Source organism: Streptomyces indicus (genome assembly GCF_900100315.1).
Classification (GTDB): domain Bacteria; phylum Actinomycetota; class Actinomycetes; order Streptomycetales; family Streptomycetaceae; genus Streptomyces; species Streptomyces indicus.
In genome coordinates, this window is sequence record NZ_FNFF01000020.1 from 12,688 (window position 1) to 68,950 (window position 56,263).

At 72.0% G+C, this 56,263-nt stretch carries 49 protein-coding genes (1 of these 49 cut by a window edge); 23 read left to right on the forward strand and 26 right to left on the reverse strand.

All coding sequences use genetic code 11. From position 1 onward, the window contains the following. Positions 1–152 precede the first annotated feature (152 nt). Both BLT97_RS32420 and BLT97_RS32425 read right to left on the reverse strand, forming a co-directional pair. A complete protein-coding gene (locus tag BLT97_RS32420) occupies positions 153–1,025 on the reverse strand; it encodes an alpha/beta fold hydrolase (RefSeq protein WP_093616730.1) in 873 nt (290 codons plus the stop codon). 690 nt (positions 1,026–1,715) lie between these two features. Beyond that, the gene (locus BLT97_RS32425) at positions 1,716–2,408 is read right to left on the reverse strand and encodes an iron-dependent transcriptional repressor DtxR (RefSeq protein WP_093616732.1); all 693 of its coding nucleotides are present in this window, start codon (positions 2,406–2,408) and stop codon (positions 1,716–1,718) included. Between the two features lie 250 nt (positions 2,409–2,658). Between BLT97_RS32425 and BLT97_RS32430 the strand changes: the two genes are divergently transcribed. Further along, entirely contained in the window at positions 2,659–3,423 is a 765-nt protein-coding gene (locus BLT97_RS32430; RefSeq protein WP_093616734.1) for an SIS domain-containing protein, read from the forward strand. A gap of 158 nt (positions 3,424–3,581) precedes the next feature. On the opposite strand, the gene BLT97_RS32435 is transcribed toward BLT97_RS32430, so the two are convergent. After that, the gene (locus BLT97_RS32435) at positions 3,582–4,994 is read right to left on the reverse strand and encodes a PAS domain-containing protein (RefSeq protein ID WP_425442794.1); all 1,413 of its coding nucleotides are present in this window, start codon (positions 4,992–4,994) and stop codon (positions 3,582–3,584) included. Between the two features lie 226 nt (positions 4,995–5,220). Between BLT97_RS32435 and BLT97_RS32440 the strand changes: the two genes are divergently transcribed. Then, positions 5,221–5,793, forward strand: coding sequence for a GNAT family N-acetyltransferase (locus tag BLT97_RS32440; protein WP_093616738.1), 573 nt, complete (start codon positions 5,221–5,223; stop codon positions 5,791–5,793). A gap of 366 nt (positions 5,794–6,159) precedes the next feature. Here BLT97_RS32440 and BLT97_RS32445 read toward each other — a convergent pair whose 3' ends face one another. The 3 genes from BLT97_RS32445 to BLT97_RS32455 all read right to left on the reverse strand — a co-directional run bounded on the left by BLT97_RS32445 (position 6,160) and on the right by BLT97_RS32455 (position 9,902). After that, the gene (locus BLT97_RS32445) at positions 6,160–7,785 is read right to left on the reverse strand and encodes a transporter (protein ID WP_093616740.1); all 1,626 of its coding nucleotides are present in this window, start codon (positions 7,783–7,785) and stop codon (positions 6,160–6,162) included. Then, positions 7,782–8,567, reverse strand: coding sequence for an ABC transporter ATP-binding protein (locus BLT97_RS32450; protein WP_093616742.1), 786 nt, complete (start codon positions 8,565–8,567; stop codon positions 7,782–7,784). Before BLT97_RS32450 ends, BLT97_RS32445 begins: the two co-directional genes overlap by 4 nt. Positions 8,568–8,807: 240 nt before the next feature. Then, on the reverse strand, positions 8,808–9,902 hold the full coding sequence (locus tag BLT97_RS32455) for a citrate synthase 2 (RefSeq protein WP_093616744.1): 1,095 nt from the start codon (positions 9,900–9,902) through the stop codon (positions 8,808–8,810). 306 nt (positions 9,903–10,208) lie between these two features. Between BLT97_RS32455 and pdxH the strand changes: the two genes are divergently transcribed. Beyond that, entirely contained in the window at positions 10,209–10,835 is a 627-nt protein-coding gene (gene pdxH / locus BLT97_RS32460) for a pyridoxamine 5'-phosphate oxidase (protein ID WP_093616891.1), read from the forward strand. A 25-nt stretch (positions 10,836–10,860) separates the two neighbouring features. Here the strand turns inward: pdxH and BLT97_RS32465 are convergent, their stop codons facing one another. From BLT97_RS32465 to BLT97_RS32500, 8 genes are read right to left on the reverse strand one after another with little or no spacing between them, the layout of a single operon-like run. Beyond that, entirely contained in the window at positions 10,861–11,496 is a 636-nt protein-coding gene (locus tag BLT97_RS32465; RefSeq protein ID WP_093616746.1) for a TetR/AcrR family transcriptional regulator, read from the reverse strand. Next, positions 11,484–12,218, reverse strand: a complete 735-nt coding sequence (locus tag BLT97_RS32470) for an enoyl-CoA hydratase family protein (RefSeq protein ID WP_093616748.1) — start codon at positions 12,216–12,218, stop codon at positions 11,484–11,486. Before BLT97_RS32470 ends, BLT97_RS32465 begins: the two co-directional genes overlap by 13 nt. 43 nt (positions 12,219–12,261) lie before the next feature. After that, entirely contained in the window at positions 12,262–13,833 is a 1,572-nt protein-coding gene (locus tag BLT97_RS32475) for a 4-coumarate--CoA ligase family protein (protein ID WP_093616893.1), read from the reverse strand. Positions 13,834–13,876: 43 nt separating this feature from the next. After that, the gene (locus BLT97_RS32480; protein WP_093616750.1) at positions 13,877–15,034 is read right to left on the reverse strand and encodes an acyl-CoA dehydrogenase family protein; all 1,158 of its coding nucleotides are present in this window, start codon (positions 15,032–15,034) and stop codon (positions 13,877–13,879) included. After that, a complete protein-coding gene (locus BLT97_RS32485) occupies positions 15,031–17,034 on the reverse strand; it encodes an acetyl/propionyl/methylcrotonyl-CoA carboxylase subunit alpha (RefSeq protein ID WP_093616752.1) in 2,004 nt (667 codons plus the stop codon). The genes BLT97_RS32480 and BLT97_RS32485 overlap by 4 nt, the downstream gene beginning before the upstream one ends. Positions 17,035–17,042: 8 nt before the next feature. Continuing rightward, entirely contained in the window at positions 17,043–18,641 is a 1,599-nt protein-coding gene (locus BLT97_RS32490; RefSeq protein WP_093616754.1) for an acyl-CoA carboxylase subunit beta, read from the reverse strand. Continuing rightward, on the reverse strand, positions 18,638–20,329 hold the full coding sequence (locus BLT97_RS32495; RefSeq protein ID WP_093616756.1) for an acyclic terpene utilization AtuA family protein: 1,692 nt from the start codon (positions 20,327–20,329) through the stop codon (positions 18,638–18,640). Before BLT97_RS32495 ends, BLT97_RS32490 begins: the two co-directional genes overlap by 4 nt. Before the next feature lie 35 nt (positions 20,330–20,364). Then, positions 20,365–21,183 carry a TIGR03084 family metal-binding protein gene (locus BLT97_RS32500; protein WP_093616758.1) on the reverse strand — a complete coding sequence of 273 codons (819 nt, stop codon included), beginning with the start codon at positions 21,181–21,183 and terminating at the stop codon, positions 20,365–20,367. A 165-nt stretch (positions 21,184–21,348) separates the two neighbouring features. Between BLT97_RS32500 and BLT97_RS32505 the strand changes: the two genes are divergently transcribed. From BLT97_RS32505 to BLT97_RS32530, 6 genes are all read left to right on the forward strand, one after another. Beyond that, entirely contained in the window at positions 21,349–21,921 is a 573-nt protein-coding gene (locus BLT97_RS32505; RefSeq protein WP_093616760.1) for a dihydrofolate reductase family protein, read from the forward strand. Positions 21,922–21,949: 28 nt separating this feature from the next. Next, entirely contained in the window at positions 21,950–24,829 is a 2,880-nt protein-coding gene (locus BLT97_RS32510) for an FAD-binding and (Fe-S)-binding domain-containing protein (protein WP_093616762.1), read from the forward strand. A 118-nt stretch (positions 24,830–24,947) separates the two neighbouring features. Further along, positions 24,948–25,940, forward strand: a complete 993-nt coding sequence (locus tag BLT97_RS32515; protein ID WP_093616764.1) for an EamA family transporter — start codon at positions 24,948–24,950, stop codon at positions 25,938–25,940. A 388-nt stretch (positions 25,941–26,328) separates the two neighbouring features. Then, positions 26,329–27,447 carry a phosphoserine transaminase gene (serC, locus tag BLT97_RS32520; RefSeq protein WP_093616766.1) on the forward strand — a complete coding sequence of 373 codons (1,119 nt, stop codon included), beginning with the start codon at positions 26,329–26,331 and terminating at the stop codon, positions 27,445–27,447. Positions 27,448–27,811: 364 nt separating this feature from the next. Beyond that, complete coding sequence (locus tag BLT97_RS32525) at positions 27,812–28,948, forward strand: hypothetical protein (protein WP_093616768.1); 1,137 nt, start codon at positions 27,812–27,814, stop codon at positions 28,946–28,948. Then, positions 28,941–29,573, forward strand: coding sequence for a class F sortase (locus tag BLT97_RS32530; RefSeq protein WP_093616770.1), 633 nt, complete (start codon positions 28,941–28,943; stop codon positions 29,571–29,573). The genes BLT97_RS32525 and BLT97_RS32530 overlap by 8 nt, the downstream gene beginning before the upstream one ends. Before the next feature lie 84 nt (positions 29,574–29,657). Here BLT97_RS32530 and BLT97_RS32535 read toward each other — a convergent pair whose 3' ends face one another. Both BLT97_RS32535 and BLT97_RS32540 read right to left on the reverse strand, forming a co-directional pair. Beyond that, on the reverse strand, positions 29,658–30,536 hold the full coding sequence (locus BLT97_RS32535) for an ABC transporter permease (protein ID WP_093616772.1): 879 nt from the start codon (positions 30,534–30,536) through the stop codon (positions 29,658–29,660). Beyond that, positions 30,533–31,516, reverse strand: a complete 984-nt coding sequence (locus BLT97_RS32540; protein ID WP_093616774.1) for an ATP-binding cassette domain-containing protein — start codon at positions 31,514–31,516, stop codon at positions 30,533–30,535. Before BLT97_RS32540 ends, BLT97_RS32535 begins: the two co-directional genes overlap by 4 nt. 277 nt (positions 31,517–31,793) lie before the next feature. On the opposite strand from BLT97_RS32540, the gene BLT97_RS32545 reads away from it, so the two are divergent. Then, entirely contained in the window at positions 31,794–32,573 is a 780-nt protein-coding gene (locus BLT97_RS32545; protein WP_093616776.1) for a TetR/AcrR family transcriptional regulator, read from the forward strand. On the opposite strand, the gene BLT97_RS32550 is transcribed toward BLT97_RS32545, so the two are convergent. Beyond that, complete coding sequence (locus BLT97_RS32550) at positions 32,570–33,583, reverse strand: WD40 repeat domain-containing protein (protein WP_093616778.1); 1,014 nt, start codon at positions 33,581–33,583, stop codon at positions 32,570–32,572. The genes BLT97_RS32545 and BLT97_RS32550 overlap by 4 nt on opposite strands. Positions 33,584–33,668: 85 nt before the next feature. Between BLT97_RS32550 and BLT97_RS32555 the strand changes: the two genes are divergently transcribed. Then, complete coding sequence (locus BLT97_RS32555) at positions 33,669–34,349, forward strand: GDSL-type esterase/lipase family protein (RefSeq protein WP_093616780.1); 681 nt, start codon at positions 33,669–33,671, stop codon at positions 34,347–34,349. A 45-nt stretch (positions 34,350–34,394) separates the two neighbouring features. Here BLT97_RS32555 and BLT97_RS32560 read toward each other — a convergent pair whose 3' ends face one another. Then, positions 34,395–35,078, reverse strand: coding sequence for an ABC transporter ATP-binding protein (locus tag BLT97_RS32560; protein ID WP_093616782.1), 684 nt, complete (start codon positions 35,076–35,078; stop codon positions 34,395–34,397). A 1-nt stretch (position 35,079) separates the two neighbouring features. Beyond that, entirely contained in the window at positions 35,080–36,516 is a 1,437-nt protein-coding gene (locus BLT97_RS32565) for an ABC transporter permease (RefSeq protein ID WP_093616784.1), read from the reverse strand. Positions 36,517–36,654: 138 nt separating this feature from the next. Here BLT97_RS32565 and BLT97_RS32570 point away from each other — a divergent pair, with 138 nt between their 5' ends. The 3 genes from BLT97_RS32570 (at position 36,655) to BLT97_RS32580 (ending at position 39,527) form a co-directional block, all read left to right on the forward strand. Then, the gene (locus tag BLT97_RS32570) at positions 36,655–37,317 is read left to right on the forward strand and encodes a response regulator transcription factor (protein ID WP_093616786.1); all 663 of its coding nucleotides are present in this window, start codon (positions 36,655–36,657) and stop codon (positions 37,315–37,317) included. Beyond that, complete coding sequence (locus tag BLT97_RS32575) at positions 37,314–38,453, forward strand: sensor histidine kinase (RefSeq protein ID WP_245769671.1); 1,140 nt, start codon at positions 37,314–37,316, stop codon at positions 38,451–38,453. Before BLT97_RS32570 ends, BLT97_RS32575 begins: the two co-directional genes overlap by 4 nt. 84 nt (positions 38,454–38,537) lie before the next feature. After that, positions 38,538–39,527 (forward strand): aldo/keto reductase, encoded by a 990-nt coding sequence (locus BLT97_RS32580; protein WP_093616788.1) that lies wholly within the window; start codon positions 38,538–38,540, stop codon positions 39,525–39,527. A gap of 127 nt (positions 39,528–39,654) precedes the next feature. On the opposite strand, the gene thpR is transcribed toward BLT97_RS32580, so the two are convergent. From thpR to BLT97_RS32595, 3 genes are all read right to left on the reverse strand, one after another. Further along, positions 39,655–40,248, reverse strand: coding sequence for an RNA 2',3'-cyclic phosphodiesterase (gene thpR / locus BLT97_RS32585; RefSeq protein WP_093616790.1), 594 nt, complete (start codon positions 40,246–40,248; stop codon positions 39,655–39,657). A 129-nt stretch (positions 40,249–40,377) separates the two neighbouring features. Continuing rightward, positions 40,378–41,718 carry an MFS transporter gene (locus BLT97_RS32590; protein ID WP_093616792.1) on the reverse strand — a complete coding sequence of 447 codons (1,341 nt, stop codon included), beginning with the start codon at positions 41,716–41,718 and terminating at the stop codon, positions 40,378–40,380. Between the two features lie 89 nt (positions 41,719–41,807). Further along, the gene (locus BLT97_RS32595) at positions 41,808–42,245 is read right to left on the reverse strand and encodes a MarR family winged helix-turn-helix transcriptional regulator (RefSeq protein ID WP_093616794.1); all 438 of its coding nucleotides are present in this window, start codon (positions 42,243–42,245) and stop codon (positions 41,808–41,810) included. 202 nt (positions 42,246–42,447) lie between these two features. Here BLT97_RS32595 and BLT97_RS38765 point away from each other — a divergent pair, with 202 nt between their 5' ends. Beyond that, entirely contained in the window at positions 42,448–42,756 is a 309-nt protein-coding gene (locus BLT97_RS38765; protein ID WP_245769672.1) for a type II toxin-antitoxin system TacA family antitoxin, read from the forward strand. On the opposite strand, the gene BLT97_RS32605 is transcribed toward BLT97_RS38765, so the two are convergent. Further along, positions 42,726–44,171, reverse strand: a complete 1,446-nt coding sequence (locus BLT97_RS32605) for an NCS2 family permease (RefSeq protein ID WP_093616796.1) — start codon at positions 44,169–44,171, stop codon at positions 42,726–42,728. The two genes, BLT97_RS38765 and BLT97_RS32605, sit on opposite strands and share 31 nt — an antisense overlap. A 248-nt stretch (positions 44,172–44,419) precedes the next feature. Here BLT97_RS32605 and BLT97_RS32610 point away from each other — a divergent pair, with 248 nt between their 5' ends. The 4 genes from BLT97_RS32610 (at position 44,420) to BLT97_RS32625 (ending at position 47,913) form a co-directional block, all read left to right on the forward strand. Beyond that, the gene (locus BLT97_RS32610; RefSeq protein WP_093616798.1) at positions 44,420–44,713 is read left to right on the forward strand and encodes a DUF2530 domain-containing protein; all 294 of its coding nucleotides are present in this window, start codon (positions 44,420–44,422) and stop codon (positions 44,711–44,713) included. A gap of 87 nt (positions 44,714–44,800) precedes the next feature. Next, complete coding sequence (locus tag BLT97_RS32615; RefSeq protein ID WP_093616800.1) at positions 44,801–47,266, forward strand: cation-translocating P-type ATPase; 2,466 nt, start codon at positions 44,801–44,803, stop codon at positions 47,264–47,266. Between the two features lie 117 nt (positions 47,267–47,383). Beyond that, positions 47,384–47,659, forward strand: coding sequence for a type II toxin-antitoxin system Phd/YefM family antitoxin (locus BLT97_RS32620; protein WP_093616802.1), 276 nt, complete (start codon positions 47,384–47,386; stop codon positions 47,657–47,659). Continuing rightward, positions 47,656–47,913: a Txe/YoeB family addiction module toxin gene (locus BLT97_RS32625; protein WP_093616804.1), complete on the forward strand. Its 258-nt coding sequence runs from the start codon at positions 47,656–47,658 to the stop codon at positions 47,911–47,913. Before BLT97_RS32620 ends, BLT97_RS32625 begins: the two co-directional genes overlap by 4 nt. A gap of 33 nt (positions 47,914–47,946) precedes the next feature. Here BLT97_RS32625 and BLT97_RS32630 read toward each other — a convergent pair whose 3' ends face one another. Together BLT97_RS32630 and BLT97_RS32635 are read right to left on the reverse strand one after the other, a co-directional pair. Continuing rightward, positions 47,947–51,093: a sacsin N-terminal ATP-binding-like domain-containing protein gene (locus tag BLT97_RS32630; protein ID WP_093616806.1), complete on the reverse strand. Its 3,147-nt coding sequence runs from the start codon at positions 51,091–51,093 to the stop codon at positions 47,947–47,949. A 134-nt stretch (positions 51,094–51,227) separates the two neighbouring features. After that, positions 51,228–52,151, reverse strand: coding sequence for a DUF3027 domain-containing protein (locus tag BLT97_RS32635; protein WP_093616808.1), 924 nt, complete (start codon positions 52,149–52,151; stop codon positions 51,228–51,230). Between the two features lie 344 nt (positions 52,152–52,495). Between BLT97_RS32635 and BLT97_RS32640 the strand changes: the two genes are divergently transcribed. Genes BLT97_RS32640 through BLT97_RS32655 form a run of 4 tightly spaced genes read left to right on the forward strand, consistent with a single transcriptional unit; the run spans position 52,496 to position 55,931 of the window. Further along, positions 52,496–53,869, forward strand: a complete 1,374-nt coding sequence (locus BLT97_RS32640; RefSeq protein WP_176953975.1) for an MFS transporter — start codon at positions 52,496–52,498, stop codon at positions 53,867–53,869. Positions 53,870–53,928: 59 nt separating this feature from the next. Beyond that, complete coding sequence (locus BLT97_RS32645; RefSeq protein ID WP_093616812.1) at positions 53,929–54,417, forward strand: hypothetical protein; 489 nt, start codon at positions 53,929–53,931, stop codon at positions 54,415–54,417. A 10-nt stretch (positions 54,418–54,427) separates the two neighbouring features. Beyond that, the gene (locus tag BLT97_RS32650) at positions 54,428–55,078 is read left to right on the forward strand and encodes a futalosine hydrolase (protein ID WP_093616814.1); all 651 of its coding nucleotides are present in this window, start codon (positions 54,428–54,430) and stop codon (positions 55,076–55,078) included. Next, a complete protein-coding gene (locus BLT97_RS32655; RefSeq protein WP_176953969.1) occupies positions 55,071–55,931 on the forward strand; it encodes a 1,4-dihydroxy-6-naphtoate synthase in 861 nt (286 codons plus the stop codon). Before BLT97_RS32650 ends, BLT97_RS32655 begins: the two co-directional genes overlap by 8 nt. Here the strand turns inward: BLT97_RS32655 and BLT97_RS38945 are convergent, their stop codons facing one another. Further along, on the reverse strand, positions 55,932–56,263 hold the 3' portion of the coding sequence (locus BLT97_RS38945) for a cold-shock protein (RefSeq protein WP_093616816.1). 52 nt of this gene lie beyond the right edge of the window; the window shows 332 of its 384 coding nt (coding positions 53–384); its start codon lies beyond the right edge, outside the window; it ends in the stop codon at positions 55,932–55,934.

Genomic DNA, 56,263 nt, shown 5'->3' on the forward strand with positions numbered 1-56,263 from the left:
GGGGCGCGGCGGCAGGGACCGCCGGTCGCGGGGCGCGGCGGCAGGGACTGCTGGTGGCCGGGGCGCGGCGGTTGCGGCCGTCGGCCCTTGGGCTCGCGGCCGGGACCCCCGGCTCGGGTCCGGGTCCGGATCCGAGCCGGGCGCCTCTCACCTCACCCGGTCAGCACCCCGTCAAGGAACGGCTCCACCACGGCCCGCCAGCCCTCCGGCTGGTCGTAGTGCACCAGGTGGCCCGCGTCCGGGACCTCCGCGTACTCGCCGCGCGGCAGGACGCGCACCATCTCCTGGGCCTCGGCCCGGCCCAGCTCGCCGTCCAGGCCGCGCACCACCAGCGTCGGGCAGCGCACCTGGGCGAGCTCTTCCCAGTGGGCGTCATAGACCCAGGTCTCCCGGGTGCGGAGCATCTGCTCGCGGTCGAAGACGGGACGCCAGCCGTCCTCGGACTCGGTCATGACCTCGGCGTAGAAGGTGCCGCGCGCGGGGTTGGGGCGCTCGACCCAGGGGTCGTCCTCACCGAACCACTTGCGGACGTCGGCGAGGGTGGCGAAGGGGACGGGCCAGGCCTCGAACCAGTCGGACCACTCGCGCTGCGAGGCGGCGCCGAGCGCGGAGGCTCTCATGTCGCAGATGACGAGGCCGCTCACGAGGTCGGGGCGGCGGGCGGCGAGCTGCCAGGCGGTCAGGGCGCCCATGGAGTGGCCGATGAGCACGGCCGGTGCGAGGTCGAGCTGGACGAGGGCGGCCTCGGCGTCCTCGACGTAGGCCTCGCGGGTGAAGGGGCCGCCGTCGGGCTTCTCGCTCTGGCCGTGGCCCCGCTGATCGAGAGCTACCGCGCGGTGCCGCTCGGCGAGCCAGCGCGCGGTGCCGGCCCATTGCGAGGCGCGGCCCATTAAGCCGTGGAGTAACAGCACGCCGGGCTGCCGCCCGAGCTCAGCGCGCTTCTGATCGTCCTTCGGAGGGTCGGCGAACTCCCAGGCGGCAAGGCGCACTCCGCCTGCTCCGGTCACGTCGATGCGCCGCACCATACGCTTCCGCACCCCCCTCGCTCGGGCCTGCTGCCGTGCTGCTCCCCGTTGCGTGCCGCGGGTCCTGCCGTACGTCCCGGCGACGCACCGTCACGCTATCGAACTTCCATTCGAAGAGGCCGTCTCGCCGGGCAACACCCCTCGTTCGAGTGACCGCGCTCAAGGATTGACCGGCGCGGCCGAGGGGAGATCTTCTGCGGGAGGCGGACCGCTCGGGGAAACCGGTCCGACGGGGTTGACCTTGAGAGCTCGGGGCTCCAGGTCAGCGCAGGGGAGGACAGGCCCCGGCACCGCGAGGTGCCGGGGCCCTCTGCTGCGACGGGTCCGCGCGCGGCACCTGCGCCTGCCGCGCCGTGCCCGCTCGCCGCGCCGGTCGCGTCAGCCGCGCCGCGCGTGCGCCGGACTGCGGCGGGGCAGGCGTGCGCCGTCTCCGTACGGCGGGTTGTACGGCACATCCTCCCGCCCCTCCCTCACCGGTGCCCACGCGGTCAAGAGCCCTCAGGTCATATGCCCACCCGTCGCCCGACCGCCACCCCTCATCGAGGCGCTTCGCGCCGCACGTTCTTTTGGGACAGCCTCGCACTTAAATCGCCCGGGCGGGGCGGTTCCGGCCCTGAAACTTGGAAAGGGCCGGTTCAACTCCCGTGCCGCATGGGGCAGTTGAGGCCGTACGGGGTCGGTGCGACGGGGTCAGCGCTTCGCGACGAAGACGTGCGAGGCGACCTCGGCGTCCAGCTCCGCGGCCTCGCCGCTGCTGCCCACGAGTACTCCGCCGGCGGCCTGCGTCACGCTGACCACCGCGCCGGGCTGCACGCCCGCGCGCCGCAGCGTGTACATCAGCTGCGCGTCGGTCTGGATGGGCTCGCCGATCCGGCGCACGATGACCGTCTTGCCCTCGGTGCCCGGATCCAGGTCGGCCAGCGAGACCATGCCCTCGTCCAGGAAGGGGTCGGCCTCGGCCTTCTCGCCCAGCTCCTCCAGACCCGGGATCGGGTTCCCGTACGGGGACTCCGTGGGGTGGCGCAGGAGCTCCAGGACGCGGCGCTCCACGGCCTCGCTCATCACGTGCTCCCAGCGGCAGGCCTCCGCGTGCACCTGCTCCCACTCCAGGCCGATCACATCGACGAGCAGGCACTCCGCCAGGCGGTGCTTGCGCATCACGCGCGTGGCCAGCCTGCGGCCCTCGTCGGTCAGCTCCAGGTGCCGGTCCGCGGCGACGGAGACCAGGCCGTCGCGCTCCATGCGCGCGACCGTCTGGCTGACCGTCGGTCCGCTCTGGTCGAGCCGCTCGGCGATCCGGGCGCGCATGGGGACCACACCTTCCTCCTCGAGCTCGAGGATGGTGCGGAGATACATCTCCGTAGTGTCGATCAGTCCGGACATCCGTGCCCCTCGATGAAGTTTCGTCGCGTCGCGCTGGCCCTGACGTCAATTGTTACGCATTGCACTGACAACCGTGCCGCGCGGGAGATTCCCGGTCCGGCAAGACGCTCCCGTCGGTGCTGCCGGGGCGCTTTTCGCGGCCTTACGCTGCCTCCGTCCCGTATTGACTGCCGATTGACACGGGCCTGGTCCAGACCGCAACGTGATCCGCGGCACGTTGGCACCCACCCCCGGAAAGGGGCACCAGGCGATGAGCCCTACGCGCGAGAACAAGCTCGCCGACCAGTACTTCGACGCGGCCATCGGGCTGCTCGAGCGGGTGCGCGACGAGGAGGCCGACGCCATCGCCGCGGCCGGCGGCCTGATCGCCGACACCGTCGAGGCGGGCGGCCGGCTCTTCGCCTTCGGCGCGGGCCACTCCTCGCTGGCGGCCCAGGACCTGGTGTACCGGGCGGGCGGACTCGCCCTGATGAACCTGCTCGCCGTGCCCGGCGTGGTCGGCGTGGACGTGATGCCGGCGACGCTCGGCTCGGCCCTGGAGCGGGTGGACGGCCTCGCGGGCGCGGTCCTCGACTCCTCGCCCGCGCAACCCGGCGACGTCCTGGTGATCATCTCCCTGTCGGGCCGCAACGCCCTGCCGGTCGAGATGGCCATGAACGCCCAGGCGCTGGGGCTGCGCGTGATCGGCGTGACCTCGGTGGCGTACGCCTCGGAGACCCGCTCGCGCCACATCTCCGGTACGTACCTCAAGGACCACTGCGACGTCGTGCTCGACAGCAAGATCGCGGTCGGGGACGCGGAGCTGACGACGGAGGGCATCGAGGCCCCCTTCGCCCCGGCCTCGACCGTGGTCACCAGCGCACTCCTCCAGGCCACCCTGGCATCCGCCGCCGGCGAACTGGTCGCCCGCGGCATCGAGCCGCCGCTGCTGCGCTCGGGCAACGTGGACGGCGGCCACGAGTGGAACGGCCGCATCCTGACCGAGTACGGGGACCGGATCTTCTACCGGCACTGAGGCGGGGGCGTACGCGCATCCCGGGCCCGCCTCCGTGCCGGGCACGGGGCCGTCACTCGGATGTCAAGCCGCACGTACCGGGGCGCGGGGCGGGCCGCACTTGACCCCGCCCAACCCGTACCGCCTCACCCGCCCGACGCGCCGCCCGCGCTACCGCCTCACCCGCCCGCCGAACCGAGCCCCGCCAGATCCACCGCCGCCGCCACCCGCACCGCCACGCTCTCCGCGTACGCCGCGTCCGAGCGCTCGAACGCCGGCCGGCTGCCGCTGCGCAGGAAGCTCACCACGCCGAGCGTGCGGCCGCGGCTGCGCAGCACCGCGCACAGCGCGTGCACCGTCGTGTCCGGCCACTGGCGCGCCGTGGCCCAGCCCTTCGCGGCCTCCGCCGAAGCCGCCCCCGCCGAGGCCCGCACCGAACCGGTGCGCTGGACGCACTGCAACGCAGGGTGCCCCTCCGGGTAGCGCACGGGCAGACCGGCGGCCGCCACCGGCAGCACCGGACCCGGCGACCCGACCGGACTGGCCGCCGCCCGCACCAGGCGCGGCGGTTCGAGCGAGGAGGCCAGATCGATCAGCGCGTGGTCGGCGAAGCCCGCGAGCGCGAAGTCCAGATGGACCGTCGCCGCCTCCATCGGGTCCTCGCACTCCCCCGCCGCGCGCCCGGCACGGTGCAACTGATTGCTGCGGAAGCGCAGTTGGGCCGCCTCCTGCTCGATGACCTTCGCCTCGGTCACGTCCTGGAACAGCCAGCCCACCCCCAGCGGCACCGGCTCCTCGGCCAACGGCGAACCGAGCCGCAGGAAACCGCTGCGCCAGCACCGCCGCTCCCCCGCACCGGAGGACCCGCTGCCGCGCACCGACACCCACAGCTCCGCGGGAGCCGGGGGCGCCCCTTCGGCCAGCACATGCGTGAGCGCGCTCTCCAACTCCTCGACGCCCTGCGACAGAAGCTCACCGAGCGGCCGCCCGAGCACCGCCGTACGCCCCACGCCGAGCGCCCGCGCCGCATGCGCGTTCACCACGGCGGGCCGCAGGTCCGCGTCCACGAGCACGACACCCCACGACGCGTCGTCGAACAGCGCCTCGCTCAAAGCGATGGACCGCTCCAGATCGATCTGCGCGTGCACCTCGCTGAACGCGCAGTACAGACCGGCGGGCTTGCCGTCCGGACCGGGCACGGCCGCCGACTGCGTCCGCACGAGCACCCGCCCGCCGTCCTTCGTGACCAGCGCGAACTCGTGCACCTGCCGGCCCGGCGCGTGCATCGCCGCGAGCAGCCGGCCCTCGATCTCGTCCGCGTCCGCCGTCCGCACCGCCCAGCCCGCGAACCCGCGCCGCCCCACGGCGTCCTCGGCACTCCAGCCGAGAATGCGGGCCGCCTCACGGTTCCAGTGCGTGACCACACCGTCCGCATCGAAGGCGCACAGCGCCGCGTCCATCCCGTCGAGCAACGCCGCAAGCAGCTCCGCCGATCCGGGCCCGCTGCCGCCGGGCCCCTGGGAACCGCCCGAACCACCACCTGGCGTCCCGGAGTTGCCGCCCGAGCCCTCGTCCGGGTTCTCGGGGTCCATGGGCTGCGCAGTTCCGCTGCGCCGGGAAGCACTCACCTGACTACCCCCTGCAGGTCGAGTCCATCGGTCGGCTTGCACCGCACACAGATCATTCAACTCGAACGTGACGCAGCCCACACCAGGTTCGCCGAAATCGTTGCGCCCCGGAAACGTCCCGGCCACAACGCACGGAAGCGCACGGCCCGTTCACGAGCACACCCCACCCCTCCCGTGCCAGTCTGCCGCCATGACCATCGTCGTCCGCCCGGCCTCCGTCTTCGAGGACGTGGCCGCCGTCATCGGCCCCAAGTCGCCCACCGCGAACGTGTGCTTCTGCCTGAGCTACCGCATCCCCTCCAAGCTCAACAACGAGCTGCGCGGCCCGGCCCGCGCGGACTACGTCGCGGACCTGTGCCGCGAAGATCCACCCCCGGGTGTCCTCGCGTACGAGGACGAAACACCGGTCGGCTGGGCCGCCGTGGCCCCCCGCACGGCCACGACCTTCGCCCGCAACCGCAAGATCCCGCACGTGGACGACCTCCCGGTCTGGTCCCTGTGGTGCATCCGCGTCCGCCCCGGCCACCGCAAGCAGGGCATCTCCCACGCCCTGATCGAGGGAGCGGTGCACTTCGCCCGCACCCGGGGCGCCCCGGCGATCGAGGCGTACCCGCTGGACAACGGTGACGCCCGGGTCGATCTGACGATGGCGTACGCAGGCATCCGCAAGAACTTCGAGCGCGCCGGCTTCACATGGGCGGCGGACACGACGTCGGTGCTGGCGGGGCACCCGAGGATTCTGATGCGGCTTGACCTGCGGTGATGCCGCTTTTCCTGGCCCGTGGGCAAACTTGCGGAAAAACCGGTTGAAGCCGCACCGGAGCCTTCCTAGTGTGTGGGGCACACGAGAAGGGAGGTGGTTCGGCAGATGACAAAGAACCGGACGCGTGAGGTGACTGCGGGCTAGCGGCCCGCCGCCACACACAAGTGCGGTGCCGGACCAGCGCGGGAGCGATCCGCGCAGCCGGCCCAATCCCAGCAGTCACCCGACCCGCGGTCTCGCCGGTACGTCCGGCCGGCTCCCCCAGGGGATCCCGAGACCGCGGGTCGTCTGCGTATGCGCCAAGCACACCGTGTACGCCGTCCCGTACGCGTCCACGCATCCCTGCTCGTCCGCGTACGGAAACCCTCAGCCCTTGCTGACCGCCACCAGAATCTCCGGCAGCCGCGCCGCCGCGACCGGTGCCGAGAAGTGCAGGCCCAGGCGGGCGACTGCCCAGCCGTAGACCGTGCCAATCGGGAGCAGGAGCCAGGCGAGGGGGGCGTGGCCTGCGGCGTGGAGCCAGATCGTGAAGGCCAGGATCGGGGCGCACAGCAGGGTTGCGGCGAGCATGCCGCCGAAGATGGAGATCCAGGCGAGGCCGGCCTGGCCCGGGGCGACGTTCTTGTAGCCCTCCTGCGGGATCGAGTAGGGGAAGCGGGCCGAGCACCAGAAGCCGGTCGCGAGCATCGCGCCGAGCAGGGCGAAGGAGAGGCCGAGTGCCTCGGGCAGGGTGCGCCAGTCGCCGATGACCGCGGTGGTCAGGGTGGTGACGAGGACCGAGTACGGGATGGTGATCACGGCCAGGGCGAGGCCGCGGGCGCGGAGTTCGGTGTACGCGTCGCGCGGGGTGCTGATCGTCTGGGCGACCATCCAGAAGGCCGAGCTGTCCTGGCCGAACTGGTTGTACATGAGGATGCCGAGCATCCCGGCGGCGAAGCAGGCGAAGTAGACGGAGCCGGTGCCCTGGAGTGCGTTGAAGAGCGGGACGATCAGGCCGATGGCGAGTGAGGTGACCCAGGCGGCCTTGGTCTTGGGCTCGCGCCAGACGTAGCGCAGGGTGCGTTCCATGACGGTGCCGGTGCGGTCGGCGGGCAGGAAGCGGCTGAGGCCGTGGGCGCGGGCGCGGGCGCGGGTGGGTTCGGCGGCCTGGAGGGTGGAGCCGTCGGGCGTGGTCATGAGGCGGGTGAGGCTGCGCTGCCAGTACGCGATGAGGGCGGCCAGGAGTGCGGCGCACAGGGCGAGTTGGAGGAGGCCCGTGCCGTACGAGCCTTGCGAGACGGAGTCGACCGCGGCGAGGGCGGAGGCGGGTGGGATCCAGCGGACCACGGCCGCGACCGGGTCGAGGGCGTCGAGGCCGCCGGCGCGGCCGAGGCTCTGGGCGCCGAAGTTGACGACCTGGATGCCGACGGCGATCACGAGTCCGCTGAGCACGGCGAGGTCGCGGCCCTTGCGGCTGGAGAGCAGCCGCAGGTTGGCGGAGGCGACGGTACGGGCGAGGGCCACGCAGGTCAGGAGGGTGAGGGCGAGCGCGGCGAGGCCGGTGAGGACGGCGGCCGTGCCGTGTGCGAGGGCCACGACGGAGCCGGCGGCGAGGCAGAGCGTGAAGAGCGGTCCGATGCCGACGAGGGAGCTGACGAGCAGTGCGCGGACCAGGGGGCGCGGGCGCAGCGGGAGCATCACCAGGCGGGTGGCGTCGAGGGTTTCGTCGCCGCTGGGGAAGAACAGCGGCATGAAGGTCCAGCCGAGCGCGAGGACGGCGGCGAGCAGCACGACGAGGGTGGCGGCGTGTTCGTTGCCGCGCAGCACGATCAGGCCGAGCAGTTGGAGGGCGGCGAAGAGCAGGGTGAGGACGACGGAGGCGAGGTAGGCGGCGCGGCGTCCGGCGGACTGGCGCAGGCCGTTGCGCAGGAGGGAGAGCTTCAGGCGGACGAAGGTGGCGGTCAGGTGGGAGGGGCGTGCCGTTTGCCGCTCGTCCGCGGTCGGGGCCGTCATGTGGTGCCGCCGCCGCCCGAGCCGAGCCAGTCCAGGGTGTCGCCGCTCGCGCGGTCGCCCGCGCCGACGAGTTCGAGGAAGGCGCTCTGGAGGCTGGGGGCGTCGCCGCGTACGTCGGCGAGGGGGCCCTGGGCGCGGATGCGGCCCGCGGCCATCACCGCCACCCAGTCGCACAGGGACTCGACCAGCTCCATGACGTGGCTGGAGAAGACGACGGTGGCGCCGGAGGCGGTGTAGCGCTCCAGGACGCCGCGGATGGTCTGCGCGGAGACCGGGTCGACGCCCTCGAACGGCTCGTCCAGGAAGAGGACTTCGGGGTTGTGGAGCAGGGCGGCCGCGAGTCCGATCTTCTTGCGCATGCCGGTCGAGTAGTCGACGACGAGTTTGTGCTGGGCGGTGGTGAGGTCGAGGACGTCGAGGAGTTGGGCGGTGCGGGTCTCGACGTCCTCGGCGGGCAGGCCCCGCAGGCGTCCGGTGTACGTGAGGAGTTCGCGTCCGCTGAGCCGCTCGAAGAGCCTGAGTCCCTCGGGGAGTACGCCGATCCGTGCCTTGACCTCGGCGGGGTCGGCCCAGACGTCGTGGCCGGCGACGTGCACGGTGCCGAGGTCGGGGCGGAGCAGACCGGTGATCATGGAGAGGGTGGTGGTCTTGCCGGCGCCGTTGGGGCCCACGAGCCCGATGAACTTCCCTGCGGGGAGGGTGAGATCGATGCCGGCTACGGCGATCTGCTCGCCGAAGCGTTTCCAGAGGTTCTGTACGTGGACGGCTGCCGTGTCGGGCACGTGGGGCCTTTCGGGCTGGACGGGTGGGAGGGGGTGCGGGTGTGGGGTGGCTGGGGCGCCATTTTTCCCCTACCCGCCCCTTCCCGAAACTGGGGCTCCGCCCCAGACCCCGAATCCGAGCTCCGCTCGGATGTCCTCAATCGCCGGACGGGCTGAATCTTCAGCCCGTCCGGCGATTGAGGACGAGCGCGTTCAGCGCGAAAGGGGGTCCGGGGGACGGAACCCAAGCCCCCCGCCCCCTCACTCCGAAGCGAACCCCCGTACATCCTCCGGGCGGCGCGACGGCGGGCCCACGTAGCGGGCCGAGGGGCGGACCAGGCGGCCCGTGCGCTTCTGTTCCAGGATGTGGGCCGACCAGCCCGCCGTACGGGCGCAGGTGAACATCGACGTGAACATGTTCGCCGGGACCTCGGCGAAGTCGAGGACGATCGCCGCCCAGAACTCGACGTTCGTCGCGAGGACGCGGTCGGGGCGGCGGGCGTGCAGTTCGGCGAGGGCGGCCTTCTCCAGGGCCTCGGCGACCTCGAAGCGCGGGGCGCCCAGTTCGCGGGCGGTGCGGCGCAGCACTCGCGCGCGCGGGTCCTCGGCGCGGTAGACGCGGTGGCCGAAGCCCATGAGACGCTCGCCGCGGTCGAGCGCCTTGCGGACGTACGCCTCCGCGTCGCCCGTGCGCTCGATCTCCTCGATCATGCCGAGGACGCGGGAGGGGGCGCCGCCGTGCAGCGGTCCGGACATCGCGCCGACCGCGCCCGAGAGGGCGGCTGCCACGTCCGCGCCCGTCGAGGCGATGACGCGGGCCGTGAACGTGGAGGCGTTCATGCCGTGTTCGGCCGCCGAGGTCCAGTACGCGTCCACGGCCGCGACGTGCTTCGGGTCCGGCTCGCCGCGCCAGCGGATCATGAACCGCTCGACCACCGAGGACGCCTTGTCGATCTCGCGCTGCGGGACCATGGGCTGCCCCTGCCCGCGCGCCGACTGGGCCACGTACGACAGGGCCATGACGGCCGCGCGCGCGAGGTCGTCGCGGGCCTGGGAGGCGTCGATGTCGAGCAGCGGTTTGAGGCCCCAGACCGGTGCGAGCATCGCGAGCGCGGACTGCACGTCGACCCGGACGTCCCCGGAGTGGACGGGGATCGGAAACGGTTCTGCGGGCGGCAGGCCCGGGTTGAACGCCCCGTCGACGAGCAGACCCCACACGTTGCCGAACGACACCTTGCCGGCCAGGTCTTCGATGTCGACTCCGCGGTAGCGGAGCGCGCCCCCTTCCTTGTCCGGTTCGGCGATCTCCGTTTCGAACGCGATGATCCCTTCGAGCCCAGGGACGAAGTCGGACATCAGGCGGCTCCTCATGACGGCTGCGACGGTCGGTCGAGTGGTGGTGCGGGCTGGCGGTGACCAGGCTGACGGAAGGTCAGATGCGGGCTGCCCCGAGCCGGTTACGCGGTCTCTCGCGACTCGCGGTCCGTTCGTGGCCACCCCGGTGATGCCCCGTGGGGCAGGACGATATCCCTCGGTGCCACCGATGGGGAGGGTTCACGGCACTGAGTGCCGCGAACCACACTCGTGCGGGACGCCCGGGTGCGACAGGATGACGCCGTGAACGAGCACACCCACAGCGGCCGGGAGCTGGACCCCGCCGTGATGCGCGAGCAGTACCGCACGGCCGGACTCGACGGTTCCGGTCTCGAGGACGACCCCATGGACCAGTTCCACCGGTGGTTCGCCGACGCCGTCGCCGCGCAGCTGTACGAGCCCAACGCCATGGTCGTCTCGACCGCGGACGCGCAGGGCCGGCCGAGCTCACGGACCGTGCTGCTCAAGGGGTACGACGCGCGCGGGTTCGTCTTCTACACGAACTACACGTCCAGGAAGGCCCGCGAGATCGACGTCAACCCCCAGGTCTCGCTGCTCTTCCCCTGGCATCCGATGGCCCGCCAGGTGATCGTCACGGGCCGTGCCGAGCGGGTGTCGGCCGAGGAGACGGCGGAGTACTTCCGCTCGCGCCCGCACGGCTCGCGGCTCGGCGCCTGGGCCAGCGCGCAGTCCTCGGTGATCGGGACGCGCGAGGAACTGGAGCGTGCCTACGCGGAGTTGGCGGCACGCTACCCGGAGGGTGCGGAGGTGCCGGTGCCGCCGCACTGGGGCGGTTTCCTCGTGGTGCCGGAGGCGGTGGAGTTCTGGCAGGGGCGTCCCAACCGGCTGCACGACCGGCTGCGGTATGTCGGCGAGGACGGCGGCAAGTGGCGTGTGGAGCGGCTCGCTCCGTGAGCCCCCGCAGCCAAGGGCTGTCTTCCTAGCCCAGCGCTTCGTCGAGCAGCTCGCCCCACTGCCGTACGACCCGTTCGCGGCGGGCCGTGTCGTCGGTGAGGACGTTGGCGAGGCCCAGGCCGCGGGCCATGTCGAGGAGGCCCTGGACGGTTTCGCGGACGCCGGGGCGCGACTCGTCCGCGTCGAGGAGGCGGACGGCGATGCGGTGGGTCTCGCGGCCCACCCGCGCTTCGAGTTCGGCGACGCGGGCGTGCAGCTGCTCCTCGTGCGAGGCGGCCACCCACAGGTGGAGCGCGGCGCGGAACAGGGGCCCGGTGTAGAGGTCGACGAGGGCCGCGACCACCTCGGCCCGCGTCTTCGCCGACACCTCGCGCAGGGCGTGCGAGCGCTGTTCGGCCACGTACTCGACGGCGGCCGTGAACAGGTCCTCGCGGGTGGGGAAGTGGTGCTGTGCGGCGCCGCGCGAGACCCCGGCGCGCTCGGCGACGACGGAGACGGTGGAGCGCGCCCAGCCGAGCTCGGCGAGGCAGGCGACGGCGGCTTCGAGCAGCCGCTGCCGCGTGGCCCGGCTGCGGTCCTGCTTGGGTTCGCGGTCCTGCTTGGATTCGCGGTCCCCAGGCGTCGCGCGCTCCAGCCGCTCGGCCGGCGTCACAGCACCCATGAAGCATCCCGTCGCTCGAAGAAGGCGGTCATGCCTTCGCGTGCGGCGGCGGAGGCGAAGAGGGAGGCCGACCGCTGCACAAGGTCCTCCGCATCGCGCTCGAAGGCTTCCAGGACTCTAGCCGTGACCAGCCGTTTCGCCTCGGCCAGCCCCTGGGGCGCGGCCTTGCGGAAGGCCTCGGAGACTTCCCGTACCGCCGTGTCCAGGTCCTCGGCGGCCTCGGTGACCAGGCCGATACGGGCCGCCTCGGCCGCGTCGAAGCGTTCGCCGGTGAGGTAGTAGCGGGCTGCGGCCCTCGCGTCCATACGGGGCAGCAGGGTCAGCGAGATGATCGCGGGCGCCACTCCGATCCGTACCTCCGTGAACGCGAAGGTGGACGAGGCGGAGGCGAGCACCAGGTCGCAGGCGCCGAGCAACCCGAGCCCGCCGGCCCGCGCGGAACCGTCCACGCGGGCGACGACGGGCTTGGGCAGTTCGACGATGGCGCGCAGGAGGTCGACGAACGCATACGGATTGGCAGGCGACTTGAGATCGGCGCCCGCGCTGAACGTGGGCCCGCTGTGGTCGAGCACCACGGCCCGCACGTCCTGGTCCACGGAGCTGCGGCGCAGGGCGTTCGCGAGCTCCGCGACGAGATCCGCGGACAGGGCGTTGCGGTTGTCCGGGGAGTCCAGCGTGAGGGTGGTGATGCCGCGCTCGTGCGTCTGCCTGACGTGTTTCATGCATCCGTCCTTACGTACTTCGCTCATCGGTCCCTGTCGTGCTTCACGCGTCCGTCGCCCGGTTCAGGTCGCGCAGCTGCCTGCGCAGGATCTTCCCCGTGGCCGCCCGCGGCACCGTCTCCAGGAACTCCACGGCCCGCACCTTCTTGTGCGGGGCCACGTGCGCGGCGACGTGTTCCCGTACGTCCTCCTCCGTGAGGCCGGGGTCGGCGCGGACCACGTACGCCTTCGGGTACTCGTTCCCGTCCGCGTCATACACGCCGATCACCGCCGCGTCAGCGATGCGCGGGTCGGCGATGAGGACGGCTTCGAGTTCGGCGGGAGCGACCTGGAAGCCCTTGTACTTGATGAGTTCCTTGACGCGGTCGACGATGTACAGCCAGCCGTCCTCGTCGACGCGCCCCACGTCTCCGGTGTGCAGCCAGCCGTCCTCGTCGATCATCGCGGTGGTGGCCTCGGGGCGGCCGAGGTAGCCCTTCATCACCTGCGGGCCGCGGAAGACCACTTCGCCCTCCTCGCCCGGCCCGAGGTCCTTGCCCGGGTCGTCGAGCGAGACGATCCGCATCTCGGTGCCGGCGAGCAGCTTGCCGACGCTGCCGTGCGGGATGGGCCGGTCGATGGGGGTGACGTGGGTGGCCGGGGAGAGTTCGGTCATGCCGTAGCCCTGGCCGACGGGGACGCCGCCGAGCCGTGCGGAGCAGGCGGCGGCGAGTTCGCCGTCCAGGGGTGCGGCCGCGCTGATCACGTAGCGGACCGAGGAGAGGTCGAAGCGCTCCACGACGGGGTGCTTGGCGAGGGCGAGGGCGATCGGCGGGACCACGTACAGGCCCGTGATGCGGTGTTTCTCGACGGCGGTGAGGAAGTTCTCCAGGTCGAACTTGGGCAGCACGACCACGCTCGCGCCGTGCCCGAGCGGCGCGTTGAGCAGGGCGGTGAGTCCGTACGCGTGGAAGAAGGGCAGCACGGCGAGGATGCGGTCGCCGGGGCCCATGGGCATGGTCGGGTGCAGTTGCGCGAGGTTGGTGGCCACCGAGCGGTGGGTGAGCATGACGCCCTTGGGGACGCCGGTGGTGCCGGAGGAGTACGGGAGCACCGCGAGGTCCTCGGCCGGGTCGATGGTGATCTCCGGCTCGGGGAGGTCGGCGCCGACCATGGAGAGCAGCGAGCGGTGCCCCTCAGCCTCGTCACAGAGGATGATCTCCCGTATGCCGCCCGCGAGTTCGGCGGCGGCCTGCGCGACGGGGAGCAGCAGCGAGACCGTGACGATCCAGCTCGCCCCCGCGTCGCGCAGTTGCTGCGCGAACTCCTCGGGTGTGTACAGCGGGTGCACCGTGGTGACGGTGGCGCCGGCCCGGGTGGCCCCGTAGAAGGCGACCGGCCACAGGATGGTGTTGGGGCTGTGCAGGGCGACCACGTCGCCCTTGCGCACCCCGGCGTCCGCGAGCCCGGCGGCCACCTTGCGGTGGAAGGCGTCGAGCTGTGCGTACGTGAGCGTCCTGCCCTCCACGCCGTCGATCAGGGCGGGTGTCTCGCCGTAGTCGGCGGCGTGCCCCAACACGGCTTCGTGGATGGGCAGTTCTACGGGCGGCACTGCTGCGTACTCGCTCTGGAACACCATGGCGGGCCCTCCGAAGGGTGAAGTGGAGCCTGGGTGGTGCCTAGTACGACTTGGGCAGACCGAGGGTCTGGTGGGACACGTAGTTGAGGATCATCTCCCGGCTGACGGGAGCGATGCGGGCGACGCGGGACGCGGTGATGAGTGAGGCAAGACCGTACTCCCGTGTGAGGCCGTTGCCGCCCAGGGTGTGCACGGACTGGTCCACGGCCTGCACGCACGCCTCGGCGGCGGTGTACTTGGCCATGTTGGCCGCCTCACCGGCACCGACGTCGTCACCCCGGTCGTACAGATGGGCGGCCTTCTGCATCATCAACCGGGCCGATTCCAGGGCGATGTGCGCCTGCGCGAGGGGGTGCGCGATGGCCTGGTGCGCGCCGATCGGCTCCTTCCACACGCTGCGCTCCTTGGCGTACGCGACGGCCCGCGCGAGCGCGAAGCGGCCCATGCCGATCGCGAAGGCGGCGGTCATGATGCGCTCGGGGTTGAGCCCGGCGAAGAGCTGGAGCAGGCCCGCGTCCTCGTCGCCGACGAGCGCGTCGGCGGGCAGCCGCACGTCATCGAGGACGAGCTCGAACTGCTTCTCCGCCGCCTGGAGTTCCATGTCGACAGGGTTGCGCTGAAAGCCGGCGGCGTCACGCGGAACGATGAAGAGGCAGGGCTTGAGTTTGCCGGTGCGGGCGTCTTCGGTGCGGCCGACGATGAGGGTGGCGTCGGCGATGTCCACGCCGGAGACGAAGATCTTGCGGCCGGTGAGCACCCAGTCCTCGCCGTCGCGGCGGGCGGTGGTGGTGATGCGGTGGGAGTTGGAGCCCGCGTCGGGTTCGGTGATGCCGAAGGCCATGGTGCGGGTGCCGTCGGCGAGCCCGGGCAGCCAGGCACGCTTCTGCTCCTCGGTGCCGAAGCGGGAGATCACGGTGCCGCAGATGGCCGGGCTGACGACGAGCATGAGGAGCGGTGAGCCGACGGCCCCCAACTCCTCCAGGACTATGGAGAGTTCGGTGATGCCGCCTCCCCCGCCTCCGTACTCCTCGGGCAGGTTGACGCCGAGGTAGCCGAGCTTGCCGGCCTCCGCCCACAGCTCCTCGGGGTGGCCGCCTTCGCGCACGACGCGGGTCAGGTAGTCGCGGCCGTAACGGGAGCCGAGCGCGGCGACGGCGGCGCGCAGGTCCTTGTGCTCCTGGGTCTCGAGAACGGTCATGACGGTGGTTCCTCCTCGGGCACGGGCTGGACGACGGCGAGCAGGGCGCCGACCTCGACCTGGCGGCCGGGGGCGGCGTGCAGAGCGGTGAGCGTGCCGGAGACCGGGGCGGTGACCCGGTGCTCCATCTTCATGGCCTCCAGCCACAACAGGGGCTGTCCAGACTCGACTTGAGCACCCTCGGCCAGCCCTTCGGCGAGGCGCACGACGGTGCCGGGCATGGGGGCGAGCAGGCTGCCGGGGGCGGTGGCGGTCTCCGGTTCGGGGAACCTGGGGTGTTCGGTGAGGGACCAGGTGTGGGTGGGGGTGTCGATGTGGAGGGTGCCGTCTCCGTAGGTGGAGATGGTGAACTCCCGGCGGATGCCGCCGATTTCGAGCGCCACGCAGCCCGGTGCCGCCTCGATGACGCGGACGGCGGGCAGGTCGACGAGCTCGATCCCGGTGCGGGTCCGCAGGTAGCGGATGCGGTGGATGTCGCGTCCCTCGAACGTCCTGGATTGGGGTTGGGAGGGGAGGTTGCGCCAGGCTCCGGTGCGGCCCCAAAGGCTGCTTTCTCCCCGCCCCGCCCCTTCCCGGCCGTATCGACTTGCGGCTCCGCCGCGGGGGGGCTCCGCCCCAGACCCCGAATCCGGCCTCCGGTCGGATGGCCTCAAACGCCGGCCGGGCTGAAATGCCGCCGCCACCGCTGCGTACACCTCCCCCACCGGATCGTCCGCCACCACCAGCTCCTCCAGGTGGCGGTCGAAGAAGCCGGTGTCCACCGCGCCCGCCGTGAACTGCGGGTGGCGCAGGGTGCGTACGAGCAGGTCGCGGTTGGTGACCGGGCCGTGCAGGCGGGTCCGGGCGAGGGCGCCGGCGAGCTTGCGCAGGGCGGCGGCGCGGGTCGGGGCGTACGCGACCACCTTGGCGAGCATCGGGTCGTAGTGCACGCCGATCGTGTCGCCGCCGGTGAAGCCCGTGTCGACGCGGACGCCCGCCGGCACGTCGAAGCGGTGCAGCACCCCCGTCTGCGGAGCCCACGAGGCCGCCGGGTCCTCCGCGTACAGGCGGGCCTCGACGGCGTGCCCGGTGGGCTCGGGCGGGTTGCCGGAGAGCGCCTCGCCCTCGGCGATCCGGAGTTGCAGCTCCACGAGATCGACCCCGAACACGGCCTCCGTGACGGGGTGTTCGACCTGGAGGCGGGTGTTCATCTCCAGGAAGTGGGCCGTGTCGCCCGCGACCAGGAACTCCACGGTGCCGGCGCCGACGTACGACACGGCGCGCGCGGCCCGTTCCGCGAGCGCGTGCAGGCGGGCCCGCAGCGGTGCGGTGAGGCCGGGCGCGGGCGCCTCCTCGATGACCTTCTGGTGGCGGCGCTGGAGGGAGCAGTCGCGGGTGCCGAGAGCCCACACGGTGCCGTGGGTGTCGGCGAGGATCTGCACCTCGACGTGGCGGCCGCCTTCCACGTACGGCTCGACGAACACCTCGCCGTCACCGAACGCGCTCAGCGCCTCGGCCCGCGCGGCCGCCAACTCCGTGTCCAGAGCGCTGAGTTCGCGTATGACCCGCATGCCGCGCCCGCCGCCGCCCGCCGCGGCCTTCACGAGCACGGGCAGGTCGGCCTCGGTGACCTTCTCCAGGGGCGCGAGGCCCATGAGTTCCTTGGCGCGGGTCTTGGAGGCCATCGCCTCGATGGCCTCGGGCGGCGGCCCGATCCAGGTGAGGCCCGCGTCGGTGACGGCCCGCGCGAACTCGGCGTTCTCGGACAGGAACCCGTAGCCGGGGTGCACGGCGTCCGCGCCGGCCGCGAGCGCGGCCTTCACGATCAGGTCGCCGCGCAGGTAGGTGTCGGCGGGCGCGGCGCCCGGCAGGCGTACGGCCGCGTCCGCCTTGCGGACGTGCAGGGCGGAGGCGTCCGCGTCGGAGTACACGGCGACCGTCGCGATGCCGAGGTCGCGGCAGGTGCGGAAGATGCGGCAGGCGATCTCGCCGCGGTTGGCCACAAGGACGGAAGAAATCATCTGGAGCCTCACATCCGGAAGACGCCGAAGCCACCGCGCGCACCCTCGTAGGGCGCGTTGTGGATCACCGACAGGCACAGGCCGAGGACCGTCCGCGTATCGCGCGGGTCGATCACCCCGTCGTCGTAGAGCCGCCCGGACAGGAACATCGGCAGCGACTCGGACTCGATCTGCTGCTCGACCATGGCGCGCAGCGCGGCGTCGCCCTCGTCGTCGTACGGCTGCCCCTTCGCGGCGGCGGAGGCGCGGGCCACGATCGACAGGACGCCCGCGAGCTGCTGGGGGCCCATGACGGCGGACTTGGCGCTGGGCCAGGCGAAGAGGAAGCGCGGGTCGTACGCGCGGCCGCACATGCCGTAGTGCCCGGCCCCGTACGAGGCACCCATCAGGACCGACAGGTGCGGGACCTTCGAGTTCGAGACGGCGTTGATCATCTGGGCGCCGTGCTTGATGATGCCGCCCTGCTCATACTCCTTGCCGACCATGTAGCCGGTGGTGTTGTGCAGGAAGAGCAGCGGGATGTCGCGCTGGTTGGCGAGCTGGATGAACTGGGCGGCCTTCTGCGACTCCGCGCTGAACAGGACGCCCTGCGCGTTGGCGAGGATGCCCACCGGGTAGCCGTGCAGGCGTGCCCAGCCCGTGGCGAGCGAACTCCCGTACAGGGGCTTGAACTCGTCGAAGTCCGAGCCGTCGACGATCCGGGCGATGACCTCGCGCGGGTCGAAGGGGATCTTCAGGTCGCCGGGGACGATGCCGAGCAGCTCCTCCTCGTCGTACTTGGGCGGCTCGGCGGGGCCCGGGTCCTCGTACGCCTTGCGCCAGTTGAGCCGGGCGACGACTCGGCGCGCCTGCCGGAGCGCGTCCTGCTCGTCGGCCGCGAGGTAGTCGGCGAGTCCGGAGGTACGGGCGTGCATCTCGGCGCCGCCGAGTTCCTCGTCGCCCGATTCCTCCCCGGTGGCCATCTTGACCAGGGGCGGACCGCCGAGGAAGACCTTCGCGCGCTCCTTGACCATGATCACGTGGTCGCACATCCCGGGCACGTACGCGCCGCCCGCCGTGGAGTTGCCGAAGACGACGGCGACGGTCGGGATCCCGGCGGCGGAGGACTGGGTGAGGTGTTTGAAGAGGGCCCCGCCCGGGATGAAGATCTCCTTCTGGGACGGGAGGTCCGCGCCGCCCGACTCCACCAGGTGGATGGAGGGGAGGCGGTTGGCGTAGCCGATCTCGTGCGAGCGGAACGCCTTCTTCAGGGTCCAGGGGTTGGAGGCGCCGCCGCGTACGGTCGGGTCGTTGGCCGTGATCAGGCACTCCACGCCCTCGACCACGCCGATGCCGGTGACCATGGACGCGCCGACCGGGTAGTCGCTGCCCCAGGCCGCGAGCGGGGACAGTTCCAGGAACGGGGTGTCGGGGTCGAGCAGCAGCTCGATCCGCTCGCGGGCGAGCAGCTTGCCGCGCTTGCGGTGCCGTTCGGTGTACTTCTCGCCGCCGCCGGCGAGCGCTTTGGCGTGCTCGGCGGCGAGCTCGTCGAGCTTGGCGAGCATGGCCTCGCGGTGGGCAAGGTAGTCGGGGCTCGCGGGATCGAGCGCGGACGGCAGCACCGTCACAGCAGTACCTCCGGTATCTCCAGGTGGCGGGAGCGCAGCCACTCCCCCAGCCCTTTGGCCTGCGGATCGAAGCGGTGCCGGGACGTGACTCCCTCGCCGAGCAGCCCCTCGACCACGAAGTTCAGGGCGCGCAGCTCGGGCAGAAGGTGGCGCGTGAGGGGCAAGTCCTCCGTCTCCGGGAGCAGTTGGCGGAAGCGGTCCACCGTCAGCTCGTGCACCAGCCACCGCCAGGCCGCGTCCGTGCGCACCCACACCCCGACGTTGGCGTCCCCGCCCTTGTCCCCGCTGCGGGCGCCGGCGACGGTTCCGAGCGGCACCCTGCGCACGGCTCCGGACCCGCGGGGCAGCGGCGGAGGCAGGGACGGCGGCGGTACGGGTTCCAGTGCGCGCGTGACGGAGGGGGCGGGGATCTCCCGCCGCGTCCCGTCCGGCAGCACGGCGACGTGCGGGACCTCGTCCTGCGGTACGTACGCGGCCTCGAACACCCCGTACGGCGCCCCGCGTCCGGGCGGTTCGGTGAGCGTGAAGCCCGGGTAGCCGGACAGCCCCAGCTCCACGGCCGCCCCGCTCAGCCGCCGCCCCACGAGCTCGGGGTCGGCGTCCCGCACGACCAGCCGGAGCAGCGCGCTCGCCGTCTCCTGGGTCGCGGCGTCGGGGCGGTCGGTGCGCACCAGCTCCCAGCGCACTTCACGGGGGCGCTGCTTGCCCCGGGAGAGGGCGTCCTCCAACTGAGCCTGTACGTAAGCCGCTTTGGCCTCGATGTCGAGGCCGGTCAGGATGAACTCGACCTGGTTGCGGTGCCCGCCGATCCGGTTGAGCCCCACCTTGAGCGTGGGCGGCGGAGCCTCGCCCCGTACGCCCTCGATCCGCACCCGGTCGGGCCCGTCCTCGGTCAGCCGTACGGAGTCGAGCCGGGCGGTGACGTCGGGCCCGGCGTACCGCACCGGCCCTGTCTCGTACAGGAGTTGGGCCGTGACGGTCCCGAGGTCGACCACCCCGCCCGTGCCCGGATGCTTGGTGATGACGCTGCTGCCGTCCGCGTGGAGTTCGGCGAGCGGGAAGCCCGGGTGCAGCATCCGCCGCAGGTCGTGCTCGCCGAAGAAGGCGTAGTTGCCGCCGGTGGCCTGCGCGCCGCACTCCAGGACGTGCCCGGCGACGACGGCACCCGCCAGCTGATCGTAGGCGTCGGCGTCCCAGCCGAACCACCAATCCGCGGCCCCCGTGACCAGCGCCGCGTCCGTCACGCGCCCGGTGACGACCACGTCCGCGCCGGCCTCCAGGCAGGCGGTGATCCCGCGGCCGCCGAGGTAGGCGTTGGCGGTGAGGACACCTTCGCCCCAGCCTCCCCGCGCCCGCAGGTCGTCGCCCTCGACGTGGGCGACGCGTGTCTCCACGCCCAGCCGCGAGGCCAACTCCCGCACTTTCGCGGCCAGTCCGGCCGGATTCAGCCCGCCCGCGTTGACCACGATCCGCGTGCCCTGGTCCCGTGCGGTCCCGAGGCACTCCTCCAGCTGCCGCAGGAAGGACTTCGCGTACCCGGCCGCGGGGTCCTTCATCAGGTCCCGGCCGAGGATCAGCATGGTCAGCTCGGCGAGGTAGTCCCCGGTGACCACGTCCACCGGGCCGCCGGTGAGCATCTCGCGCAGGGCGTCGTGCCGGTCGCCGTAGAAGCCGGAGGCGTTGGCCATACGGAGGGGGCGGCCCGGCTCCGGTGCGGTGGGCGTCACGGCGCGCCACCGCCGTCCGGCGCCCCGCCGCCCGCCGGCGCCCGCCCCTTCCCCGGCGGCCCCGCGAAGGCCTGCGCGAGGTCCAGCCAGCGGTCCGCGTCCGGGCCCTCGGCCCGCACGTCGAGGTCCGCGCGGTGGGCGCGCTGGGTGACCAGGAGGCAGAAGGCGTACGCGTCCCCGGTGACCCGCTGCTCGGCGCCCTCGGGCCCGTACACCCACAACTCGCCGCCCGGCGAACGCAGTTCGATGCGGAAGGGGTCGGCCGGCGGGTCGATCCCGCGGACGAGGAACGAGAAGTCCCGCGCCCGCACACCGATCCGCACCACATGCCGCAGCCGCTCCGTGGGAGCCCGCGGCGCGCCCAGCGCGTCCGCCACGTCCTGGCCGTGCGCCCAGGTCTCCATCAGGCGGCCCGTCGCCATGGAGGCCACGCTCATCGGCGGCCCGAACCACGGGAACTTCACGCCCTCGGGAGCCGCCCGCAGCGCCTCCTGGAGGCGGTCGCGCCCCGCGCGCCACCCCGCGAGCAGCTCGGCGGGACCGAGCTGAGCGCCTTCGTCGGCGGCCTCGTCGACGAAGGAGTCCGGCGCAGCGAGCGCCTTCTCGACCTCGGTACCGAAGGCGTCGGGGTCGGTCACGGCGAGCAGCGCGGCGCGGTCCGTCCAGGCGAGGTGGGCGATCTGGTGGGCCACGGTCCAGCCTTCGGCGGGCGTGGCCCGCACCCAGTCCGCAGCCTCCAACTCACCGACCAGTACGTCGAGTTCACGGGATTCCTCGGCCAGATCGTCGAGCACCGCCCGTACGACTTCGGACACGGCACGCACTCCCCTCGTGAGCTGTGTGCGGTGAGCATGGCAGCGGACCGGAGGCAAAACAAGCACACGTGCTTGAAAATCTCGGCGCCCGTGACCGATGACTTTCGCGGGGGCCTCCGGTCAGAGAGGGTGTAACCAACGCAGCCGATCTTTGGAGAACCCGAGATGCGCACCCTGATCAGCACCGCTTTCGTTTCCCTCGACGGCGTCATGGAGGCCCCCGGCGGCGAGCCCGGCCACCGCAGCTCCGGCTGGACCTTCAAGGACCTGGAGTTCCTGCCCGAGGCGTACGAGATCAAGGGCCGCGAGCAGGAGGAGGCCGGCGCGATGCTCTTCGGCCGGGCCAGCTACCAGGCCTTCAGCCCGGTGTGGCCGGGGATGGAGGAGTTCGCCACGTACAAGCCGATGCCGAAGTACATCGTCTCCACCACCCTCAAGCAGGACGACCTGGTCGACGGCTGGGGCGAGCAGACCATCCTGCGCTCCCTGGACGAGGTGGCCGCCCTGAAGGAGACCGAGGGCGGGCCGATCATCATGCACGGCAGCACCGAGCTGGGCCGCAACCTCTCGGACGCCGGCCTGATCGACCGCTACCACCTGATGGTGTTCCCGCTGCTGCTCGGCGCCGGCAAGCGCCTGTTCAGCGACACGGACAAGGACAAGCAGATGCTGAAGCTGGTGGAGCAGGAGGCCTACGCCAACGGCATCCAGAAGATGGTCTTCGACGTCGTGCGCTGACCCTCCGCCGTGGGTCACCCTGGATGGCATGGACATCCAGGGCCGGGACAGCGGGGACAGCGCGAGGACGGACACCACGGGCTCCACGGACACCGAGGAGCTGCGGCAGGCGCTCGAACGGGCCGTCCGCGGGGAGGTCGCGTTCGGCGCCGGGCAGCGGGCGCTGTTCACCATGGACGCGTCCAACTACCGGCGGGTGCCGCTCGGTGCGGTGGCGCCGCGGGACGCGGAGGACGTGGCGGCGGTGCTCGCCGTGTGCCGCGAGCGGCGGGTGCCCGTGGTGGCGCGCGGCGCCGGCACCTCGATCGCCGGACAGGCCACGGGAGTCGGGGTGGTCCTCGACTTCACGCGGCACATGGACTCGATCATCGGGATCGATCCCGAGGCCCGTGAGGCCGTGGTCCAGCCGGGGGTGATCCTCGACCGGCTGCGCGCCGAGGCGGGCAGGCACGGCCTGACCTTCGGGCCCGATCCGTCCACGCACAGCCGCTGCACGCTCGGCGGGATGATCGGCAACAACTCCTGCGGCTCGCACTCCGTGGCCTGGGGCACGACCGCCGACAACACCCGCCGCCTGGAGGTCCTCTCGTACGGCGGCGAGGCCTTCTCGCTCGGACAGGGCTGGCAGGGCGCGCCCGCGGGGCTACGCCCCCTCGTCGACGCGCGGCTCGCCTTGCTGCGCACGGGTTTTCCCGAACTGCCCCGCCGTATCTCCGGTTACGCGCTCGACGCTCTGCTTCCGGAGCACGGCGTCGACCACGCCCGCGCCTTCTGCGGCAGCGAGGGCACCCTGGGGGTCCTCACCGAGGCCACCGTCAAGCTCGTCGAGGCGCCGGCCGCCCGCGCGCTGGTGATCCTCGGATACGCGGACGAGAGCGCCGCCGCCGAGGCCGCGCCCGGACTGCTGCCGCACGGCCCGCTCACCGTGGAGGGCATGGCCACCGATCTGGTGCCGGCGCGCCGTGCGCAGCAACTTCCAAAGGGCGGGGCCTGGTTGTTCGTCGAGACGGGCGGTGCGGACGCGGCCGAGGCGCGGGCGCACGGCGAGCGGATCGCGCGCGTGGCCGACGCACTGGACGCCACAGTCGTCACCGATCCGGCCGCCCAGCGGGCCCTGTGGCGGATCCGCGAGGACGCCTCCGGAACGGCCACCCGCATGCCGGACGGTTCGGAGGCCTGGCCCGGCTGGGAGGACTGCGCGGTCCCGCCGGCCCGACTCGGCGCGTATCTGCGGGAGTTCCGCGCCCTGCTCACCGAACACGGGCTGCGCGGTACGCCGTACGGGCACTTCGGCGACGGCTGCATCCACGTCCGCATCGACTTCGACCTGCTCACCACGGAGGGCATCGCGGGCTTCCGCCGCTTCTCCGAGGACCTCGCGCAACTCGTCGTCGCGCACGGCGGGTCGCTGTCCGGGGAGCACGGGGACGGGCAGGCGCGGGCCGAGCTGCTGCCGCAGATGTACGGGGAGGATCTTGTACGGCTCTTCGAGCAGGTCAAGGGCGTCTGGGACCCGACGGACGGGCTCAACCCCGGCATGCTGGTCCGCCCGCACCCCCTCGACAGCAACCTGCGCTTCGCCCCGCTGCCGCGCGAACCCGTCCCCGTCGCGTTCGGCTATCCGCACGACGGAGGTGACTTCTCCGCGGCCGTGCGCCGGTGCGTCGGCGTGGCCAAGTGCCGTAATACGACGGCCGGTTCGGGGACGGTCATGTGCCCGTCGTTCCGCGCCACCGGCGCCGAGGAGCACTCCACGCGCGGACGGGCCCGGCTGCTCCACGAGATGCTCGCCGGCGAGGTGATCACCGACGGGTGGCGCTCGGAGGAGGTACGGGACGCCCTCGACCTGTGCCTGTCCTGCAAGGGGTGCCGGTCCGACTGCCCGGTGGGCGTGGACATGGCCACGTACAAGAGCGAGTTCCTGCACCAGCACTACGCGGGCCGCCGGCGCCCCCGCGCCCACTACACGCTCGGCCGCCTCCCGCGCTGGCTGCGCCTGGCCGCGCCCTTCGCACGGCTCGTGAACGCGGCCGTGTCCGTACGGCCGCTCGCCGCCCTCGCGGGACGGATCGCCGGGATCGCCCCCGAGCGGGAGATCCCGCGCCTGGCGCCGCGCACCTTCCGCAGCCTTTTCCGCGGATACGAGCCCCCCGCGCCCCCCTCCGCCACGCTCGTCACCCTCTGGCCCGACACCTTCACCAACCACCTCTCCCCCTCCGTCGGCGAGGCGGCCGTGCGGGTGCTGGGCGATGCGGGCATCGGGGTCGCGCTGCCGCCCAAGGGGGTGTGCTGCGGGCTCACGTACATCTCCACCGGCCAGCTCGACCAGGCGCGCAAGGTGCTGCGCCGCACGCTCGACCGGGTGCCGCTCGACCGGCCCCTGGTCGTCCTGGAGCCGAGCTGCGCCGCCGCCCTCCGGTCCGACCTGCCGGAGCTGCTCGGCGACGATCCGCGGGCCCACCGCCTCGCCGCCTCGGTCCGCACCTTCGCCCAGGCCCTCACCGAACTCGCCCCCGACTGGACCCCGCCCCGCCTGGACCGCCCGGCCGTCGGCCAGATCCACTGCCACCAGCACGCGGTGCTCGGCGAGGAGGCCGAACGGGCGGTGCGCGAGCGGGCAGGGCTGAGCGGCGAGCTGAGCGGGGGCTGCTGCGGGCTCGCGGGCAACTTCGGCTTCGAGCCCGGCCACCACGAGGTGTCCGTGGCGTGCGCGGAGGACCAGCTGCTGCCTTCCGTACGCCAGGCCGCACCCGACGCGGTGCTGCTTGCCGACGGCTACTCGTGCCGGACCCAGCTGGAACAGCTGGCGGGGCGGCGGGGTTCGCATCTGGCGGAGGTGCTTGCGCAGGCGCTGGACGCGCGCCGCGCAGGGGAACAGGCGGCGGGCACCCCGCCCGCCACGAGCTGAGCACGCCACGAGGCGAGAACTCCACGAGGTGAGACCCCGGACCGGAGTCGTCCGCGTCACGTGCAAAATGGGGTTACAAGCCTGACTTGGTCCAGTACCTTGGACGCAGTAGTCCAGGATGTTGAACTGTCGCAGGGGAGCCACCGTGAACGCACAGCCCGGGACCGACCGCAGCACCGTGGTCGCCGCGGGGTCTGCCGTCACCGAACCCGAGGCGGTCGGCGCACTCGGCCGCCTCAAGCGCCGCGGCACCCAGGGCAATGTGGGCGCGATCGGACTCGTCCTCGCGGCCGGGCTCTCCGTGCAGTTCGGCGCCGGGCTCGCGGTCAGCCTGATGCCGCGCGCGGGCGCCGTGGGCGTGGTGACGCTGCGGCTCGTGGCCGCCGCGCTCGTCCTCCTCGTGATCTGCCGGCCCAAGCTGCGCGGGCACTCGCGCCGCGACTGGGGCACGGTGCTCGCGTTCGGCCTCTCGCTCGCCGCGATGAACGGGCTGTTCTACCAGGCCGTCGACCGCATCCCGCTCGGTCCGGCCGTCACGCTCGAAGTCCTCGGCCCGCTCGCCCTGTCCGTGTTCGCCACCCGGCGCCTGGTCAACCTGCTGTGGGCGGCGCTCGCCCTGCTCGGCGTGTTCCTGCTCGGCGGCGCGGGCGGGTTCGGGTCGCTCGACCTGGTGGGTGCGGCGTTCGCCCTCGGGGCGGGCGCGATGTGGGCGGCGTACATCGTCTTCAGCGCGAAGACCGGTCAGCGCTTCCCGTCGGCGGACGGCCTTGCGCTCGCGATGGCGGTCGCGGCAGTGGTGATGCTGCCGCTCGGGATCGCGGAGGCGGGCTCGAAGCTGCTCGTCCCGACGACGCTGCTGCTCGGCATCGGTGTTGCGGTCCTGTCCTCGGTCCTGCCGTACACCCTCGAACTCCTCGCCCTGCGCCGCCTCCCCGCCTCCACCTTCGCGATCATGATGAGCCTGGAGCCGGCGATGGCTGCGGCGGCGGGCTTCCTGCTGCTCGACCAGGGGCTGGCCGTGGCGCAGGTGATCGCGATCGGGCTGGTGATCGTGGCGAGCATGGGGGCGGTGCGGACGCAGGTGGGTCGGAATCGGGTGGGGGTGGGGTAAGGGCGGTCGGGTGCGGGTGCGCTTCGGCTGAGGCGGAGCGCGTTTTCCCCTACCCGCCCCTTCCCGAAACCGGGGCTGCGCCCCGGACCCCCTTATCGCGCTGAACGCGCTCGTCCTCAAACGCCGGACGAGCTGAGAGTCACCCACTTCCTGAGAGTGCCCCGCCCCGCGGGGGTGCAGGGGGCGGAGCCCCCGCCAAGGGGGCCGCGGGGCGTCAGCCCCGCTCTCCCCTCCCCCGCCGCGGAGCGGCGGAGCAACGTGGGGTGTGGGGCGTCAGCCCCACACCCAGAACCCGCCGCGGAGCGGCGGAGCAGCGCGCCCCGGGAGGGGGCATCTCGCGGGGTGGACCGACAGACACCGCACTCCGGCGAGCCGCTAGGCTCGCCCCGTGGCTGAGATCCAGATTCCCGCTGACATCAAGCCCGCCGACGGCCGATTCGGCGCGGGCCCCTCCAAGGTGCGTACGGAAGCGCTCGACGCTCTGGCCGCCACCGGCACCTCCCTGCTCGGCACCTCCCACCGCCAGGCCCCGGTCAAGAACCTGGTCGGGCGCGTACGCGAGGGCGTGAGCAGCCTTTTCCAGCTGCCCGAGGGCTACGAGGTGATCCTCGGCAACGGCGGCTCCACCGCGTTCTGGGACGTGGCGACCCACGGCCTGATCGAGAACAAGTCGCAGCACCTGAACTTCGGCGAGTTCTCCTCCAAGTTCGCCAAGGCCGCCAAGCTCGCGCCCTGGCTGGCCGAGCCCACCGTCATCGCGAGCGACCCGGGCACGCACCCGGACCCGCAGGCCGAGGCGGGCGTGGACGTGTACGCGTACACGCACAACGAGACCTCGACCGGTGTCGCCGCCCCCATCAAGCGCGTGCAGGGTGCCGACGAGGGTTCGCTCGTCCTCGTGGACGCCACGAGCGGCGCCGGCGGTCTGCCGGTCGACATCACCGAGACCGACGTCTACTACTTCGCCCCGCAGAAGTCCTTCGCCTCCGACGGCGGCCTGTGGATCGGCGTCTTCTCGCCCGCCGCGATCGAGCGCGCCGAGCGCATCCACGCGAGCGGCCGGCACGTCCCGGAGTTCTTCAGCCTGCCGACGGCGATCGACAACTCCCGCAAGAACCAGACGTACAACACCCCCGCCCTCGCCACGCTCTTCCTGCTCGCCGAGCAGCTGGACTGGATCAACGGGCAGGGCGGGCTCGCCTGGTCCACGGCGCGTACGAAGGACAGCTCGGACCGGCTGTACACCTGGGCCGAGGAGTCCAAGTTCGCCACGCCGTTCGTGACCGACGCCGCCAAGCGCTCGCAGGTCATCGGCACGATCGACTTCAACGACGACGTGGACGCGGCCGCGGTCGCCAAGGTGCTGCGCGCCAACGGCATCGTCGACACCGAGCCGTACCGCAAGCTCGGCCGCAACCAGCTGCGCATCGCGATGTTCCCGGCGATCGACCCGGCGGACGTCCAGGCCCTGACGGCCTGCATCGACTACGTGATCGAGAAGCTGTAGATCGAGAAGCGGTAGAGCGAGGAGCGGTAGAGCGAGAAGCTGCAGTCCGCACCACAGCGCATTTCCAAAAGGGCCGGCACGTCAAGTGCCGGCCCTTTTGTTGCGGTCGTGTTGCATTCATCAAGGAATCCCGACTGCGCTTATCCGCGACATATGAAAACGCCGGGACCTTGGTCCCTAATACCCGGGCAAAGCCCGGCCCAAGAGTTCGGGAAAGCCCGCAGTTGAGCGGGCGGACGGGCCGCGGGACCTTCGGCGAAGGGCCCTGGTCACGGGCGTGCGGAGCCGAAACCAGCGGCCCAGGATGAACCTCATGAACAGTGCACCGGGGAACAAATCCCCGGTCCTGCAAGGAGGTTCACTCATGCGCAAGGCACTCACCGTCTCGGCGATCACGCTGGCCGCTTCGATGGCGATCGCCGCCCCGGCGACTGCTTTCGCCGCGGACGCGTCCCCGTCGCCCTCCACCTCGGCGACCTCCGCGGCATCGGATGACGGCACGGCGAAGAAGTCGGACGACGGCGCCAAGCAGGACGCGTCCGACAAGGCCCAGGCCAAGGTCGCGATCACCTCGACGCCGAAGGACAAGACGGGTTACAAGGCGGGCGAGCTGGTCACCTTCACGGTCACCACGTCCGGCAAGGCCAAGGTCTCCGCGTCCTCCGACGCGCTCACCGGCGTCTCCGTCACGGCGCAGGGCGACACGTCGTACACCGGCACGGGCACCGTCAAGGAGGGCTACGGCATCGGCACCGGCAAGCTCACCGTCACGGTGAACTACCCGGACACCGGCGCCCAGTCCACCGCCACCTTCCCGGTCAACACCGGCACCGCCCCCAAGCCCGACCCGGCCAAGGCCTCGATGTCCCTGTCCACCGACGGCGGCAAGGTGGGCGACAAGGTCGGCATCACCATCAAGTCCGGTGACCTCAAGGGCGACGCGTACGTGCAGTCCGATGTCTTCGGCGGCAAGGTGAAGCTGGCCCGGGACAAGTCCGCCGAGGGCACCTGGCACGGCACCGCCACCGTCTCGCAGGACGCGAAGACCGGCTACTACGGCGTCAAGGGCTACGTCGGCTCCACCCTGGTCGACACCGCGAAGTTCGGTGTCCAGGGCAGCGACAAGCCCACCCCGCAGCCCACCCCGGGCAAGTCCACGCTCGCCGTGACCCCGGGCTCCGGCAAGGCCGGCGACAAGATCGCCCTCACCGTCGACGCCCCGTCGATCAACCCCAAGAGCAACGTCTCCGTCGACTCCTCCGCCTTCGGCGGCAAGGTCTCGCTGACCCTGGGCAAGGACGGCAAGTGGCACGGCTCGGCGACCGTCGCCCAGGTGAAGCCCGGCCGCTACGACGTGAACTCCAGCACCGGCGCCAAGACCGGCTTCACCGTGACGAAGAGCGGTGCCGTCAAGCCGCTCAAGCCCTCGGAGCACAAGACCCCGCACGGCTCCGTGAACACCGGCATGGCTCCGGCCTGGGTCGACGTCCGCCATGGCTGAGACACGTACCCGCCGCGCCACGGCGGCCGTGCTCGCGGTGACGGCGGCGCTGACCGTCGCCGTCACCGCGGGCTGCTCCTCCTCGAAGCCGGACGACTCGGCGGCGTCCGCGCGGCAGCAGGCCGCGCACGTCACGCCGGTCTCCGTCCTGGAGCCCTCGGTTCCCGACCACCTCACGATCCCCTCGATCAAGGTGGACGCGGACCTCGACACCGTCGGCCTGGACAGCAGCGGCGCGATGCAGACGCCGCCGTTCGACAAGCCGATGGAGGCCAGCTGGTACAAGGACGGTCCGACCCCGGGTGAGAAGGGTGCGGCGGCGATCGCCGGCCACATGGACACCCCGCAGGTCGAGAAGGCGGTGTTCTACAACCTCAAGGACCTGAAGAAGGACCAGGAGATCGACATCCGCCGCGAGGACGGCACGACCGCCGTCTTCAAGGTGGACGACGTGGAGACGTACAAGAAGGCCGACTTCCCGACCGACAAGGTCTACGGGAAGACGGACCGGGCGGAGCTCCGGCTGATCACCTGCGGCGGCGACCTCACGAAGGACCGCCACTGGGACTCGAACGTCGTGGTGTTCGCGCACCTCACGGGCGAAACCGGCTCCTCCGGAGCTTGAGGAGATCGGACGAAGTCCGGATGCGGTCGCGATGGGGGCTCCCTTCGAAGGAAGGGAGCCCCCATCCGCGTACGCGAAGAGAACTCAGCGGCTCAGCTTCTGGAAGCGGCGTACCGCGAGCGGCAGGAAGACGGCCGTGAGCACCACCGGCCAGACCACCGCCATCAGGACGGCGTTCTCCTGGATCCAGCTGCCGTCGCCCGCCACCGGGTACCCGAACAGTTCGCGCGCCGCGGCACCCGTGGAGGAGATCGGGTTCCAGGCCGCGGCCGTGCCGAGCCAGCCCGGCATGGACGAGGGCGCCACGAAGATGCTGGAGATCATCGTGACCGGGAAGATGAGGGCGTAGAGCCCGCCGGCCGCCTCGGGGTTGGGCACCAGGAGGCCCAGCCACACGCCCGCCCAGATCAGGCAGAACCGCAGCAGCAGGATCAGCCCGAAGGCGCCGGCCATCGCGAGCGGCTCGCCGTCCGGGCGCCAGCCGAGCGCGAGGGCGGTGAGCGCCAGGATGGTCAACTCGGCGCAGGCCACCAGGAGATCGGTCACCGCACGACCGCCGACCACCGCGGACGGGGCCATCGGCATGGAGCGGAAGCGGTCGATGACGCCCTTGGTCGCGTCGTGCACCACGCTGGTCGCCGTGTTCATCAGGCCGAAGGCCATCGTCATCACGAACATGCCGGGCATCAGGAAGTCCCGGTAGGTGGCGCCGTCCTCGGAGCCCGGCACCTCCATCGCGCCGCCGAACACATAGGCGTAGAGCAGCACCGAGATGATCGGGAAGCCCAACTGCCAGAGAATCATGACGGGTTGGCGCTGGTAGTGGGTGAGGGTGCGGCGCACCACGTTCCAGGAGTCGGCGACCGCCCAGTACAGGCGCCGCTGCTCCCCGCTCTCGACGTGCAGGTCGACCTGCGTCCCGCCCTGTGTTCCGCCCTGCGCTTCGACCGTTCCGGCGCTCATGCCGCCACCATCGCTTCCCCGGACACCGGCTCGGCCGCGTCCGTACGGTGTCCCGTCAGGCGCAGGAACACGTCGTCGAGGCTCGGCCTGCGCAGTCCGATGTCCTCCACCCGGATCCCCTCGTCCTGGAGCGTGCGGGCCACGTCGGTGAGCGCGGCCACGCGCTCGCGCACGGGGGCGTGCACCCGCAGTCCGGTCCGGTCGACGGCGGGTTCGCCCAGGCTGACGCGGGCCACCACCTCGGCGATCCGGGGCAGGTCGGCCGCCTCGGCGGCCACGACCTCGACGCGGTCGCCGCCGACGCAGTCCTTGAGGCCGTCGGGGGTGTCGTCGGCGATGGCACGGCCCTGGTCGATGACCGTGATCCGCGAGGCCAGCTTGTCGGCCTCCTCCAGGTACTGGGTGGTGAGCAGCACCGTGGTGCCGTCCGCCACCAACTCCCGTACCGCCTCCCAGACTTCACCGCGCCCGCGCGGGTCGAGCCCGGTGGTGGGCTCGTCGAGGAAGAGCACCTCGGGCGCGAGGATCATCGACGCGGCGAGGTCGAGGCGGCGGCGCATGCCCCCGCTGTAGTCCCCGGCGTTCTTGCCCGCCGCCTCCACCAGGTCGAAGCGCTCGAGGAGTTCGGCCGCCCGCAGCCGGGCCCGGCGCCCGCCCAGGTGGAAGAGCCGGCCGAACATCTCCAGGTTCTGCCGGCCGCTGAGCATCTCGTCCACGGCCGCGTACTGCCCGGCGAGTCCGATGCGGCGGCGCACCCCGCGCGGGTCCTTCGCCACGTCGGTGCCGGCGACCAGGGCGCGCCCGCCGTCGAACTTCAGGAGTGTGGCGAGGGCGCGCACCGCGGTGGTCTTGCCCGCGCCGTTCGGCCCGAGCAGGCCGTGCACGGTGCCCTTGCGGACGGTGAGGTCGAAGCCGTCCAGTGCGTGCTTCTCGCCGTACCTCTTCTGCAGGGCCTCTGCCTGCACGGCATACGTGTCCACGGGGTCCTCCCGGTACCTCGCCCATCAACTGGGTACAGCGTACCCTATTGCGCGTACACTGTACCCAGTTAAGTCGGGGCGCCTCGTCCCGCCCGGCCTTCGGGCCTGCGGCCCCCGTAGCTCCGCCGCTCCGCGGCGGGGATGTGTGGGGGGGCTGACGCCCCCCCACACCCCCCGGACCGGGCCGGGGGGCGGGCCCCGAGCGCCGGAGGCCGGCCCCGCCCCCCGGTGCGCAGCCCGGCCAACCCGACGTGACAGCCCGATTAAGGTGATCCGTATGAGCGGCAAGGACAGCCCCGTCACCAGCGGCAGCGGAGACATCCAGCGCACCCTCGATCTGCTCTGGGGCACCGGGGAGCGGGCCACGCGCGGGCCGAAGCCGGCGCTCACGCTCGACCGGATCGTGGCGGCCGCCGTCGAGCTCGCCGACCGCGAGGGGATCGCCGCCGTCTCGATGCGCCGGCTGTCCACGGAGCTCGGCACCGGCACGATGTCGCTCTACCGGTACGTGCCGGGCAAGGCCGAGCTGCTCGACCTGATGCTGGACCGGGTGCAGGGCGAGGCCGTGCCCGAGGGCGCCGCGATCCCGAAGGACTGGCGCGCGTGCGTCGAGGGCATGGCCCGCGGCCAACTCGCCCTGTTCCGCAGCCATCCGTGGCTGCTCAAGGTCAACCAGGCGCGCACCGTGCTCGGCCCCAGCGCGATCCGCAGCATGGAGGTGGTGGTCGCCCCGCTGCGCACGATGGGCCTGACCGACCCCGAGCTGCTCTCGGTGATCATCGCCGTGACGAACTGGGTGACGGGCCACGCGCGGACCGAGGCGGACACCGTCGAGGCGGTCAAAGAGACCGGTCTGAGCGACGAGGAGTTCTGGGGCAGCCAGCAGCCGTATCTCGAACGGGCCATGCTCAGCGGGGAGTTCCCGCAGATGGCCTCACTGTCCGAGGACACCTTCAGCTACGAGTTCGACCACTTCGAGTTCGGGCTTCGGCGGCTGATCGACGGCTTCGCGGTGCTCGTCGAGGAGCGGGCCGCGGAGCGCGAAGAGGGCCGCTAGCGCTCCTCGCGCTTGAACAGCCCCTTCAGACCGAGCGCCGCGAGCACGGCCGCACCCAGCGCGAGCGCGCCGGTCGGCAGCCCGCCGTCATCACCGTCCCCGCCGCCGGAGTTGCCGCCCGAACCCCCGCTCCCGCCGCCCGGACCGCCCTTGCCGGGCGACTCGGGCGCACCCGGCGCCGCTTCCGGTACGACGTCGCTGCCCTGCCCCTCGGAGCCGAACATCAGCGTCGTGCCGTCCGGCGAGTACGCCACCGACTCGCCCTGCCGCTGGATCGGCACGTCCACGCGCTCCCCGTCCTGCGGCCGGCCGTCCTTCCAGGTGTACGACCGGGCGCCGAAGTAGCTGCGCAGCACGAGGACTTGGCCGTCCGGCGAGAACGCGCCGTCGGTGGCCCACAGGTCGATGTCCGCGATCCGCTTGAAGACGTTGTTCCGGCCCGGCTTCAGCTCGGCCGGTGCCTCGTAGAGGCCGCCCGTGCCGTCGTCCTTCTTGTCGGCGATGTAGACCTTCCCGGTCTTCGGGTGCACCATCAGCGCCTCGGCGTCGCGTGCGCCGTCCGCGTACGTGACGTCGTACTGCGTGGCCTTGACCGTACGGTCGGTGAGCTTGTCCGGCTCGGGCAGCCGGTAGATCCACACGTGGTCCCACGTGCCGCCGAGGTTGTCGCCGATGTCGCCCACGTACAGATCGCCGTCCGGGCCGATCGAGACCGCCTCGACGTCGCGCGCCTGCCCGACGCCTGCCAGAGTGAGGCGCGCGAGGGTCTTCCCTGACCTGCCGTCCACGGCGTAGAGATACGAGCCGTCGTCGCTGTCGTTGTGCGTCCAGTACACGCCGGGGTGCTTCTTGCTGGCCACGAGCCCGCTCGACTCGGTGATCCGCGGATCCTCGATGGTGAACCCGTCGGCCGTGCCGTCCGCGAGGGCGGCGGGCGCGAGGGCGAGCAGCAGGGCGGCGGCCCCGGCGGGGGCCAGGAGCCCGGCGGTGGCGAGGAGCGAGCGGCGCATACGGCAAGGCTGCCACCTTCCCGGCGCGTTCGGGCGTGTGCGGTGTCACATCGCCAGGCCACGGCCGGTCCGCGATGATGAGCGGATGCTCAGGCTCCTTTTCGTCGGTGACTCCATGACCATCGGCAGCGCCGGCGAACACACCTGGCGCTACCGCATGTGGCAGCACCTGCGGACCGCGTACGACGGTCCGTTCCAGATCGTCGGGCCGCGCACCGCGCTGCACGACAAGGCGCTGGACGCCCCGGTGTCGTACGAGTACGCGGACCCCGCCTTCCCGCAGCAGCACCTCGCGGGCTGGGGCGAGGGCTGGCTGCACATGGCGCCGGTCATCGAGGAGACGGTGCGCGAGAGCCGGGCCGGCCTGCTCCTGATCTCGCTCGGCCTGATCGACCTCGGCTTCTACACCGACGCCGAACAGACCGCGCGGAACATGCGCACGTTCATCGGGAACGCCCGCGCCGCCAACCCCCGTGTCGCCGCCGCGATCCTGCCCGTGATCCCCAACGTGCGGGCGCGGCACGACCCCGACTTCGCCGCCGAGGTCGCCCGCTTCAACGAGCTGCTCGCCAAGGCCGTGGCCGACCTCGACTCGGACCGCTCCCCGCTGCTGCTCGTCTCGCCGCCGCCCTCGTACGACCTCGACCTGGACACGTACGACGGCACGCATCCGAACGCGAGCGGCGAGCACCGCCTGGCCGCGACCTTCGCGGACGCGCTGCACCAGGCGTGGGACCTGGGCGGGCCGTACGAGGCCGCGTACTGAGCGGACGTACGAGGCCGCGGAGGGTGTGAAGCCCCGTACCGCGTCCTAGGTGACCGTCAGCTTGCCGCGCTTGAGCTGGAGCACCTGGTCCGAGGCCTCCGCGACCTCCCGCGAGTGGGTCACGACGATCACGCACTTGCCCTCGTCGTGCGCGAGCTTGCGGAACACCTCGATGATCCCGGCCGCCGTCTCGTGGTCGAGCGCGCCGGTGGGCTCGTCGGCGAAGAGGATGTCCACCTCGCAGGCGAGCGCGCGGGCGATGGCCACGCGCTGCTGCTGGCCGCCGGAGAGCTGAAGGGTGCGCCGGTTCTGGTCCTCGCGCTCGACCCCGAGCAGGTCGAGCAGCTCGACGGCGCGCTGTTTCCTGCGGGAGCCGCGCATGCCCCGTACGCCCGTGATCTCCATCGCGGAGGTGATGTTCTGGACCGCCGTCATGTACGTGAGGAGGTTCAGGGACTGGAACACGGTGGCCGCGTGCCGGTTGCGGTAGCGGCCGAGGCCCAGCTCGGCGATGTCCCGGCCGCGGAAGCGGACCGTGCCGGTGGTGGGCGAGTCCAGGCCGCTCGCCAGGGACAGGAGCGTGGACTTGCCGCTGCCGGAGGGGCCGACCACCGCGTACATGCGGCCGGACTCGAAGGCGAAGTCGGCGTTCTTCAGGACGGTGCGGCGGCGGTTGCCTGACTCGTACGCCCTGGAGACGCCGGTCAGTTGAAGGATCGGAGCGGTCACGTCAGTCGCCCTTCGTGAGGATGTCGCGCGGGTTCAGGCGCAGCACCCGTGCGCCGGGGACGAGGGTGGCGAGGGCCGCGATGCCGAGGCCGGTGGCGCCGACTTTGGCGAGGTCGGCGGGGCCGATCCGCACGTCGAGGGAGTCGACGGGGTCGGCCTCGGGGGTGTCGTCGGCGGCGGCGCCGCCGCCGGCCGTGTTGCTGAGGCCGGGGCCCTGGTCACGGGAGTCCGCCTCGGCCGCCGCAGCCGACACGTTGCCCGCGAGGAGCCGGTCGCCGACCGCCTGCGACAGGAACTGGCTGCCCGCCGCCGCGCAGCCGATCGCGAGCAGCGCGCAGGCCGCGACCTCCACCAACTGCTGCCCGAGCAGCCGGGGTTTGCGCTCGCCGAGCGAGAGCAGGATGCCGAGCTCCTTGCGGCGCTCGCGCAGCGAGGAGGCGACGATCAGGGCGAGGATGACGGTGCCGGCCAGCGCGACCAGCCACACGGTGACGGTGGCGAAGTCGGCGGTCTTGGTGATGGGGCCGACGAGCTGCTTGAACTGCTTGTCGTTGACGGACATCGGGAACACCTTCAGGTCCGCGCCGGCCGCCTCGGCGTCCTTCTTCAGGCGGTCGAGGTCGGAGGGGTCGCGCAGGGTGAAGGTGGCCTGCGCGAGATCTCCGCCGTCCTTGCCGACCTCCTTGCCGTCGAGGCGGGTCGCGCCGTCGGGAGTGACGTAGATCTGGTTCGAGGGCGCCATCATCGACGGCACGTACGTGCGCGGGTCGGGCGTGCCGGAGCGGTAGACGCCGACGACGGTGAACTCGGTCTCCTTGGTGGTCAGGCGCCCGTCCGGGTGCTGCACGTTGGCGTTCAGGGTGACCCGGTCGCCGACCTTCAGCTTGTTGTCCTTCGCCACCCGCTCCTCGACGACGAGTGCGTCGTCCTTGCTGTCCGGGGTGATCCCGCGCCCGGCGACGATCTTCGCGTCACCGCTGCGGAAGTCCTTCACCTCGTCCAGGTCGAGGATGCCGTCGGCCTTGAAGAAGTCCGTGCCCCCGGTGTCCTGGCCGGCCGGCGCGGGGACGGGCACGTGCAGCCGGAACTCCTCGGAGGGGGCGGCCACGCCGTCCTTGCTGTAGTTGCACGAGGCCACGACGGAGGACGCGCAGATCCGGTCGACGAGGCCGCGCTTGAGGCGGCCCTCCTCGCCGATCGTGCGGGGCCGGCCGTCGCCGGACCCGCCGCCCGAGTCGATCAGCGCGTTGACGTCGAGCTGCATGGTGACCACCGCGCCGACGCTCCGCTTGGCGGACTCGGCGGCGCGCGCGGCGGCCGACCGGATCAGGAATCCCGACAGGACCAGGGTGCAGATGACGAAGAAGAGCCCCGTCATCAAGGCCGTCTTGCCCGGATGCGCGGTCAGCCGCCACCAGGCCCGCTTGAACGAATTCATGCGCTTCACGCTAGGAGCCGGCCGTTTTGAACCGCGTTTGTGAATACGGCCTCCTACGCGCGGCTCAAACACGGTTCAAATACCGGGTCTGATAGGTCTGGGACGACTTGTCAGACGTATCCGGGAAAAGGTGCGGGCGTGCGCGTGCTGGTGGTGGAGGACGAGCGGTACATGGCGCGCGTCCTGGAAATCGGGCTGCGCCGCGAGGCCATCGCCGTGGACGTGGTGCACGACGGGGCGCGCGCCCTGGAGCAGCTGACGGTGTACGACTACGACGCCGTGGTGCTCGACCGCGACCTGCCCGGGGTGCACGGGGACGAGGTGTGCCGCCGGATCGTGGAGCTCGACCTGGGCTGCCGGATCCTGATGCTGACGGCGGCGGGCCGGCTCGGCGACAAGGTGGAAGGGCTCGGACTCGGGGCGGACGACTATCTCGCGAAGCCCTTCGACTTTCCCGAACTGGTCGCCCGGCTTCGGGCGTTGTACCGCCGCAGCCCGATGACCCACTCCCCCGTCCTGACGTTCGCGGACCTGGAATTCGACACGCACCGCCGACGGGTCACGCGCGGCGGCGGGGAAGTGAAGCTGACGCCGAAGGAACTCGCGGTCCTGGAACTCCTGATGCGCGCGGAAGGCGGCGTACTGAGCGCCGAATACCTCCTCGACAAAGCGTGGGACGCGCAGACGGATCCCTTCACGAACGCGGTCCGGCTGGTTGTCCACACCCTGAGGAAAAAACTGGGGGAACCGCAGCTCGTGCACACCGCGATCAGCGCGGGCTATTACCTGGGGACATCGTGAAGCGCTCCCTGAGCATCCATGCGCGGCTGTTCCTCGGCTTCGCCTCGGCCCTCGCCGTCTGCGCCGCGCTGATGGTCGCGATCATCTACGGGGGGATGCGCTTCCTGCCCAGCTACGGCTTCTCGGACACCGTGATCGTCGACCCCTCCGACGTCACCGACGTCCTGCCGGGCAAGCGCCTGCCGGCGAGCGGCGGGCACGCCGACATCTCCAGCAAGGAGGACGTCTGGAACACGGTCCTGCTGATCTCCGTCGGCGGTGTCCTCGTCGTCGGCGCCCTCGGCCTGACCGCCGGCTGGTTCCTCTCCAAGCGCCTGCTCGCACCGCTGCACACCATCAACGAGGCGGCCCGCAAGGCCGCGGCCGGCAACCTCAGCGACCGTATCGGCGCCACCGGACCGCCCGACGAGCTGCATCAACTCGCCGACACCTTCGACGAGATGCTGGCCCGCCTGGAGGAGTCCTTCGCCGCCCACCAGCGCTTCGCGGCCAACGCCTCGCACGAGCTGCTCACGCCGCTGGCCACCACGCGCGCCGCCCTCCAGGTCGCCGGCGACTCACCCGCACCCGAGGAACTCGCCGAGCTCCTGCCCATGCTCCGCGAGACCAACGACCGCAACATCGCGGTCGTCCGCGCCCTGCTCGACCTCGCGAGCGCCGACCAGGCGCTCTTCGACACCGGCCCGGTGGACGTCTCGGCCCTGGCCCGCGGCGTCGCCGAGGAGTGCGGCCCGCGGGCGGCGGCCGCCGGACTCACCCTCGACAGCGACATCGAGCCCTCCTGCGCGAGCCCCGGAAACACCACGCTGCTGCGGCAGTTGCTGCTCAACCTCCTCGACAACGCGCTCACCCACAACGTGCCCGGCGGCTCGGCGCACCTGTCCGTCTCCGGCACCGAGCGCGTCACGGTCGAGGTCACCAATACGGGCCCGCACCTCGAACAGGCCCAGGTGGACCGCCTGTTCGAGCCGTTCTACCGGGCGGCGCCCCGTATCACCAGCGACCGCAGCGGCCACGGGCTCGGCCTCGCGCTGGTCCGCTCGATCACGCTGGCCCATCACGGCACCCTCACCGCCACCGCCCTGCCCACGGGCGGCCTGACCCTGCGCGTCGAACTCCCGCGCACCGCCCGGTGATCCGCCCGGCGATCCGCCCGCGCACCCTGCCGTGATTCATACGCCCTTGCCTTGAGCGCACTCCAAGGCGTTGGCTGAATCCCCATGAAGTACACACAGCTGGGACGCACAGGACTCAAGGTCAGCCGGCTCGTCCTCGGCACGATGAACTTCGGGCCGCACACGGACGAGAAGGACAGCCACGCAATCATGGATGCCGCGCTCGACGCCGGCATCAACTACTTCGACACCGCCAATGTCTACGGGTGGGGCGAGAACAAGGGCCGCACCGAGGAGATCATCGGCACCTGGTTCGCCGAGGGCGGCGGCCGCCGCGACAAGACGGTCCTCGCCACGAAGGTGTACGGGAACATGGCCGGCGACGGCGACGTGTGGCCCAACCACGACAAGCTCTCGGCGGTGAACATCCGCCGCGCCGTGGACGCCTCGCTCAAGCGGCTCCAGACCGACTACATCGACATCTACCAGTTCCACCACATCGACCGCGACACCCCGGTCGACGAGATCTGGCAGGCCATCGACGTCCTGATCAAGCAGGGCAAGATCCTCTACGCCGGCTCGTCCAACTTCCCCGGCTGGAAGATCGCCCAGGCCAACGAGCAGGCCGCGCGCCGCGGCATGGTCGGCCTGGTCAGCGAGCAGTGCCTGTACAACCTGGCGGAGCGGCGCGCGGAGATGGAGGTCATCCCGGCGGCGCAGGCGTACGGCCTCGGGGTCATCCCGTGGTCGCCGCTGCACGGCGGTCTGCTCGGCGGAGTCCTGAAGAAGGAGGCCACCGAGGGCCGCAGGGCCTCCGGCCGCGCGGCCGAGGTGCTCGCCGATCCCGCGGGCCGCGCGCAGATCCAGGCCTACGAGGACCTGCTCGACAAGCACGGCCTGGCGCCCGGCGAGACGGCCCTGGCCTGGCTGCTCACCCGGCCCGGCGTGACCGGCCCGATCGTGGGCCCGCGCACCGCGGACCAGCTCACCTCGGCGCTGCGCGCCGTGGACCTCGACCTGTCCGCGGAACTCCTGTCCGCCCTGGACGAGGTCTTCCCGGGCACGGGCCCGGCGCCGGAGGCCTTCGCCTGGTGATCTCCTGGCGGCGGCCGCCGCTCGGCGCTCAGCCGCCGAGGGCGGCCGCCACCGCGATCACGGCGAACATCAGCACGAGCACACCGGCCATGATCCGGTTACGAGTCTTCGGGTCCACGCTTCGAGGTTAGCCCTTCCCTTCGAGCGGCCAGTGCCCGACCTCCTCGTACCGCGGCCGCTCACCGGGGATTCCGCTCGTGGGCAGATGACTGCGGACCAGGCTCAGGCGGTCCGCGGTCCAGGGCTCGCCCGCGAATCCGTCCAGCTCGGCGGCATACGGGAGCAGGTCGACCAGCGGCGGGTGGGTCTGGTGCCGGCCCTCCCCGCTGCGGGCGAGCGTGAGATGCGGCACGAACCGGTGGGTGTCCTCCAGCGCGAGCCCCGCCTTGCTCCCGGCGGCATACGCCCGCTCGGCAAGACGCCTGAGCGTGGCGACCTCCCCGCGCACCCCGGCCCACAGCGCCCGCTGCCCGAACCGTCCGCTGCGGTAGAGCGCGAGCTCGAAGGGCGGGGTGCGGTGCGCGGCCCGGCGCAGCCGCTCCTCGAGCCTCGGACGGGCCTCGTCGCGCACATCACCGAGGAACGCGAGCGTGAAGTGCCACCCGGCCGGCTCGGTCCACCGCAGCTTGTCGGCTCCGGGGAGGTTCCTCAGCTCGTCGACGACCGTGCGCAGTTCGGCGACGGCAGCGGGCGGAGGCAGCACTGCTACGAAGAGTCTCACTATCAGCCCCTGCGGCGTTTGAGCAGATCCGAACGAAGTTCGGATGGGGGGTCCGGGGGCGAAGCCCCCGGTTTCGGGAAGGGGCGGGACAGGGGAAAAGCACCCCCACCCCACCGCACCCGCAGCAGACTACGCAGCCGCAGCCAACTGCTCCCTGGGAACGAACCGCACCTGCGGATGCCCGCGGTGCCACCCGAGCCGCACCCGGAGGTCTCCGGCCCGGGCCAGCATCAGGCCGACCCCGCCCGCCGCGAGCAGCGCGACGAGCCCGCCGAAGGCCATGCCCGTCCGGACGCCGTACGCGTCGGTGATCCAGCCGACCAGCGGCGCCCCCACGGGCGTACCGCCGGTGAAGACCATCATGAACAGGGCCATCACACGCCCCCGCATCACCGGGTCCGTGGCCATCTGGATGGAGGAGTTGGCGGTGACGTTCACCGTCAGGCCGAACATCCCGAGCGGCACGAGCAGCACGGCGAAGACCCAGAAGGAGGGCGCGAGGGAGGCCGTCACCAGGAGCCCGCCGAAGGCGATCGCCGCCCCGACGAGCACCCGCAGGCGCGTGGCCCCGCGCCGCGCGGCGAGCAGCGCACCGGCCAGCGAACCGGCCGCCATCAGCGTGTTGAGCATGCCGTAGGTACCGGCGCCGGCGTGGAACACGTCGTCGGAGAAGGCCGACAGCCAGATCGGGAAGTTGAACCCGAAGGTGCCGATGAACCCGACGAGCACGATCGGCCAGATCAGCTCGGGCCGCCCGGCCACGTACCGCAGCCCTTCCTTGAGCTGTCCCTTGGCGCGCGGCGAGGTCTCCACCGCGTGCAGCTCGGAGGTCCGCATCAGCGCGAGGGAGAGCAGCGGCGCGATGAACGAGAGCCCGTTGAACAGGAACGCGTAGCCGCTGCCGACCGCCGCGATCGAGACACCGGCGACGGCGGGCCCGATGAGGCGGGCCGACTGGAAGTTGGCGGAGTTGAGGCTCACCGCGTTGGCGAGCTGCTTCTTGCCGACCATCTCGGAGACGAAGGTCTGCCGCGCCGGGTTGTCGACGACGGTGACCAGGCCCATCACGAAGGCGGTCAGGTAAACGTGCCAGACCTCGACATGTCCGGTCAGGGTCAGGATCGCGAGCGCGAGGCCGGTGAGGCCCATCGCGGACTGCGTGAAGAAGAGCAGGGGCCGCTTCGGCAGCCGGTCCACGAGGACGCCGCCGTACAGGCCGAAGAGCAGCATGGGCAGGAACTGCAGGGCCGTGGTGATACCGACGGCCATGGCGGATCCGGTGAGGCTGAGCACCAGCCAGTCCTGGGCGATGCGCTGCATCCAGGTGCCGGTGTTCGAGACGACCTGTCCGGTGAAGAAGAGCCGGTAGTTGCGGATCTTCAGGGAGGAGAAGGTCGACGGCTTGGTGGGGGCGGTGGAGTCGTGGGTGGTCGGTGCGGGGGCGGAGTCTGCTCCGGATCCCGTACTCAAAAGGGCTCGCCTCCTCGGGCGTTCGGTGGTGCGCGAAGGCACGCGGTGCGGTCGGTGCGTGGCGCCTGCGGGACGTCACGGGCGGGCGGCTACAGGTGCGCGAGCTTCTCCAGGACCGGGGCGGCCGCGCGCAGCTTCGCCCACTCGTCCTCGTCGAGTTCGTCGGCGAGCGCGGCCAGCCAGGCGTTCCGCTTGCGGCGGCTCTGTTCGAGCATGGCCTCGGCCTGCTCGGTCTGGCTGACCACCTTCTGCCGGCGGTCCTCGGGGTGCGGCTCCAGCCTGACCAGGCCCTTGGCCTCGAGCAGTGCCACGATGCGCGTCATCGACGGCGGCTGGACGTGCTCCTTGCGGGCGAGCTCGCCGGGGGTGGCGGAGCCGCAGCGGGCGAGGGTGCCGAGCACCGACATCTCGGTGGGGCTCAGCGACTCGTCCACACGCTGGTGCTTGAGCCGGCGCCCGAGCCGCATCACGGCCGAGCGCAGGGAGTTCACGGCGGCAGCGTCGTCGCCATGGGTCAGGTCAGGCATGTAGTTAGAGTAACTCATTACCCTGACTAAGGAAACCGCATAAAGCCCCTCGCACCCCAAGGGTCGCCCAAGATTTCTAAGCCGCTGGGGGCACCTCCCACGCCCCTTAAGGGCTGTGGGGGACGGGGAAGATCACCCATATGGGTGAGGCGATCGCGGAAAGTGACACGGAAACGGAGGAGCCCCCGCGACTCTGGAGCGCATGGGGACCAGCGTGCTCAGCCTGCGTATAGACGGAGAGCTGCTCGACCGACTCCGTCACCATGCCGGCATAAGGGGAATGAACGTCCAGGACTATGTGATCCGCACCCTCGTGCGGACCGACTTCGACGAGCGCTTCAAGGCCGCCGTCGAGGAGACCCAGCGGTTCTACGGGGACGGGGACCAGGGGCCGTACGAGCAGTCGTACGGGCAGCCCGAACCGGAACAGCCCGGGCACTCCGCGAGGAGAAGCCCGGGCCGTCACGCCGCACCGGCGACTCAGGTCAGCCCGAGCGCCGGCATCAGGTAGTAGAAGGCGAACACGGCGGAGACCGCGTACATCGCGGCCGGCACCTCGCGGCCGCGGCCCGCGGCCAGGCGGAGCACGGTGAAGGTGATGAAGCCGATGCCGATGCCGTTCGTGATCGAGTAGGTGAACGGCATCATCACCATGGTCAGGAACGCCGGGATCGCGATCGTGTAGTCCTTCCAGTCGATCGCGGTGATCGAGCCGGACAGGATCAGGAAGCCCACCGCGAGCAGTGCGGGGGTCGCGGCCTGCGAGGGCACCATCAGGGCCAGCGGCGTCAGGAACAGCGAGGCGGTGAACAGGCCGCCGGTGACCACGTTCGCCAGACCGGTGCGCGCGCCCTCGCCGACACCGGCCGTGGACTCCACGAAGCAGGTGGTGGCCGAGGAGGAGCTGGCGCCGCCCGCCGCGACGGCGAGACCGTCGACGAGCAGCACCTTGTTGATGCCGGGCATCTGGCCGTCGGCGTCCACCAGCTTGGCCTCGTCGGCCACGCCCATGATCGTGCCCATCGCGTCGAAGAAGCACGACAGCAGCACGGTGAAGACGAACAGGACACCGGTGAGGATGCCGACCTTGGAGAAGCCGCCGAACAGGCTGACCTGACCGATCAAGCCGAAGTCCGGCGTGGCCACCGGGTTGCCCGGCCACTCCGGAGTGGTCAGACCCCAGCTCGGGATGTCCGCGAGCGCGTTGATCACCATCGCGACCACGGTCATCACGAGGATCGAGATCAGGATCGCGCCGGGCACCTTGCGCACGATCAGCGACAGCGTGAGCAGCACACCGAGCACGAACACCAGGACGGGCCAGCCGTTGAGGTGGCCGTCGGAGCCGAGCTGCAGCGGCACGGTGGTGTGGGCGGCGTCCGGGATACGGGAGACGAAGCCGGAGTCGACCAGGCCGATCAGCATGATGAACAGGCCGATACCGATCGCGATGCCCTTGCGCAGACCGAGCGGCACCGCGTTCATCACGCGCTCCCGCAGCCCGGTCGCGACGAGCAGCATCACCACGAAGCCGGCGAGCACCACCATGCCCATCGCATCCGGCCAGCTCATCCGGGGCGCGAGCTGGAGCGCGACCACCGTGTTGACGCCGAGTCCGGCGGCGAGCGCGATCGGCACGTTGCCGATGACACCCATGAGCAGCGTCGTGAACGCGGCGGTGAGCGCGGTCGCCGTGACCAGCTGGCCGTTGTCCAGCTGGTGGCCGTACATGTCCTTCGCGCTGCCGAGGATGATCGGGTTCAGCACGATGATGTAGGCCATCGCGAAGAAGGTCGCGAAGCCGCCGCGCACCTCGCGGGCGACGGTCGAGCCGCGCTCGGAGATCTTGAAGAAACGGTCCAGCCCGCTGCTCGGATACGGCGGGGGCTTCGGGGAGTCGACCGGGGCGGGGGCCGAGGAGGACATGCGTGACCTTCGACGGAGGGAGAGGGCTGCGGACGCTGTCGGCTGACCGATTCGTTTGCTCTTTGTGTCATCAAACGAAAGAAACTGGCCAGACTGAAGCTGTTTCAGTATGAATAAACAGGCCGTGAAAAGCCATCTACGCGCGTCACCGCAGACGTGGGGCGGGCGTGACAAGCGCGCGGGGCGTGCTCGGGCGGCGCGCGGGGGCGTGCTCAGGCGGCGCACGGGGCAGCGCATAAGCTGGTCGCATGGCGAAGTGGGAAGCGAAGCACGAGGCGCCGGAGCCCCTGGAGGGTCCCGTCGTCGCCACCATCACCGGCGGCACGATCCTGTGGTTCGTCCTCTTTCTCGTGCAGGTCCCCTTCTACGGCTGGTTCGACGACCGCGACCTGACCTGGTGGGTGTGGACCTGCCTGGCCGGCGCCGGGCTCGGGCTCATCGGCATCTGGTACGTCCGCAAGCGCGATGCGGCGATCAAGCGGCACGCGGCCGATCGGGCCGGTTCCGCCTCCGCCGAAGGTGCCGAAGGTACGAGCGCGTAGTACCCAGGTCGGATCTTCCGGCTCCGTATCCCTGATTCCCGCGCCCTCGACGCGAAAGAGCACCCCCGGCCCCGTACCGTCTGACTCATGACGCAGCGGGCACAGCTAGACACCGACGGACCCGACCCCGGAGGCAGGCCACCGGCGATCGACGCCGGCGCCGAACTCGATCCGGTGCACCCGGTCCCGCCCCCTGAAGCGGCCCCCGACCGGGCCCGCGGTCTGACCACCGCCGAGGTCGCCGAGCGGGTGGCGCGCGGGGAGATCAACGACGTCCCGGTGCGCAGCAGCCGGTCGATGACCGACATCGTGCGCGCCAACGTCTTCACGCGCTTCAACGCGATCATCGGCGTGCTCTGGTTCATCATGCTGTTCGTCGCGCCGATCCAGGACAGCCTCTTCGGCTTCGTGATCCTCGCGAACACCGGCATCGGCATCATCCAGGAGTGGCGCGCCAAGAAGACCCTGGACAGCCTCGCGGTGATCGGCGAGGCCAAGCCGACCGTGCGGCGCGACGGGGTCGCGGCCGAGGTGTCCACCTCCGAGATCGTGCTCGGGGACCTGATCGAGATCGGGCCCGGCGACAAGATCGTGGTCGACGGCGAGGTGATCGAGGCCGACGGTCTGGAGGTCGACGAGTCGCTGCTCACCGGCGAGGCCGATCCCGTCCTGAAGAAGCCCGGCGACCAGGTGATGTCCGGGTCGTTCGTGGTCGCGGGTGGCGGCGCGCACACGGCGACGAAGGTGGGACGCGAGGCGTACGCGGCCCAGCTGGCCGAGGAGGCCAGCCGCTTCACGCTCGTCCACTCCGAGCTGCGCTCCGGCATCTCCACGATCCTCAAGTACGTGACGTGGCTGATGATCCCGACCTCGATCGGTCTGGTCATCTCGCAACTGGTCGTCAAGGACGACGACTTGAAGCAGTCCATCGCGTACACGGTGGGCGGCATCGTCCCGATGATCCCCGAGGGCCTGGTCCTGCTGACCTCCGTGGCCTTCGCGATCGGCGTGATCCGCCTGGGCCGCAAGCAGTGCCTCGTGCAGGAACTCCCGGCCATCGAGGGCCTCGCGCGCGTGGACACGGTCTGCCTGGACAAGACGGGCACGCTGACCGAGGGCGGCATGGACGTCACGGACCTGCGCCTGCTGAACGGCGCGGACGAGACGTACGTACGCAAGGTGCTCGGTGCACTCGGCGAGTCCGACCCGCGCCCGAACGCCTCCCTCCAGGCCATCATCGACGCCTACCCGGACCACGAGGACTGGCGCTGCACCGAGTCGCTGCCGTTCTCCTCGGCCCGCAAGTACAGCGGCGCCAGCTTCAGCGAGGGCGACGGCGAGGACTCGACCTGGCTGCTCGGCGCCCCCGACGTACTGCTTCCCGCCGACGACCCGGCGCTCGCCGAGATCGAGGAGCTCAACAAGCAGGGCCTGCGCGTGCTCCTTCTCGCCCGCAGCGAGGCCTCCGAGCTGGACGATCCGCGGGTCGCCGAGGGCGCCCGCGCCACCGCCCTGGTGGTCCTGGAGCAGCGTCTGCGCCCGGACGCGGCCGACACCCTGCGCTACTTCGAGGAGCAGGACGTCGCCGCCAAGGTGATCTCCGGTGACAACGCGGTCTCGGTCGGCGCGGTGGCCGGCAAGCTGAGTCTGCCCGGCGCGGAGAACACGGTCGACGCCCGTACGCTGCCCAAGGACCAGGCCGAGATGGCCCAAGTGCTCGACGAGAACGCGGTGTTCGGCCGCGTCACCCCGCAGCAGAAGCGGGACATGGTCGGTGCGCTCCAGTCCAAGGGCCACACGGTCGCGATGACCGGCGACGGCGTCAACGACGTACTCGCGCTCAAGGACGCCGACATCGGCGTCTCGATGGGCTCGGGCTCGGAGGCGACGCGCGCGGTCGCGCAGATCGTGCTCCTCAACAACAGCTTCGCGACGCTGCCTTCGGTGGTGGCCGAGGGCCGCCGCGTCATCGGCAACATCACGCGGGTCGCGACCCTCTTCCTCGTGAAGACGGTCTACTCGGTGCTGCTCGCCCTCCTGGTGGTCTGCACGCAGGTCGAGTACCTCTTCCTGCCCCGCCACCTCACCCTGCTCTCCACCCTGACGATCGGCGTCCCGGCCTTCTTCCTCGCGCTCGCCCCCAACAAGGAGCGCGCGAAGCCGCACTTCGTGAAACGCGTCATGCGGTACGCGATCCCGGGCGGCGTGATCGCGGGCACGGCCACGTTCGTCACCTACGTCCTGGCCCGCCACCACTACACGGGCGCGGGCGCCCGCGAGGCGGAGACCAGCGCGGCCACGCTCTGCCTCTTCCTGGTGGCCATCTGGGTCCTGGCGATCATCGCCCGCCCCTACACCTGGTGGCGCCTGCTCCTGATCGGCGCGATGGGCTTCGGCTTCATGCTCGTCATGGTCGTCCCCTGGCTCCAGGACTTCTTCCAGCTGAAGCTCGCGGGCACGACGATGCCGTGGGCGGCGGTGGCGATCGCGGCGGTCGCGGCGGCGGGGATCGAGTTCGCGTTCCGGTGGGTGGACCGGAAGTTCCCGGCGTAGCTCTCTCCCGTACGCGAAGAGCCCGGTCCCTCGGGGTGAGGGGCCGGGCTCTTTACTTGTACATGTTTCCGGTACCATGGCGGTACGGGTTATCGGTACCAGTGGAAGGCTGCCGCCATGTCCATCAGCGCCAGTGAAGCCAGGGCGACGCTGTTCCCCTTGATAGAGCGCGTCAACACCGACCACGCCCCAGTGCGCATCACCTCCAAGAACGGTGACGCCGTTCTGATGTCCGCGGACGACTATGACGCCTGGCAGGAGACGGTGTACCTGCTGCGTTCACCGGCCAGCGCCAGGCGCCTGATGGAGGCTGTGGCTCGTGACCGGGAGGGATCGACCACGGTCGATCGGACGGTGGACGAGCTGAGGGAGCTCGCCGGAGGCGAGGAGTGAGGAGTGTCCACTTCGACCCCGCAGCCTGGGAGGACTTCCAGTTCTGGCTGGCGTCGGACCGGAAGACGGCCCGCCGGATCGTGCGGCTGATCGGCGAGATCCAGCGGGATCCGTTCACCGGTATCGGGAAGCCCGAGCCGCTCAAGGGCCACCTGTCGGGGTACTGGTCCCGCAGAATCGATGACGAGCACCGACTGGTCTATCGGGCGGACGACAAAGAAGTGAAGATCCTCCAGGCGCGCTACCACTACTGACCCGGCCGCCGACCGTCCGGCCGGGTCGGCAGGTCAGTCGAACCAGCGGTCCCGCGCCAGTTCCTCCGTGCGGGACGGGTCCTCGAGCAGCGCCGCCACCTCGAAGCGCCGCGGCCACTGGCCCGCCGCCCAGGCGAGGCCCGCCGCCACGCCCTCCAGGGTGGCCGCGTGGACCGTGCCGTCGCGGCCGCGGTGCCAGTCGACTTCGAGGCCGTCGACCAGGAGCTCCTCGTATTCGCGGTACGAGGACGGGGTCGAGGGGCCCAGCAGGGTGCGGACCGAGGGCGGGACCTCGTGTGTGGTGCCCTCGCCCGTGACCGCTCCCGTGACGACCGTGCTGAGGCGCCGTACCTGGAAAAGGTCCGCCAGGTCGGCGGCGCGCGCGGGCGCGACCGGGAGCAGCGGGCGGCCCTCGGCGAAGGGCAGCAGGTCCGGGGCGTCCGCGACCAGGGCGTCCGCAGCGTCCACGACCACCACCTCGCCGTCCACCACGGCCCGCAGCTCGTCGGGGAGCGTGACCTGCTCGGGGTCGAGCAGCGCCAACGCCCCGTACAGCCCGTGCAGTTGAGCCGCCGAGACCGGCAGGGACGGGTCGGCGAGGCGGTCGAGGAGCTCGGCCGCGCCGCCTGGCTCGTCAAGGAGTGAGGCCACCGAGGTGCGCACGCCGAGGGCGCGCAGGACCTGCTCGTCCTCGAAGCCGCTCGCGTCGGCCTCCTCGTAGAGGCCCGCGAGCAGCGGGTCGCCGCCGGCCGCGCGCAGACCGGCCGGGCGGCGCCCGTCGAGCACGGGGTGCCCGCGCAGCCACCAGGCCGTGTACGGGCGGGCGGTCTCGGTGGTGCCGTCGGGCAGCAGGATGCGGACCCGCTGGGTGAGGGCGTCCCTGAGCGGGGGCTGCGCGAGCAGGGCGAGGGCTTCGGGCCAGCGGTCGTCGTCGACGAGGTCGAGGTCGCGTACGGCGATGAGCTCGGTGGCGACCGGCGGCACCGGGGTGTCGGGCAGCGCGTCGAGGAGGTCCTCGCACCACACGTCCACCGCGTCGAGCAGTCCGGCGTCGTCGGGCTCGGCGAAGTCGCCCTCGCGCGGCTCGAGTTCGTCGGGGTCGAGGACGACGTCCGTGGCCCGTACGAGCGCGAAGTCGGCCAGCACGCCGCAGGCGGCGAGGGGCTGCTCGCCCCAGCGGCCGGCCAGCTCGGCGTCGACCTCGGCGAGTTCGCCGGGCCGGATCACCGAGGCGAAACGGCTGCCGGGCAGGACGAGTTCACCGGCCGGGGCGAGTTCGCCCTCGTCGTCGGGGAGCGCGAGCGCGCCGAGCCAGGGTTCGTCGCCGGGCGCGAGGGCAGCGTCACGAGCGAGCCCGAGGACCACCTCGGCCAACTCCTCGGCGTCCAGGGCGTCTTCGTCCCACACATCGCCGGTCGCTCCGTCGAGCGACGCCGCGACGGCGGTCCTGACCTGGGGCGTACGGAGCACGGCGCGCGGGGTGGCGGGCAGGGCGCCCAGCTTCTCCAGGAGCGCGTGGGCGGCGTCGGGATGGGCGACCTTGAGGCCCAGGCGCGCCAACCGGTCGGCGTCCGAAGGGGTTTCGGCGGTGGGCAGCAGCACCTGGCGCGGGCCGATGGTGGTCCGGCCGTCGGCGAGCGGCACCGGAAGGCCGGTCAGCCGGTCGGGGTCCACACCCGCCAGGGACTCGTAGAGCCTCCCCCACCAGCCGGCCGCGCGCTCCAGGCCCGCAAGCCGGTCGATGGCGTCCTGCAACGGGACGCGGGCGACGCCCAGCGTGCGCAGCTCGGCGCGGCGCTCCAGGCCGGCCGGGAGGAGCGTCGGCAGCACCTCGGCGAGCACCCGTACGGTCTCGGCGCCCGCGCCCTCGACCACCTCGGCCTCGAACGGGCGCAGGGCGACGGGGAGTTCGTCGGCGTCGGCCGGCGCACTCGTGTCGGGCTGCGCACCCGTGAGGGCGGGCGGCAGGAACGCGGTGCGCGGCAGCAGCTCCAGGACCGCCGCCCGCAGCGCACCGTCCAGCTCGCCCTTGCCGAGCGGGCCCGGCACGAGGTCGATCAGGCCGGTGGACACGGGCCGCCAGGCGCCGAGCAGTTCGGCGTACGCGGCGGCCGCGCGGCCCACGAGGAAGTCGGTGAGCGGGCCCGGCGCCACGTGCCGGCGGGTGGTGTCCAGCGGGAACGAGGCGATGAGCAGGGCCGGGACGCCGAGCGGTTCGTCGCTCGGGGTCGGGGCGTGCAGGACCGGCGCGGTGCGCGGGCGTTCGGGCGCGCCGTCGGCGCCGACGGGCACGGCCCAGGTGACGGACCAGTGCGGGCGCAGGCGCTCCTCGACCGGCCGGTCCGCCAGAAGCGCGGGGTCGGTCGGGCCGTGCTGCGTGACGGTGCGCCAGCGGGTGGTGCCGTCGCGGGTGTCCTCGATGCGGACGAGCCCGTCGTCCCCGGTGTGCCGGGTCAGGGTCCTGACCTCGTCGTCGGTCTCCACGACGACCTCGGCGAGGCCGGGCAGGGTGAGCAGCAGCGAGGCGTCCACGGCGGCGAGCAGCCGCTCCGCGAGGCCGGCCGCGGCGGCGTCGCGCAGCGGAAGCACCACGACGGTGTCGTACGAGGCGGGGGGCGCGCCCTCGGCGGCGAACGGCAGCCGAAGCAGCGGCACATGTCCCTCGCGGCGCCGCAACTCCTCGCCGAGCTCCGGGTGGTGGGCGGCCGTCTCCTGCGCGAGGGTGCGGGCCTCCCCGAGGGACCAGCGCACCCCGCCGGCCCGGCTCAGGACGGCCGGTTCGTCGGACACGGCGAGCACGGCCGCGAAGCCGACGCCGAAGCGGCCGACGGCGCCCTGCGTGTCCTCGCGCTTGGCGCTGGCGCGCAGGGTGCTGAGGGATTCGACGCCGCGGGCGTCGAGCGGGGCGCCGGTGTTGGCGGCGGCCAGGGTCCGGTTCCTGAGCGTCAGGCGCAGCCGGCCCGGGGCGCCGGTGCGGGCCGCGGCGTCGGCGGCGTTCTGCGCCAACTCCACGACGAGGCGGTCGCGGTAGCCGCCGAGTGCGAGGTCCTCCTCGGCGTTGGCGTCCTCACGGAACCGCGCCGCCGAGGCGGCCCAGGCGTCGAGCACACCTCTGCGCAGCCTCGCGGTGCCGAAGGGGTCCTGCCCTTCTTGTGCGGGGCGCACGGGCTTGCTCGTCACGGGGTGACCTTCCGGGTCGGGGGCTGCCTGGGTTCCGGCTGGAGTGACGGTACCGCCTGGGAACCCGGGGTCCCCGCCCGCACCTCAGCCCGGACTCGCCCGCACCCGGGAGCGCGCCCGCCCCCGGGAGCCCGTTACGAGTGCCCCAGATCCTCCGCGGCACCGGCGCCCACCGACACCGAACCCGAATCGGCGTCCGGGCGCAGCGGCAGCGGGTCCACGTGGAACTCGTCGATCACCGGCTGCGAGGGCGTCGGCGGCTTCGGCATGACGGCCGCCTCGGAGTGCCCGCCGCAGCCGTACGAGAGCGAGACCACGTGGCCGTCCGCCGGGCCGAACTCGTTGGCGCAGACGCCGAAGGCCTGCCGCAGGGAGCCGCTGAGCGGGACGAGGAAGCCGCAGGAGACGCAGGAGGCCGGAGCGGCCTGCGCCATCGGGGTCTTCGCGCCGAAGTTCTCGTCCCAGCGGTCGGCCGCCACGTGCAGCCCGTACCGCGAGAGGACCCGGGCCCGGCGCATGCCGAGCTCCTCGGCCACCGCGGAGATGGAGCCGCGCGAGGGCGCGGCGGGCAGCTCGGCGGGCGAGCCGTCGGTGACCTCGGCGTCCTCGGCCTCGACGAGCTCGGCCATCTCCTCGGAGACCACCGAGTTCGGCGGCGGCGCGTCCTCGCCGGTGAAGCCCGGCTCCAGGCGCAGGTCGTCCGCCTCGGTCGGGAGCAGGTCGCCGGGGCCCATGTCGCCGGGGCGCAGCCGCTCGCTCCACGGCACCCACTCGGGGGCGAGCAGGGCGTCGGGGCCGGGCAGCAGCACCGTTTCGTCCAGGGTGACGAACTTCGCGCGGGAGGCGCGGGCGACGGTCACCGCCCAGCGCCAGCCGCGGTAGCCCGGCTCCTTGCACTCGAAGAAGTGGGTGACGACCCGGTCCCCTTCGGCGATCGCGGAGACGTGCTCTCCGACGACGCCCGGGTAGGCGGCCTCCTCGGCGGCCTCCCTCGCAAGGTCGACCGCCTCGGCGCACAGGCGGTCGGGGGTGCGGCTTCGCGTTGTCGCTGCGCTCACAGGTATCGCTTCTCTCCTACGCCGTGTCTTCGGGTGCGCCGGCTTCCGGCGACGGGGGCGGACGGAGCGGACCAGGGGACCGCGTCGACGTCCGCGCCCGGTCACTCTCGGGCGCACCTACGCCATCCATTCTGCGGGATCGCGAAGAGGCGCGCGGCCAAGACCAACCGCCGCAGGCGCGCTACGCACGCTACCCCCTCCGAGGGCCGAGGCCCACACGGCCTCGTCGACCCGTTCCGCGAAGGGGTGCCGGACGCGGGGAAACGCGGCCGGGTCCGCGGCAGGGATCAGGCGTCCGGACGGGGTGAGCGCCGGGCGCGTTGGGGCACTATGTCGGGGTGACCATTTCGGGCTCACGTGCTTCGGGGAATGCGGTGCGCAAGGCGGGCCGGGCCGCAGGCCGCGTCCTGAGCGCGCCCTTTGCGAAAACGGGACGCGGGATCCGCAAGGTCACCAGCGCGCACGGCGCGGGCGAGTCCGGGCTCGGCAAGCTCATCGAGCTGCACGCGGTGAACAGCGCGGGCGACATGCTCGTCACCGTCGCCCTCGCCTCCACCGTCTTCTTCTCCGTGCCGACCGACGAGGCCCGCGGGCGCGTCGCGCTCTACCTCGCCATCACAATGGCCCCCTTCACGCTGCTCGCCCCGGTGATCGGCCCGCTGCTCGACCGCATCCCGCACGGCCGCCGCGCGGCGATGGCCGCGGCGATGCTGGCCCGCGCGCTGCTCGCGCTGATGCTGGCGGGCGCGGTGGTCGCCGGGACGCTCGAGCTGTATCCGGCGGCGCTCGGGGTGCTGGTCGCGTCGAAGGCGTACGGGGTGGTCAGAAGCGCCGTCGTGCCGCGGCTGCTTCCGCCGGCGTTCTCGCTGGTGAAGGCGAACTCGCGGGTGACGCTCGGCGGGCTGCTCGCGACCGGACTCGCGGCACCGGTCGGCGCGGGCCTGCACCAGCTCGGGCCGCGCTGGCCGCTGTACGCGGCGTTCTCGCTCTTCGTCGTCGGCACCTTCCTGTCCTTCACGCTGCCCCACAAGGTGGACTCGGCCAAGGGCGAGGACCGGGCGCTGCTCGCCGCCGACGAGGACCATCTGCATCTCGGGCAGCAGCGGGAGTACGGGAAGAAGCCGGGCCTCAGGACCGTCGGTCCGGCCGTCACGCACGCGCTCGCGGCGAACGCGGGGCTGCGCTGCCTGTCCGGGTTCCTGATCTTCTTCCTGGCGTTCCTGCTGCGCGAGCACCCCTTCGACGGGCAGAGCGCCGCCGTCTCGCTGGGCATGGTCGCGGTGGCGGCCGGGCTCGGGAACGCGCTGGGCACGGCGGTCGGCGCGGCGCTGCGGGGCCGGGCGCCCGAGCTGATCGTGGTGACGGTGGGCGCGGTGGCCACCGGTGTCGCGGTCACCGCGGCCGTGTTCTTCGGCGCCCCGCTGGTGGCCGCGCTCGGCGCGGTCACGGGCGCGGCCCAGGCCCTGGCGAAGCTGGCGCTCGACGCGCTGATCCAGCGCGATGTGCCGGAACTGGTCCGCAACTCCGCCTTCGCCCGCTCCGAGACCCTGCTCCAGATGGCGTGGGTGGTGGGCGGCGCGATCGGCATCGTGCTCCCGCTGCACGGGGTGCTCGGCTTCGCCGTGGCCGCCGCGCTGGTCGGCACGTCCTGGCTGCTGACCGTACGGGGACTGCTCGGCGCGGCCCGCCACGGGCCCGCCCGCCCGCGGGTGGCGTGAGGATCGCCACGCCGTACCCACCTGGCCGTCCGTCCCTGCCCTCCCGATAGCCTTCGGCCATGACCTCCCTGCGCTTCTCCGCCAAGGGCCGCCGCGTCGCGGCCACGCTTGGCGCCGTTTCGGCCGGCCTGCTCGTGCTCTCCGCGTGCGAGAAGCCGAGCCCCGTCGCGACCGTCACCTTCGGCAGCGACTCGGTGTCGACCGACGCGACCTGCTACGAGCACGACAAGAACCTCCCGATGGCCGAGGCCGCCAAGTGCGCCCTCAAGAAGTCCTCGAAGACCATCAAGGTCAGCCAGGGCGAGACGCTGCGCGTCGGGGTCGACCCGAAGGTCGCCGAGACCGGCTGGTCGCTGTGGATCAACGGCCAGCAGGCCACGAACCCGTACAAGAAGACGTACTACTCCTTCGAGGGCATCGATCTGTTCGCGCCCCAGCAGGGCCAGCCCGCCCCCAAGACCCTCTACGTGAGCGTCGTCGAGCAGAACGAGCGCGGCGACAAGGTCAAGGGCGTGTGGAACTTCAAGCTCGAGAACGCCGACGCGTAAGCAGCACGGCGTGCGCATCCTGGTCGTGACCGCGGTGCCGGCGGAGGCGGAGGCCGTCACCGCCGGCGCGCCGGGCCCGGACGTGATCGCCGCGGGCGTGGGCCCCGCGGCCGCCGCCGCGGCCACCGCCCGTGAGCTGACCGCCGCCGCACTCGGCGGCCGGCCCTACGGGCTCGTCGTCTCCGCCGGCATCGGCGGCGGGTTCGCCCCCGCCGCCCCGGTCGGCTCCCTCGCCGTCTCCGACGCGATCGTCGCCGCCGACCTGGGCGCCGAGACCCCCGAGGGCTTCGTGCCCGTCACGGACCTCGGCTTCGGCCTGGTCCGCCACGAGCCGCCCGCGTCCCTCGTACGGGCGCTCGCCGCCGCCACCGGGGCCCGCACCGGCCCCGTGCTCACCGTCTCCACGGTCACCGGGTCCGCTGCCCGCGCGCAGGAGTTGGCCGCGCGCCACCCCGGCGCGCTGATCGAGGCGATGGAGGGCTTCGGAGTCGCCGAAGCCGCCGCCGCGCAGGGCCTCGCGGCCGTCGAGATACGCGCCGTCTCCAACCCGGTCGGCCCGCGCGACCGTTCCGCCTGGCGGATCGGCGACGCGCTGAAGGCGCTCACGGACGGGTTCGGGAAGGCGGCGCCCGTACTGGAGAGTTGGAACCCGTATGACTGACATCGCCGCGCGGCCGCTGAAGATCGCCTACTCGCCCTGCCCCAACGACACCTTCGTGTTCCACGCCTGGGCGCACGGTCTGGTGCCGGGGGCGCCCGAGCTCGACGTGACCTTCGCGGACATCGACATCACCAACGGGATGGCCGAGCGCGGGGAGTTCGACCTCCTCAAGGTCTCCTACGCGGTGCTGCCCTACGTGCTCGACGAGTACGCGCTGCTGCCCTGCGGCGGTGCGCTGGGCCGGGGCTGCGGGCCGCTGGTGCTCACGCGCGAGCCGGACGTGGACCTCACGGGGAAGACGGTCGCGGTGCCGAGCGAGAAGTCCACGGCGTATCTGCTGTTCCGGCTGTGGGCGGCGGACACCCTGAAGGACGGCGGCGTGGGCGAGATCGTCGTGCTGCCCTTCCACGAGATCATGCCCGCCGTGCGCGACGGCCGCGTGGACGCCGGCCTCGTCATCCACGAGGCGCGCTTCACGTATCAGAATTACGGCCTGCACTGCCTGGCCGACATGGGCGTGCACTGGGAGCGGACCACCGGCCTGCCGATCCCGCTCGGCGCGATCATCGCGAAGCGCTCGCTCGGCGAGGAGACCCTGAAGTCACTTGCGGACGCGGCCCGTACGTCGGTGCGGATGGCCTGGGACGACCCCGAGGCCTCGCGCGCGTACGTCCTGGAGCACGCGCAGGAGATGGATCCGGCGGTGGCCGACCAGCACATCGGCCTGTACGTCAACGAGTTCACGGCCGACCTCGGCGAGGACGGGCACGCGGCGATCCGCGGACTGCTCACACGCGCCGCGGCCGAGGGGCTCGTCCCGCCCCTCGGCCGCGATGCGCTGGACTTGATCTAGCTAGACGTCGAGCTGGTCCGCCACCGCCCGCAGCATGCCGGCGATCTTCGCGCCGGAGGCCTTGTCGGGGTAGCGGCCGCGCTCCAGCTGCTGCGTCACGTTCTCCAGGAGTGTGGTCAGGTCCTGCACGATCGACGCCAGTTCGTCGGGCTTGCGGCGGGTGGCCGCGGCCACCGACGGCGTCGGGTCGAGCAGGGTCACGGAGAGGGCCTGGTCGCCGCGCTGGCCGGCGACCACGCCGAACTCCACGCGCTGGCCGGGCTTGAGCGAGTCGACGCCGGCGGGCAGCACGGATGAGTGCACGAAGACGTCGCCGCCGTCATCGCGGGAGA

What these genes read in the sequence shown, in the direction of transcription:
- BLT97_RS32420 (WP_093616730.1), bottom strand. Translation starts at nt 1,025, where the DNA reads ATGGTGCGGCGCATCGACGTGACCGGAGCAGGCGGAGTGCGCCTTGCC.
- BLT97_RS32425 (WP_093616732.1), bottom strand. Translation starts at nt 2,408, where the DNA reads ATGTCCGGACTGATCGACACTACGGAGATGTATCTCCGCACCATCCTC.
- BLT97_RS32430 (WP_093616734.1), top strand. Translation starts at nt 2,659, where the DNA reads ATGAGCCCTACGCGCGAGAACAAGCTCGCCGACCAGTACTTCGACGCG.
- BLT97_RS32435 (WP_425442794.1), bottom strand. Translation starts at nt 4,994, where the DNA reads ATGGACCCCGAGAACCCGGACGAGGGCTCGGGCGGCAACTCCGGGACG.
- BLT97_RS32440 (WP_093616738.1), top strand. Translation starts at nt 5,221, where the DNA reads ATGACCATCGTCGTCCGCCCGGCCTCCGTCTTCGAGGACGTGGCCGCC.
- BLT97_RS32445 (WP_093616740.1), bottom strand. Translation starts at nt 7,785, where the DNA reads ATGACGGCCCCGACCGCGGACGAGCGGCAAACGGCACGCCCCTCCCAC.
- BLT97_RS32455 (WP_093616744.1), bottom strand. Translation starts at nt 9,902, where the DNA reads ATGTCCGACTTCGTCCCTGGGCTCGAAGGGATCATCGCGTTCGAAACG.
- pdxH (WP_093616891.1), top strand. Translation starts at nt 10,209, where the DNA reads ATGCGCGAGCAGTACCGCACGGCCGGACTCGACGGTTCCGGTCTCGAG.
- BLT97_RS32465 (WP_093616746.1), bottom strand. Translation starts at nt 11,496, where the DNA reads ATGGGTGCTGTGACGCCGGCCGAGCGGCTGGAGCGCGCGACGCCTGGG.
- BLT97_RS32470 (WP_093616748.1), bottom strand. Translation starts at nt 12,218, where the DNA reads ATGAAACACGTCAGGCAGACGCACGAGCGCGGCATCACCACCCTCACG.
- BLT97_RS32480 (WP_093616750.1), bottom strand. Translation starts at nt 15,034, where the DNA reads ATGACCGTTCTCGAGACCCAGGAGCACAAGGACCTGCGCGCCGCCGTC.
- BLT97_RS32485 (WP_093616752.1), bottom strand. Translation starts at nt 17,034, where the DNA reads ATGATTTCTTCCGTCCTTGTGGCCAACCGCGGCGAGATCGCCTGCCGC.
- BLT97_RS32495 (WP_093616756.1), bottom strand. Translation starts at nt 20,329, where the DNA reads ATGGCCAACGCCTCCGGCTTCTACGGCGACCGGCACGACGCCCTGCGC.
- BLT97_RS32505 (WP_093616760.1), top strand. Translation starts at nt 21,349, where the DNA reads ATGCGCACCCTGATCAGCACCGCTTTCGTTTCCCTCGACGGCGTCATG.
- BLT97_RS32510 (WP_093616762.1), top strand. Translation starts at nt 21,950, where the DNA reads ATGGACATCCAGGGCCGGGACAGCGGGGACAGCGCGAGGACGGACACC.
- BLT97_RS32515 (WP_093616764.1), top strand. Translation starts at nt 24,948, where the DNA reads ATGTTGAACTGTCGCAGGGGAGCCACCGTGAACGCACAGCCCGGGACC.
- BLT97_RS32525 (WP_093616768.1), top strand. Translation starts at nt 27,812, where the DNA reads ATGCGCAAGGCACTCACCGTCTCGGCGATCACGCTGGCCGCTTCGATG.
- BLT97_RS32530 (WP_093616770.1), top strand. Translation starts at nt 28,941, where the DNA reads ATGGCTGAGACACGTACCCGCCGCGCCACGGCGGCCGTGCTCGCGGTG.
- BLT97_RS32535 (WP_093616772.1), bottom strand. Translation starts at nt 30,536, where the DNA reads ATGAGCGCCGGAACGGTCGAAGCGCAGGGCGGAACACAGGGCGGGACG.
- BLT97_RS32545 (WP_093616776.1), top strand. Translation starts at nt 31,794, where the DNA reads ATGAGCGGCAAGGACAGCCCCGTCACCAGCGGCAGCGGAGACATCCAG.
- BLT97_RS32550 (WP_093616778.1), bottom strand. Translation starts at nt 33,583, where the DNA reads ATGCGCCGCTCGCTCCTCGCCACCGCCGGGCTCCTGGCCCCCGCCGGG.
- BLT97_RS32555 (WP_093616780.1), top strand. Translation starts at nt 33,669, where the DNA reads ATGCTCAGGCTCCTTTTCGTCGGTGACTCCATGACCATCGGCAGCGCC.
- BLT97_RS32565 (WP_093616784.1), bottom strand. Translation starts at nt 36,516, where the DNA reads ATGAATTCGTTCAAGCGGGCCTGGTGGCGGCTGACCGCGCATCCGGGC.
- BLT97_RS32580 (WP_093616788.1), top strand. Translation starts at nt 38,538, where the DNA reads ATGAAGTACACACAGCTGGGACGCACAGGACTCAAGGTCAGCCGGCTC.
- BLT97_RS32595 (WP_093616794.1), bottom strand. Translation starts at nt 42,245, where the DNA reads ATGCCTGACCTGACCCATGGCGACGACGCTGCCGCCGTGAACTCCCTG.
- BLT97_RS38765 (WP_245769672.1), top strand. Translation starts at nt 42,448, where the DNA reads ATGGGGACCAGCGTGCTCAGCCTGCGTATAGACGGAGAGCTGCTCGAC.
- BLT97_RS32605 (WP_093616796.1), bottom strand. Translation starts at nt 44,171, where the DNA reads ATGTCCTCCTCGGCCCCCGCCCCGGTCGACTCCCCGAAGCCCCCGCCG.
- BLT97_RS32610 (WP_093616798.1), top strand. Translation starts at nt 44,420, where the DNA reads ATGGCGAAGTGGGAAGCGAAGCACGAGGCGCCGGAGCCCCTGGAGGGT.
- BLT97_RS32615 (WP_093616800.1), top strand. Translation starts at nt 44,801, where the DNA reads ATGACGCAGCGGGCACAGCTAGACACCGACGGACCCGACCCCGGAGGC.
- BLT97_RS32620 (WP_093616802.1), top strand. Translation starts at nt 47,384, where the DNA reads ATGTCCATCAGCGCCAGTGAAGCCAGGGCGACGCTGTTCCCCTTGATA.
- BLT97_RS32645 (WP_093616812.1), top strand. Translation starts at nt 53,929, where the DNA reads ATGACCTCCCTGCGCTTCTCCGCCAAGGGCCGCCGCGTCGCGGCCACG.
- BLT97_RS32655 (WP_176953969.1), top strand. Translation starts at nt 55,071, where the DNA reads ATGACTGACATCGCCGCGCGGCCGCTGAAGATCGCCTACTCGCCCTGC.